The organism is Treponema bryantii (assembly GCF_900113965.1).
Taxonomy (GTDB): domain Bacteria; phylum Spirochaetota; class Spirochaetia; order Treponematales; family Treponemataceae; genus Treponema_D; species Treponema_D bryantii_A.
Genome location: NZ_FORI01000013.1, coordinates 1 through 57,318, shown reverse-complemented (window position 1 = coordinate 57,318; position 57,318 = coordinate 1). Strand labels below are relative to the sequence as shown.

Genomic DNA, 57,318 nt, shown 5'->3' with positions numbered 1-57,318 from the left:
TCTGCAAAAGGAACGCTTAATACAACAGTTTCTCTCTGTGCATCCGGATTGTTGATATGATTAAAAAGGATATCTGCTGCTCTCTGGCCCATCTGAGAAAGCGGCTGAACATTGGTTGCTACGTTCATATTAAAATAGGTCTGATTTATAAAGCCATCAAAGCCAATAATGCTTACATCATCTGGAACAGAAAGTCCAAGTTTTTGTATTCCTTTGCAGGCTCCAGGCACACACGAATCTGTACAGCAGAAAAGTGCTGTTGGTTTTTCCTTAAATTCACTAAAGGCTTTTTCTACATCCTTATCAATATCAGAAGAATCATAATCTGTGCGGATTATATAATCTTCAGGATTATAAGAAACTCCAAGCTGCTTCAGGGTATCAATAAAGCCTTTTTCACGTTCAAGGACATTTGCATTGTAGATATGTTTTTCAAGACCCAGGAAGGCAATGCGGCGATGCCCCCTCTTCCAGAATTCATTTACTGAAGTTTTTGCAGCAAGATAGTTATCTGTATCAACCCACGAAAAAATCTCGCTTTCCGGACGGTCTGCAACTACAACGCAGGGAAGTTTTCTGAGTTTTATTTCATCAATAATCTGCTTGGAAATCTTTTTAAGTCCAATATAAATAATTCCATCAACCTTCTTCTGCTTGTATGGCCTTAAATAATCATAAGAAGGATTTTTTTCTGATTCTGGAACAACGCTCATCAAAATATCTGTATTGTATTTATTACAGATTTCATTGATTCCATCCAGAACGCTCATAAGATAGAAAGAACGGATTGATTTATTAAGAGGAATCGGGGTAAGAACTCCAATGGTATTACAGCGGCCGGAATTCAACACCTGGCCGGCAAAGCTTGGAGCATAACCTAACTTTGCAATTGCCTCTTCAACCCTGCGTTTGGTTTCCGGTTTAACATTTTCTTCTCCGCGAACTACACGCGAAACTGTAATAAAGGAAACGCCTGCAAGGTCGGCTACGTCTTTCTGAGTTACCATCTTTACCTCGAATCAGAATTATTGCTCAAAAATATATGTCTGAATTCCACGCGGAGGACAGACAAAGCAGTTCTTCACATTTTTATCGGTTACCTTAGAAGTATATAACGTTTTTTCCTTTTTGTCTTTCATTCCGAGGTCATCCAGTTTTAATTCAAAAATCATATCTGCTTCGGTTCTGTTCATAACTACTACTACAAGCTGATTTTGCGGTGTTACAAAAACTGTGCATTCCATTGTGTTTCCCATTTTTCCGTCAAAGGCCGCCGGCACCATATAAGGAGTCATCTTAAAATCAACACGCTTTGAAGAAGGAACAATAAAGCGTGAGAACTGGCCGATGTAATAATACGAACTCTGATAAAGAACTTCTTTCTTTTCTGTATCTATAAGGATTTGCGCATCACAGAAATTATTTACGTGGTTCGGACCGCCAACAATATCCAGCGCCATGTTCCAGTCCATCCAGGCAGTACAGCCGGCATTCAAATCATTTATGATGTTGTGACCGTATCTTTCGCCCACATACCATTTACCGGGTCTTGCGCCGCCTTCAATACTTCCTTCTGTAAAAAAGAAATCCATATCCGGATGAGCCTTTGCACAGGCACGAACATTATCATACTGATCTCCCGAATACCAGTGATAAGCCATTCCATCTATTGCCTTTTCCGCGCCGGGAACAGAAAAACTCTGCTTCATTCGTTTTACCATCATGTCACGGTTGTGATCCCACACAAGGATTTTCACATCATCAAGGCCATTTTCGCTAAAGGCAGGCTTAAGGTAATTTACGGCAAACTCCCCTTCTTCTTTTCCTGTCCACAGACACGAATCCCAGGTCTGAGCTGCTTCACATTCATTCTGAATAGAAACATAGCCGACAGAAAGCCCCCGCTCGTTCAGACCTCGAATAAAACGAACAAAGTATTCTGCCCAGAGTTTACGATACTTCTTTTTGAGTTTACCACCATGATTCATATCATTGTTGGTCTTCATCCAGGCTGGAGGTGTCCATGGAGTAACCATGACATTAAGACCCGGATTTTCTTTTGCAGCTAATTTCAAAAGAGGTGTCATATACTTATCTGTACGTTCGAAAGAAAAGGACTTAAGAGATTCATCTTTCTGAGGAACGCAGGCCCAGTTTCCAAGAGAAAAGTCGCACGAGTTCATATGTGTTCGTGCAAAGGTGTATTTATTGCCCTTTTCAGAAAAGCAGTTCTTAACAACAGTTTTCTGATCAGCAGCTTCCAGATGAGAAATCACATAACCGGCACTTTCTGTTAATGCACAGCCAAAACCCTTAAAAGTCTGAAAGGTGCGCTTTGGGTCAATGGTAATTGTACAGGAAAGATTATCATCTACCCTTGCGGCGCATTTCTTTTCTGAAATGCTTTTTATTCTGTTATCTGTGTCTTTAGAAGTTTCATATGTATTAATAAGATTCATTGTATTTCTCCGTTTTGCTTAAAATTTTGCGTTTACAATGTTTTCGCAAACATTGACGATAATATTTTAGTTTTCCCAGAAAGTCAATCAAAATCTTTTATAATCAGCTAAAATGTTTTTATTTGAGAAAAATGCCCGAAAATAACACAAAAAAAATGAAAAAAAGAATTTGACAGATTATTCAGAGTGGGATTATGATATGTTTACGCAAACATAAATAAATCATACAGCAGAAACATATGGATCCGTGTTCTGCTAATAGATTTAATAATGTTTGCGTAAACAATCAAAAAGGAGTTTTTAAATGAAAAAACTAACAAAACTGGTATGTTCTGTTGCTTTTATGGCATTGGCAGCTTCAATGTTCACAAGCTGCGGTAAGAAAAATCAGCGTGTAAAAGTTCGCTGGTTTGTAGGACTTGGTGCTGGTTCAGATGAACCTACCTTTGCACCACAGAAAGCGGTTGTAGATAAGTTCAACAAATCTCAGGATAAGATTGAACTTGTTCTTGAAATTGTAGATAACGGACAGGCATTCCAGACACTTGCAACACAGATTTCTGGTGGTAACGCACCTGATATTTGTGGACCAGTTGGTATCCGTGGTCGTGACAGTTTTAAGGGCGCATGGCTCGACCTTGAACCACTTGTAAAAGAAACTAACTTTGACTTATCACAGTTCGATCCTTCAATGGTTGAATTCTATAGAGATCCAGATGATGGACTTATCGGACTTCCTTTCGGAATCTATCCGTCATATATGTATGTAAATAAAGAAATCTTTGAAGAAGCAGGTATCCCTCTTCCACCAAAGAATTACGGCGAAAAATACGTTGATGAAAACGGAAAAGAATGGACATGGGATTTTGACTGTGTTCGCCGCATTGGTATGAAACTTACAGTTGATGCAAATGGAAATGATGCTACAGATCCACAGTTTGATCCAGAAAACATTGTTCAGTGGGGCTTTGGTATTGTATGGGGTGATGCCCGCGGATACGGAACACTCTTTGAACCAGGTACATTCGTAGGACCAGGAAACAAAGCTCAAATTCCAGACGCATGGCTTGATGCATGGAAGTGGACTTATGATGGTATGTGGAAAGATCATTTCATTCCAAATGCTCCATATGGTGATTCAGATATTCTTTCTGCAGGAAGCTGGGGTGAATCTGGAAAGATTGCTATGTTCCAGTGTCACGTATGGTACTCAGGTTATGCAAAAATGGATTACCAGTGGGATGTTTACCCAATGCCTTCTTACAAAGGAAAGACAACTGCAAAGATGCATGCTGATACTTTCGAAATCACAAAAGGCTCAAAGCATCCAAAAGAGGCTTTCGAAGTTCTTACTTACCTTGTAACAACTGCATCTGATGACCTTCTAAAGATTTACGGTGGTATGCCTGCAATCACTTCAAAGCAGGATGCCTTCCTCGATTCATTCTTTAAGGAACGCTATCCACATGTAACTGTAAATACAAAGGTTATTAAAGACAGTGTTGCTTATGCTGATAATCCTAACCATGAATCATGGATGCCAAGCTTCCAGGAAGCTTCTACATGCTACACAGAATTCTGGACAAACCTTACAAACAATCCGGGACTTAATGTTGATGAAGAAGCTGCACAGCTTAAGAAAAATCTTGATGTAATTTTTGCAGCAGCAACAAAGTAAAAAATTAAATAAGGAGACAAGGCGGTGCTGAAGCTTAAAGTTTTAAGCATCGCCTTTTTAATGCACTATGAATAAAAAAACTAAATCCGCTGGAATACAGCGCTGGGAAACAAAGTGGGGATTGTTTTTTATTGCCCCTTGGCTTATCGGTTTTACGATATTTTATCTTGGTCCAATGATTGCCTCTTTCATCTTTTCATTCTTTGACTACAACCTGATTCAGCCGGATGCAAGTTCTTTCGTTGGTGCAGACAACTGGAAACGTGCAATAGTTGATGATCCTATTGTAATGAAATCAATTGCACATATTCTGGAATACAGTTTAATCTCTCTTCCTATTTCCTTCTGTTTTTCTTTTGTAATTGCTGTTTTACTGAACAACAGACATCTTATAGGAAAAAGCCTTTTCAGAGCATTGTTCTATCTGCCTAGCATGGTACCTTTTGTAGCAACTGTTTTAATCTGGAAAGGAATCATGAATGAACAGACCGGATGGTACAATCTGATTTTAGGAAAAGCAGGCCTTCCGGGAATCCGCTGGCTCACAAGCACAAGATGGGTTTACATTTCATACGCGCTCATCGGACTCTGGGGCTGTGGAAATACAATTTTAATTCTTCTTGCGGGATTACAGGGAGTTCCAAAAGAATTATACGAAGCCGCAACTATAGACGGCGCAAATTCATGGCAGCGAATGAAGGCTGTTACAATCCCTACAATTACTCCGGTTATTTTCTATAACCTTCTTATTGGTGTTATTAACCTGATGCAGTTCTTCCTTATTCCAATGGTAATGAACAATGGAGACGGCTTCCCTAACGGAATGACAAACTTCCCGATGGTTTATTTCTATCGTCAGGCCTTCTCATATTTCAGCATGGGTTATGGAGCTGTTATTGCCTGGGTAATTTTCTTTATTGGAATGATATTTACACTTGTTTTATTCGGAACCTCTAATAAATGGGTTTTCTACGCAGGTGAAAAACGATAGATTACGGAGGATTAAAAAATGACTATAAAAAGAACAAATGATATTGCAAGAATAATCATGTTCGTTGTAACGGTGTTTACTGTGGCACTTTTCTTACTGCCAATGCTCTATGGAATTTCAGGCTCTCTTAAAACAAAGGAACAGCTTTCTTCTTTGAATCAGTCGCCAATTCCACAGTCACCAAAAACTTTTGAATACAACGGCAAAAAATGCGAGCTGTTTATTGTTCCAATTGACGGCGCAGAAAAAACTCTTGCAATCATAAAAAAAGGAAGAGATGAGTCAGTTTTCATAGATCCGGAAAATCCTGGCGCAGGTCAGATTGTCTGGGAAGGTAAATGGAGAACTCTGCAGAATGAATGGGAGTTTGATCCTCAGTTTGGTAACTACAAAAAAGGCTGGAAATCAATTAACTTCCTTCTGCTTTTCAGAAACACACTTTTTTATGCACTTATCACAACCTTTGGTACCCTTCTCTCTTCTACCTTTGTTGCCTACGGATTTTCACGCTTTAATTTCCGTGCAAAGGGAAAGCTGTTCATCATTCTGATTGCGACAATCGTTCTTCCAAGTGCTGTAACGCTGATTCCGGTTTATACCATCTTCTATAAATTAGGATGGGTTGGAACCTGGCTGCCGCTTATTGTTCCTCACTTCTTTTCGAATGCTTATAACGTTTTCCTTTTGAGACAGTTTATGCTTGGTATTCCTCGAGAGATGGATGAGGCTGCCCGCATTGACGGCTGTGGTCCTATTGCAACTCTGTATAAAATTATTCTTCCACAGTGTGTGCCTGCAATTATTTCTGTAGGACTCTTCCACTTCTTCTGGGCATGGAACGACTTCTTTAATCCGCTTCTGTACCTTGCAGGACACCCAGAAAAGTATCCTATCAGTATAGGACTTTCATCTTTCAGTAACATGTATTCAACCGAAACTCATTTAGTTCAAGCAGTTAGTATGATTGCCTGCGTAGTTCCTTTCCTCATTTTTGTGGTGGCACAAAAATTCTTTATGCAGGGAGTTGTAGTTTCTGGCGTTGAAAAATAACGATGAGTAATTTAAAAAAGTTTTTGATTTGAAATTAAACAGAAAGATCCAAATAAAAAGGACCAGATAATCCCAAGCACAGCTCTTAGCGCATACCGCTGCTGGATTCCTCCTCTGACGGGGTTTTGCGAAAGACACTTGAAGGGCATCTGGTCCAACAAGAATGTATCATAAAACCCCTTCCAAAGTCAAGGAAGGGTATTTTTTGCGATTCTCCCAAAAATAACAAACATTTATTTATGTTTCTATTGACAGTAACAATAAACAGTGTTATGTTACTACTTATAGTAACGTTTCTATTTATAGAATCGTTTTCAAAAAAAATAGAGAGGTAAAAATGAAAAACCGGATGGATCTGATTTATAAGTGCATTCCGAACTCACGCTACACACCGTATCTTCTTGCAAAGAAAATCGGAGCTACCGCGATTCTGGAATCTGCCAGCTTTGCTAAAGGACGGGAACGCTATTCAATTTTAATGACAGAAGAAGCGTTCAAAATCAAGCAGGAGGGAGAAGAAATCTCCATCATTGTAAACGGAACAGAAACTCCGCTGGATATGGAAGCTGTTATGGAAGGCGAAAAGAGTCTGGATGCGCTTGGACGCGAAAAGGCTCCTGATATTCTGGATGCCCTTCTCTACGTTGCCCGTCAGAATGTACTTCCGGAAGGTCCATTGTGTGAACTTCCTTTGCCGGCTTCGGGACTCGGTTACCTAAGCTATGAGTTTGCAAAGCACTGTGACAATATCCGTTTTTTTGAACAAAAAGATGAACTTGAGATTCCTGAAAGTCTTTTTATTACCGGCCATCTCTATATAATTTTTGACCACTTTACCGAAGAGATTCATATTTTTGGTCTCAACTATAACGAGCATCAGATTGACCTTGGTGCTGCAATGGAAAAGCTCCTTAAACGCATTAACGACATGGACTTCTCTTATGTAGAAGAAGAAAACCAGAGCTTTAAGTATAAAATGCTCACTGATATGGAAGCGAGCAAGGCGGAATACATTCAGAAGGTAGTGGCCCTCAAAAAGCACATCGTTGCCGGAGATTTGATTCAGGCCGTGCCGAGCCGCCGCGTTCAGATTGAGTGTGAGGCGGAAGCTTTGGCGGTGTACGGAAAGCTCCGCAAGGTAAATCCTTCTCCATATCTTTTTTATATTGATTTTGGTGATTTCCAGTTTACAGGTGCCTCTCCGGAAAGTCTTGTACGCGTTCGTAAAGGCAAGGCTGTAATTCATCCGATTGCAGGAACTACACGACGCGGTAAGACAGAAGCGGAAGATGAAAAGCTTAAGATTGAGCTTCGCAATAATCCTAAGGAGCAGGCTGAACACCTTATGCTGGTAGATTTAGCTCGTAACGACTTAGGCCGTGTTTGCGAACGCGGAAGTGTTGAAGTTTCACAGTATATGGAATGTGAACTTTTCAGCCATGTAATTCATCTGGTAAGTACAACTGAAGGTATCGTACGAGAGGGTGTAAAACCAATTCAGGTGCTTCGTGCATCCTTCCCGGCCGGAACTGTCAGTGGTGCACCAAAAATCAGTGCAATGCAGATTTTGAGCGGACTTGAAAAAACTAAGCGGCGTTTTTATGCCGGAGCAGTTGGATATATTCAGCCAAGCGGAGACCTGGACTTCTGTATTTCAATCCGCTGTGCACTGCGTCAGGGAAATGTCTGGAACCTTCAGGCCGGCGGCGGAATTGTTTACGATTCGGAGCCAGAGCGAGAGTTCACCGAAACCTGCGAGAAGCTTGGTGCGTTGATAGATACTTTGACGAAGTAGCCTAAAAAGGTGGTTTCGACAGGCTCAACCACCGGTGTCATTGTCGGGCTTGACTCGACAATCTGGACTAGACAGTGCTGTAAATATAAAAGGAGAACGAATATGATTTTAGTAATCGACAATTACGACAGTTTTACATTTAATGTTGTGCAGGCACTTGAGTGTGCAACTAACGAAGAAATAAAAGTTGTGAGAAACGACGAAGCTACAGTTGAGCAGCTCGCCGCTTTGAATCCAAGCCATCTTATTGTTTCACCTGGACCGGGAAATCCTACAGGAGCTGGTGTGAGTATTGAAGCAATCAGATACTTTGCGGGCAAGGTTCCTATTCTTGGAATTTGTCTTGGACACCAGGCAATTGGAGAAGCATTTGGTGCAAAGATTGTTCAGGCAAAATTTATTAAGCATGGAATTGTAGAAGACATTGATCTTGATGGACGTGGTGTTTTCCGCACAATCGGAAAGAGTGCTAAGTTCACTCGCTACCATTCGTTAGTTATTGATGAAGCAACTTTACCTGCAGACTTTGAAGTTACAGCCCGTGCAAAGGATGGCGACATTATGGGTGTGCGTCATAAAACAATGCCTATTGAAGGAGTTCAGTTTCATCCGGAATCAATTGCAAGCCAGGCTTGTCAGGATCTGTTTAAGGCGTTCTTAAATTACCGTCGCGACAATCTTCCTGTTTCAGATTACCTTCACCAGCTGCTTGATGAGAAAAAGCCATTGACCCGTGAACAGGCTTCTTTCTTTATGGAAAATCTTACAGACGGAACAATGGATGAAAAAGCAACTGCTGCAATTCTTACTGCAATGGCTGCCCGTGGACTTCCTACCGCAGATGAAATGGCAGGCTGTGCCGGTGCACTTTTAAAAAAGAAAACTGCCTTCCCTAGTTCTGGAACAGGTCTTGCAGAAATTGTAGGAACTGGTGGAGACGGTAAAGGAAGCTTTAACATCTCTTCACTTTCTGCAATTGTGGCAGCAAGCTGCGGACAGGGAATTGCAAAGCACGGAAACAGGGCCGTTTCTTCTAAGAGCGGTGCTGCAGACTTCTTTGAAAATCTTGGAATTAAAATTATGGCAGAACCTGAAAAAACAGCAAACCTTGTTCAGCAGACAGGATTTGGCTTTTTGATGGCTCCTGTTTATCATGCCGCTATGAGATTCGCCGCTCCTGTACGTAAGGCGCTTGGAATTAAAACAATTTTTAATGTACTGGGACCTCTTTTGAATCCGGCTGGAGCTGAGTACGAAGTTCTTGGAGTTTACAGCGCAGAACTTATGGAAGACTATGCACATGCGGCAAAGGCTCTTGGAGCAAAGCGCGTTATGGTAATTCACAGCCGTGATGGTTTTGATGAAATCTCTCCTATTGAACCAACAGATGTTTTCCAGATTAATGAAGATGGAAAAGAATACCGTTATGTAATTGATCCTGCTAAGTTTGGAATCAGTGGTGCAAAGGCAGATGAACTTGAAGGTGGAAACGGAGCAGACAACGCTCAGCTTGCAATGGAAGTTTTGAACGGCGGAGGACGCGCAACAATTAAAGCTGCTGTTGGTCTTAACGCGGGCGCTGTACTTTACCTGAGCGGAAAGGCAAAAAATCTGAAAGACGGTTATGATATGGCCGTTGCCGCAATGTCTAACGGAACAACTCTCAGAAAGCTCAATGAGATTCAGAACGTTAGCGCAGAGTTGAATAAGGAAACTGCTGCATAATAAGGCTTTACATCAATCATAAAAAAGGCTGGAGTATTTTCAGAATCTGATTTTACTCCAGCCTTTTTATTTAGCAATCTTCAACTAACTATCGTTCGTTTATTTGATTGTCTTCATCTTCTTTAAGAATTTGAAGGTTGAATCTGGGCCGAGCCAGTGACCACAACCAGCAAAGATAAAGGTTGTTCCACCTTCATTAAGATAGTTTGTAATATCCTGTGCCCATTCCTTATTTCTGTCACGGAAAACCATGTTGTGATAATCAACATAAAGTTTGTCTGAAGCTTCTTCATCTTCATCAGACATAATCAAAAGTCTTTCCATTTCTTTCATATCATCATTTACATAGCTTTCATAAAGACCAACTGTTGACTCTGTGAGTTTTTCAGCTTCTGCTTCATCTGTGAAAACTTTAATGATATCTTTGAGCATTTTAATCTGAGTATCATAATCACCATAAGTGATGATATCAAGTTGAACCTGAAGTTCATCAAGTCCGTCCCACTCGCGGCCCATCTGAGAAAGAGTTGCAATAAAGCTGTTATCAAGACCGTATTCTGCGCTGAGTCCTGTGTTTGTATAAATCAGAACACTGAGGCCGGTTTTAATCTGCCATGGTTCAAGCGGATCAACAATTGAAAGATTTTCACCAAAAGCCATCTGAACAAAAGCTTTTTCTTCTTCTGTAAGATGATCAGTTACAAGTTTTCCGTCTTTGTTTGGAGCATTGAGAACTGGTCCAAGCTGAGCGAGATCTGCATAGCCCTGAGTAGAAATTTCACCAGCATAGCGGTCTGAGTTTACAAAGGCCTGCTGAACTTCTTCTGAAAGAGGGAAGATTCTTTCATCACCAAGGTGGAAGGTACCCTGAATATAAACTGTACTTGGATTTCCGTTTTTATCAGTTCCATCGATACGCCAGAAAGCACGGCTCTCTGTTTTTGTAAGAGTTGCAGGAGCCTTTTTAGGGGTTGATGCACACGAAGTCAATACAAGGGCAAGAATGAATGCGCCGAGTATAGCTCTAAGATTAGTTTTTTTCATAATATCCTCTCTATGAAACATTTTACTTAATTTTATTATAAGGAAAAAAGAAATTCATTGCAAACAAGGATGAAGATGCGAAATAAATTTATAACATGAAATTATTATTTTTGTTGTTGTGTTACTATTTACAGAAACATTATTTTATGTTACTATTTGTAGTAACATAATTAAAAAGGACAGCTTATGGCAGACATTCTTACAACAATAGTAGAAAAAAGAAAAGCTGATATTGAAAGGCTTGGGCTTGCTTTTGGATTTGAGATTCCAGAAAAGCGATGTCGTCCGGTACATCCCTTCCTTGCAGAAAAGGGAGTGATTCTCGAAGTAAAACGTGCTTCTCCAAGTAAGGGAGATATTGCGCCAAATCTGGATGCGGCGGAGACAGCACGGTCTTATGCTGCGGCGGGAGCTAGAGCAATCAGCTGTCTGACTGAGGGGAATTATTTTAAAGGGACACTTGAAGATTTGATGAATGTTTGCAGGGCCGTAGATGAGTATGCTGCGGGGGCGGCGGTTTCTTCGAAATCTGAAAGCCTTTGCGTGATGCCCGCTGTTCTTCGAAAAGATTTTCTTTTAAGTGCTGATGAAGTTGATATTTCTTACCGCGCCGGTGCTGACGCAATTCTTTTGATTGCGCGCATTCTTGAAGAAGCGGTGATTGTAGAGATGGCGAAGGCGGCGGCGGGATATGGGATGACTTGTCTGGTCGAAGTGCGTAGTGAGGCGGATCTGGAAAAACTTGCCGCTGTGGCCGCCGCCGTGGACAGCAAATTTATTGTCTGCGGAGTAAATTCGAGGGACCTCGCAACGTTTAAAATTGATCTGCTCAAGCCGTGTGCTTTGCTTGGCAAGATTCGCGGAGTGCTTGGAGATGATGCCCGGGTTGTTTTTGAAAGCGGAATCAGAACTCCGCAGGCTGCTCGCTTTGCTGGAAGTTTTGGCTTTACCGGAATGCTTTTGGGAGAGGCTGCTGCGAAGGCGCCAGAATTGCGAGAGGAACTTGTGAAGTCTTTTGTAAATTCTGAAACAACTAAAAACTCAGAATTCTGGAATACACTTTCGTCGTCCCCTGAGCGGAGTCGAAGGGAGCGGCCTCTCATCAAAATCTGCGGACTCACCCGCGCCGAAGATGTGCTCTATGCCGACTCCCTTGGTGCTGATTTTGTTGGATTTATTTTTGCCTCTGGCTTTGGGCGAAATGTCTGCGGAGAAAAGTTTGAAGCTATTAAACCTGTACTGAAAATTGTTCATGCAAAAAAAGTTGCTGTAATTACCGATATCAATTCACCTGCGGCAGAAGCTGCAGCCTCTTATGTAGAACAGGGAATTCTTGACTGCATTCAGCTGCATGGAATTGAATATAGCAAAGTGCCGGAGCATTTTCTTTCTCTGCCCCACTACTTCGCAATCATAGAAAAGAATGGGCCGCTGGAACAGGCAGCAGAAAAACTTTTCCTTATGGGAGAACCTCGCTTTCTGCAGGATTCAAAATCACAGAGCTACGACACAAATCATAAGCTCTGGCTTGCAGGTGGAGTTACCCCGGAAAACGCTTTAGAACTCGTTGAGCATTTCCAACCGGAACTCATTGATGTTTCGAGCGGTGTTGAAGACGACGTTGTTGGAATTAAGAATCATGAAAAAATTAAAAAGATAATGGAGATAAAAAATGACACAATCAAATAAAGGATTTTTTGATAGCTTTGGCGGAAAATATGTTGCAGAAGTTCTGCGCCGCCCGCTTGATGAACTGGAGGTTGCTTTTAAGGAAGCAATGGTTGATCCAGACTTCATCTATGAATTAGAAACAATTCAGCGCGATTATATTGGTCGTGAAACTCCGCTGCTTTTTGCAGAGACTGCAACACGACTTCTAGGTGGCGCTCAGATTTATATAAAACTCGAAGGTCTTGCAAATACAGGTGCACATAAAATCAATAATGCTATTGGTCAGTGTCTGCTTGCAAAGCGCATGGGTAAGAAAAGAATTATTGCAGAGACAGGAGCCGGACAGCACGGTGTTGCAACTGCAGCTGCCTGCGCAAAACTTGGCCTTGATTGTACTGTATATATGGGCGAGGTTGATGTTCGCCGTCAGCAGCCAAACGTTGCCGCAATGGAATTATACGGTGCCAAGGTTCACGCAGTAACAAGCGGAAGCCGCACTCTTAAGGATGCAGTAAACGAAGCAATGCGCGACTGGGCCGCAAATCCTGATACAACACATTACGTTCTTGGAAGTGCTCTTGGCCCTGCTCCGTTCCCGGATATGGTACGCGAGTTCCAGAGTGTAATTGGCCGTGAAGTTAAGCGTGAAGCCGCAAAACGTAAACTCGATGTAGCTGCAATGATTGCCTGTGTTGGCGGCGGCTCAAACTCAATAGGATTCTTTGCTCCATTTATTGAAGATGAGTCTCCTCGTCTGATTGGAGTGGAAGCTGGCGGTATTGGACCTGGAATCGGAGAGAACGCAGTTCGTATGTCTGGAGAGGCGGCCCGCGACGGAATCATGCATGGTTATAAATCCCGCTTTTTGCTTGATGAAGACGGACAGGCTTTGCCGACCCGCTCAATTTCTGCGGGCCTGGACTACTGCGGAATTGGACCTCAGCTTGCAGCTCTTGGACGAAAAGGCCGCGTGGAGTTCACTTACGCGCGCGACGAGGAAGCATTGAACGCAGTAAAGTTTTTTGCGCGAAACGAAGGCGTTCTTTTTGCAATGGAGAGTGCACACGCAGGAGCCGAAGCGATTAAGCTTGCTCCAACTCTGCCAAAAGATAAAGCCATCATCGTAAACATGAGTGGCCGTGGAGATAAGGATGTATTTATTACCTGCCCGGTTTTCCGTCGCGAAGAATGGCTTTCTTTCCTTCATGCGGAAATTGAGAGACTGGAATCTGATAAAGATATTCATGACGCAAAGATTATGGGAGAATCAAAATGAGCAAAATAAAATTGATGAGCCACCTTGTTGCCGGCTACCCTACCGAAGAACTTTCATTTACCGCGGCACGAGCCCTCGTGGACGGCGGTGCTGATATACTCGAGATTCAGCTGCCATTTTCTGACCCAAGTGCAGATGGCCCGGCAATTCAGGGCGCGTGTACCGAAGTCTTAAAGCGAGGCTTCCGCACAGCAGACGGACTGGCCTTTATTGCGCGATTACACAAAGAGTTTCCTCAGGTAAAAATCTACCTGATGAGTTATGGCTCTCTTGTGTATACGCCGGGTGTAGAGAACTTCTGCGAGCGTGCTGCTGCCGCTGGAGTCAAAGGCATGATAATTCCAGACCTTCCTTTTGACTATGATGAAGGTCTTACCGCAGCTTGCCGAGCTAATGGAATGGAAAATATTCCGGTGGCTGCGCCAAGTATGGCAGCTGAAAGATTAAGCAAACTTGCACATGCAGGCTTCCCGTACATCTATGCAGCACTTAGAACTGGAATCACTGGAACTGATACTAAGATAGATGATAATACAAAACACTTTTTATCAGCTGTTGCCGCCGGCGGCAGTAAGATTTACGGAGGATTTGGTATTTCGAAGGGAGAACAATCGAAAGCACTTGCTTCTGAAGTTGAAGCAGTAGTTGCAGGATCTGTTTTTGTAAGGATTATTACTGAAAATCAAAATAATCCCGATGCCCTTTACAAAGCAGTCCGTGCAAAGGCAGAGGAACTGACATCTATATAAAAAAAGAGCCGCCGGAACGTTTTGTTCGGGCGGCTCTTCTTATAGGAGCATTATTTCTTTTTTAATTATTTATCTGATATTAGAGCTTTCCACCCTCTACTACGAGAGAGTCAGCATCTGATTTTGGACCATAAACAGTGCGGAGAGTTGCTTCATAATCTGCGTGGAAGAACTGCTCTGCAGCGAGAGATTTAATCTCATCATTAATCCAGTTCAAAAGTGATTCATTACCCTTTGTTACAGCAGGAGCGATTGTATCAAGAGAACCAAGAGATTCAATACCAACTGAGAATCCAGGGTTTTCAATAGCCCATGCAAGAACTTCTGTATTATCTGTTGAAAGACCAACTCCACGACCATCAAGCAAAGCATTGTAAGCTTCTGAATACTGATCAAACTTCAAAAGATTTACCTTAGGATAATTTTCTGTAAAATATGTTTCAGCAGTTGTTCCCTTTGAAACAATCAAAGTTTTGCCATTCAAATCTTCTGGCTTTGTAATCAAATCTTTTTCGTTAGAAACTACACCGAGAGCACACTTCATATATGGAAGAGCAAAATCAACTTTTTCTGCGCGGGCAGGAGTAACAGTGAAGTTAGCAAGAACAAGGTCAACTTTACCAGTTTCAAGAACTTCAACGCGGGCAGCTGCTTCAACAGGAACATACTTAACCTTTACACCAAGATCCTTAGCAATGCGGTTTCCAAAGTAAACATCGTAGCCCTGATACTTACCGTACTCATCAACATAGCCGAATGGCTTTTTGTCACTGAAAACAGCAATCTTAATAGTTCCGCTTTTTTTAATCTGTTCTACAGTGCGGTACTTAGCCTTGCTCTTAGCAAAAGCCGAAACGGAAGTCAGAGCGATAAGACTCAGCGCTATAATTGTTTTGAATGATTTTTTCATAAGTCACCTCTTTAAAGTTTCAAGATGCCTTATATATACCACAGTATTACCTACTAAGTCAATAGGTATAATATGTTTTGTTATGTTTTGGGCGTTACCCCGCATCCGAGATCTCCAAAAAGCCCTTTCCGCAGCTTTCTTCCGCTTTTTTTTAAATTTTCTGAAGATTTTTTTAGAATTTTTGTCAAAAATCGAATATTAAAGCAATTATATATAATAGAAAGTTGTGGAAAGGAGCAGCGGGGCCTGCTGGAACTCAGAGTTCTCCAAACAGCGGGCCCTCCAGCGCCCTGGGATCATGCTGCGGGCCTGCTATTTTGTAGTTTCAGGCATTTAGCAGGCCCCACTGCCCTCTTCCAGCCTTCGTCCAGGCCCGCGAAACCACAGATTTCGCAAAATAGCAGGCTCACCTCCAGTCGCCGCAGCTCGCACATAGCCTGCTAAAAACACACTTTGCTCATTCAGCAGGCCGTCCCGCTTTACTTAAGCAAAAGCACAGCCCGCTAATTAGCCGGAATCCCATTTCCGCGGGCCCGCCCGCCCGGCGCACAAGTGCGCCGAGCCCGCCAACTTAAAGTTTCGCCGATTTCGCAGGCTCCAGCGCCTCACACCCCACGTGCTACAGCCTGCAAAATCTCCGAATTCACCGAAAAACGGGCCGCCACAATACCGTGCCAGCCCAAAATGGCCGCCAGGCGGCCTCAGAGGAGAAAGAAAATGAATTATGAACTCTTATCGCCAGACACTCTCACGCCACAGCTCAAGGCCCGCCGCCTTGAACTACACAATCTGCTCACACTAAAACTTAAAGCCAAGAAAGGCACCCCATCCGGCCACCTTCGAATAGAACAGAAAAACGGCGGCCGCCGCATCCAGTTCTACCATTGTACCAGCAGTTCAAAACCAAGAGGCGTTTACCTTCCCGTCTCACAGGCGGCCCTTGCAGGTCAGCTGGCGCAAAAAGACTACGACGAAAAAGTAATTAAACTTCTGAAGCGCCAGCTGACCCTTCTGGAAAAACTTCTCCATCTCTCAGAGAAAAATATTTCCGAACTCTATTCAAGGCTCTGCCCTGCGCGGCAAAAGCTTATAACTCCAGTAACACTCACAGACACCCAGTACATAGAAGTCTGGCAAAATGTCCAGTGGGAAAGCCGCCCCTTTGCCGCCGATGCCCCGGTCATCACCACAGCACGCGGAGAACGAGTACGCTCCAAGTCAGAAATAATAATCTCCGACATCCTTACACACTGCGGCGTTCCGTATCGCTACGAATATCCTCTGAACTTGAAAAAAAACGGCAACTTCTATCCCGATTTCTTATGCTTAAATGTCCGCACACGTCAGGAATTTATTTGGGAACACTTTGGCAAGATGGACGACCCCGAGTACTCCACAAACGCCGCCGGCAAACTGCTTATTTACGGCGAAAATCATATATACCCCGGTAAAAATCTAATAATTACAATGGAAACCCAGGACTGCCCCCTGAACCCCAGGTATGTAGAAAACTTGATTAAAAAATTTTTGCTTTAGCAGGCCACTCACCACACAAGAAAAGTAACGAAGCCTGCTATTTTGAATATTAAGACATTTCGCGGGCCTGCCGGGCTAGTGTGAATTTCTACAGGGCCTGCTAAATGTCGATTTTTGTGTTTAAGCAGGCCCGCCGCAAGCTCGCTGACTTCACGCCAGCCTGCTAAAACACGGATTCCGCAAAAATAGCAGGCTCACTCCCTGTAGCACCATCCCGCACAAAGCCCGCTAAAAACACATTTTTCTAATTCAGCAGGCCGCCCCGCTTTATTTAAGCAGAAGCCCAGCCCGCGAATTGGCCCGAATTCCATTTTCGCGGGCCCACCGGTGCCCTGGAACTATGCCGTGGGCCTGCAATTTTGTAGTTTCAGGCATTCGGCGGGCCCAGCTGCACCTCGCTCCAGGTTGCAAAATTAATTCTTCTTGCGGCTTTCAAATTCAAAGTTGCTCAGGAACTTTTTGGCACGCTCAGTTTTTGGATTAGTCCAGAATTCTTCTGGGGTGCTGATTTCTACAATCTCGCCGGCGTCCATGAAGACAATTTTGTCTGCAACTGCGCGGGCGAACTGCATCTGGTGGGTTACGATGAGCATGGTCTTTTTATCATTGGCGAGGTCCATCATTACGTCAAGAACTTCGCGAACCATTTCCGGATCGAGGGCGGCAGTGACTTCGTCAAAGAGCATAACTTCCGGGTGCATACAGAGCATGCGGACAATTGCCACGCGCTGCTTCTGGCCGCCCGAGAGCTGGCGTGGGTAGGCGTTTTTCTTATCGGCGAGGCCAACGCGGTCAAGCCAGGCTACGGCTTCTTTCTGAACCTCGTCCATGTTGAAGTTCATTTCGTGAGCATGCTTTGGACCAAGAAGGAGATTCTTCATTACGGTAAGGTGCGGGAACAGGTCGTAGCTCTGGAACACCATTCCGATTTTCTGGCGGATGAGGTGCATGTCTTTTTTGCGGTTGGAAATTACTTCGCCATCGAGGAGAATCTCGCCGCCCTGAATTGTCTCAAGGCCGTTGATACAGCGAAGCAAGGTTGATTTACCACAGCCGGACGGGCCGAGAATTACGATGACTTCGCCCTTCTCTACGGTGAGGGAAAGGTCTTTGAGAATTACGTTCTGGTCGAAAGATTTCTTTATATTCTTTAATTCAAGTAATGGCATTTGAATCTCCTTTTAATGGATAATCCTAAAACGACCCTTTCGGCTCGTTTTTTAACGGATTCTCAATAGTATTAGGTTTCGATACGGCCTTCGGCCTACTCAACCACCGTTACTTCTTCTGTCGCTTCTCCACCGCTCTTGCCGCTAAGCTCAAAATCCAGCAGACGAAGAAGTACATCATAAAAATTACGAAGTAGACTGCGATGCTGGCAGTGGGCACGGTAAGGCGGTTTGCTTCTATGATTTGCTGACCAATTTTTACGACTTCGATTACGCCGACGAAAACTACGAGCGAGGTGGTTTTTATCATGCGAGTGATGAGGTTCATGGACAGCGGGAGGAGCGGGCGCAGGGTCTGCGGAATTATGATGTAGAAGAAAATCTGACGCTCTGTGAGCCCGATTGCGCGCCCGCTTTCGTACTGATGTTTCGGTACGCTTTCGAGGGCGCCACGGACGAGGTCTCCCATTTCGGCGGTTCCCCAGAGTGTGAACACGAGGATGCTGGCTGCTTCTCCGCTGAGCGAAATGTTGAACATGCGGGTCAGGCCGTAATAAGCGAGAAAGAGCAGAACCATCTGCGGCATGATTCTCATGAACTCAAGGTAGATTCGGCAGATGGTTTTGATGACGCGGTTCTTCACGGTCATCAGCATGCCGAATAAAAATCCGAGCACAATTGAAAATGCAACTGACACGAGGGCGATCCACACGGTTACCCAAAGGCCGCCGAGAAGGCGCAAGGTGTTGGTTCCCATTGTAAGTACGCCGAAAGCCTGTCTGATTGCGTCTAACATACTAACGTCCGAACTGGGCATAGCGCAGCCTCCTTTCGGCAAATGCCGCAATCAGTGAAATTGGCAAAAGAAGAATAAAGTAAGCGAGGCACAGCAACAGCAGCGACTCTTCTGTCTTGTAGTAAAGTCCGATTAAATCTTTTGCAACGTACATCAGGTCGGCAAGCGCAACGGCAGAGAACACAGAGGTCTCCTTAATCATGAACATCACGTTTGCGCAGAAGCCCGGAATTGAAACTGAAACGGCCTGTGGCAAAATTACGTACTGTGTAACCTGTCGCGGTGTGAGGCCGATGCACTGGGCACTTTCTATCTGGATTTTGGAAACTGATTCAAGGGCGGAACGGAAGGTTTCTTCCATGTAAGAGCCTCCGAGGAAGGTAAGGCCGATGATGGCGCACTGAACTGAGCTGAGTTTGATTCCCATTCGCGGAAAGGCAAAGTAAAGGAAGAAGAGCTGAATCAAAAGCGGTGTGTTGCGCGAGAGCTCGATGTATGCTCCGACGATGCGTCGCAACACGGGTACCTTAAAATATTTTACGAGCGCGCAGGCCAGCCCCAGAACAAGGGATAAAAGAATTCCGATGAGAGCAAGTTTGAGCGTAAGGGCTGCCGCTTCCCGATACATCGGTAATACTTTTTGAATAAAAGCAATATCCATTGTTACAATATAATGGAATATTGGCCTAGGGTAAAGATAGGTAATACATGATAGGTAATACATGGCAGAACTTCAGCATGACGGGTAAAGTTTTAGGATGTCAGGTAAAGATCTGGGATATCGTTCGGATGGATAGGTTATTTCCTTATTTTCCTATTACGAAAATTGCCGGGATTTTTCCGAGTTCCGGCAGTTTCTCTTTTTTCCACTCGGCTACTGTGCGGGTCTTGATATATTCCTCGACGCAAGTGATGCCGGCTGCAATGCACAGTTTTGTTTTAGGATTGAGCGCATTCAAAATTGTTTCAATCATCTTGGCATTGCGGTATGGAGTTTCAATAAAAAGCTGAGTCTGATTTTCGTTCTGAACTTTCTGTTCCAGTTTTTTAAGAGCCTTGATTCGCTGAGGAACTTCAACCGGCAGGTAGCCGTTAAACGCAAAGCTCTGTCCGTTGAAGCCGCTTCCCATAACAGACATTATAATAGAAGAAGGGCCAACAAGCGGCACAACCTTATAGCCGCGCTGCTGGGCAATTGCAACCACGTCGGCGCCAGGATCCGCAATTGCAGGGCAGCCCGCCTCGGAGATGATTCCAACCGGCTGGCCTTTTTTGAGAGGCTCCAGAAACTCGCCGATAAACTTACGGTCGGTATGGCGGTTCAATTCATAAAAAGTCAGTTCATCAATATCAATCGCCTTTTCAGTTTTCTTCAAAAAGCGTCGTGCCGAACGGATATTTTCTACGATAAAATGTTTGATCCCTACGATAATATCATGATTATAAGGCGGCAAAACCTGAGAGATTTCAGTTTCACCGAGAGTTACGGGAATAAGATAAAGTGCTGCTTCCATAATTATCTCCTATCCAAGCCTCTCCGCGGCGGCTTCCCACTGGGCGGTGACTTCGTCGATTTCTTTGGTGACGGACTCGATGTCGCGCTGGACGGATTTGGCTTTTTCGCCGTTGGAGTAGACAGCGGGGTCGGCCATGCGGTTTTCGAGCTCGGATTTTTTGGATTCGAGTTCGGTGATTTTGGCTTCGAGGCGGGCCACTTCTTTTTCGATTTTGCGGCGTTCGGCGTCTAGGCGTTTTTGTTCTTCCCAGGAAAGTTGAGATTTCTCGGTGCTTACGGTGGTTGAGCCTGTCGAAACCACCGCGGAACTCTGAGATTTGCTGCCGGCTGCGGTGGTTTCGACAGGCTCAACCACCGTATTTTTTTCCATCTGCTCCATGTAGAACTCGTAGCCGCCTACGAAATATTTGTAGGTGCCGTGTTCGAGGTGCAGGACTTTTGTGGCAAGCTGCTCAATAAATCCGCGGTCATGGCTTACGAAGATTACTGTGCCGCCAAAGCCGCGCAAGGCCTGAAGCAGAACGTCCTTTGAATGGATATCGAGGTGGTTTGTAGGTTCATCGAGAACAAGAAGATTAACCGGGCTCAAAAGAAGCTGCAGCAATGCAATGCGGCTCTTCTCTCCACCACTCAATACATCCAGAGATTTATATACATCATCACCGCGGAACAGGAATGCGCCAAGCATATCACGTAATTTCGGAATAAGCTCAAGCGGCGCTCTTGCCTCGAGGTAATCTAAAATTGTTTCCTTACCTTTAATAGTTTCCGCGTTATCCTGAGAGAAGTAACCAACTTTTACGCCAGCCCCCGGAACAACCTCACCAGTGAAACTAGAATCCTCGCCGGCAATAATACGCAGTAAAGTAGATTTACCCGCGCCGTTACGTCCTGCAACAACAAGGCGCTCGCCGTTTTCAAGAGTGAGCTCAAGCTTGTCCAAGACATTGTGCGCGCCATCATAAGACTTCGTAATATCATGAAGTCTCATAACCAGGCGGCCGCTGTGTGGAGCCGGCGGAAAGCTAAAGTGGATTTTCTTAAGAGATTCAGGAATTTCGATTCGTTCCATCTTCTCAAGTTTTTTCATGTATTCCTGAGCCTGAGCTGCCTTAGTTGCCTTGTAGCCGAAGCGGCGGATAAAATCTTCAAGCTTGTTGATTTCTTCCTGCTGCTGCTCATAAGCGGCAATCAGAGTTTTAAGCTCAACCTCGCGCACTTTTTCGTAGTGCGAAAAGTTTCCTGGGTAACGCTTCAAGTCCCCATTAAAAAGCTCGTAAACTTCGTTAATCGTAACATCAAGAAAATAGCGGTCATGGCTGACAAGCAAAAAGCCGCCCTTAAAATTCTGCAGGAACTGTTCAAGCCAGCTTCGCGCTTCAATATCAAGATAGTTTGTAGGTTCGTCGAGAAGAAGGATATCAGGCCCCTGCATCAATGCCTTAGCCAAAGCAATACGCATCTGCCATCCGCCGGAGAACTCGGCTGTATCACGGTCAAAATCAGAACGTGCAAAACCAAGACCAAGCAAAACTGATTCAGCCATAGCCTCACGTCTGTGCCAGCCAGAATCATCAAGCTTCTGGATCAGCTCTGCCTGCTGCAAAACGAGGGCGTCGGTATTCCCCTGCCCCGCTTCAAGCTGCGAACCAATCTCGTCGATACGTCGCTGCATCTCGTAGCCGAACTCAAATGCCTTGTCGGCTTCTTCGCGAAGAGTACAGCCATGGTGAGTGAGGCCGCTCTGAGGCAAATAAGCAATGCGGCAGTCTTTCTGCACCGCGCGGCTTCCACCATCAGGAGGAACAAGACCAGCCAGAACTTTTATGAGAGTAGATTTACCCGCTCCATTTGCACCAGTGAGGGCAACCTTGGAGCCGGTCTGGAGATTTATAGTTACGTTTTTAAGGATGTCCCGGTCGCCGAAAGCAAGGGAGACCTGGGAGAATTGAACAAATGCCATTTGTAATCCTGATAAACGATGGTTTCGACAGGCTCAACCACCGCGCGCAATGTTTATTTCTTCATGTAAACAATAACCGGGCTCACGCCACGGCTCTTGAGCTGACTGCCGCTGAAACTTGCACCCGTTGTATCTTCAAGACGCAAAGCGCCATCTTCCAGCTTGTAGAGGAAGTTTACTTCGCGGCTCATTCCATCAAACTTCATAGTAAGAACACCATCATAAGAAGCGGCCAGATCTTTAGAAAGCGAATACTTAACCGAGGCCGATCCCGTACTCTTAGTTCCCGCATCAATAACAGAAGGAACCAGCAGCTTAAAGCCAGTCCAGCGGAAAGTGCCATCTTCATTGAAAGAAATCTTACCATAGCTGGAACTAGAGAAAATCGGGCCATGAGACCAGATCTGCATATAAGCCTGAGTACGGCGAGTCTTTTCTGCGTTTACAATATCAGCAACACTTTCAGAAAGAGTAACAAAGTTCAAGTCCTGAGGCTTACCGCTTGAATCTGTATAGCGAAGAACAATGTAGTTAGAACGGCGGTAGATGATTTTCATAGAGATGCCGTTAAGCGAGTACTCATTTTCATCAGTCTTTGTAAAGCCGTCGTAGTCCCAGCTCTCGTGAATCTCACTTGTATTCAGAGAAACCTTCTTGCCCTCTTCATCAATAGTAAATTTATAAAGAGGATGAATCAGAGAAAGGTCAATATTACCGCCATCAATCATAGTGCGGAAATAATCCGGATACCAGGTGTTTGAAGTAATAACCTTCCAGCGGTCATCAGCCTCTTCTTCTACAACAATCTCTGCACCACCAATACGCTGGCCGGCAGCATCAGTTTCATAAAGATTCAGATTGTAAGAGAAGCACCAGCCCATAGTTCCATCATCAGTAAGAATGCGGTACCAGTCGCCCTCGAGCGCAGTTTTTCCCGCCATAGGAGCCTGACCATTTCCCTTGTACAAAATCTTAATAACTTCACCCTTGCGAAGGCGGTACACCTGCTTTGCAGTATTCACCGGCTCGGCACGGCAAGGAAGTCCGTCGAGTTTTACGCTTGCGTAGGTTGCCGCATTATCAGCATATTTTGCAGCAACATTTTTAACCTTCCCTTTTTTTACAGGATCAGTAAGCTGCCAGAGCGCAACCTCAATCTTTTCACCGCTCTCAGTTCCAATTACATAAACATGGGAAATATTTGATTTGATGTAAACCGGCACAATATCGCCGCTCTTAATCTGCTGCTCAGGAATAGTCCAGAGAACCACAGAGTAGCCCATAACCTTGTCGCTGCAGGAAGTGAGGAGAAGGGAGAATAAAAAAACAAAAGGTAAAAAAAGTTTTTTCATGATTAATTAGAGCTGAACTCCAGTCTTGATTTTTTCGTTGAAGCGGTCGAGCTTTTTGCCTTCGAGAGGGTTTGGCTCGCCGGCGAGAACTTTGCGCAATGCATCCATTTCTTCGCCGCTGAAGTTTACGCCTTCATTCATATGATTGATAAAGCTTTCAGTAGCCATTGGAGCAACCTTGCGGCACATCTCAAGAATTACTTCGGCATACACGCGGATTTCGTACTGAGCGTGGCTGTCGAGGCGGAGTTTAAGGAAGTGGAACAGATTGTGAAGATCCATCTCCCAGTAGAATTCAGTATAGAGAGAAAGAGGAAGATTGATGCGGGCAATTTCTCGGGCAAGACCACTGTCCAAAAGCTCGCTGTAATTTTCGTAAGCTTCCTTCTGGCCGGCTTCAAGCTGATTGATGATTTTGTCAGCAGTTTCTTTATCAAAAGCCTCGTTGCAACGCCCCTGCTTGTTGTCCTTACTCTGAGGTGCAACCTTGTCTTCGGCAGGAACGTAGAACTCTTCCTTCATGATAGAATAACGTCCAGAAACCTCGTTCATGCGGCCTGTGCGGTGGCGAACCCACTGGCGGGCAACAAAGATAGGCATCTTAACGTGAAAGGTCATTACAACCTGCTCAAAAGGAGAGGTATGCTGATGGCGCAACAGATAGTCAATGAGGGCGCCGTCCTGGCTCACAGTTTTAGTTCCCTCGCCGTATGAAACACGTGCAGACTGAACAATACGCTGGTCTCCACCAAAATAATCAACAAGACGAACAAAACCTTTATCAAGAACAGGGTATTCTTTGTCCAAAATTTCTTCAGCGGCTGGTACGATACAATGAGCCATATAAATCCTCTTTAAAATAAAATACGGAGCAGTTCAATGCTCCGTTTAATAATACCTTAAAATGCCGTCTCTTTCAATAATACGTCATCCCGAACTTGTTTCGGGATCTACTAGCAGATGCTGAAACAAGTTCAGCATGACGTTATTATTCAACCGGCTTCTCTTCGGTGGCAGGTTCAGCTTCCTCATCCTTCACTTCAACAACTTCGCCTTCTACGGTGTTGCGGTTGGTGAAAACGTCGAGGAGGATAAGGCCTATGCCGCCTACCATTACGATAATTCCGATTAGTCTGATGATGGCGTTGCCTAAAGAACGTGGGGAAATCAGGATAAGAAGGATTGCTACTACAAGAAGCAAGAGGTTTTCTATGATGTAACGTTTGCGTTCAATACCGGAATCTTTTAAGAGGGCCGCAGCGTAAAAGCCTGCAGCGGCAGAAAGCATAAGATAGAAAATCAGAATCCAGATCATTGCAGTCCAGGCAGCGCCGCCAATTGCGAGAGGGAAAAGAACTGCCATTACACCGGCAATAATGCTCACAATACTTTTTATGAGGATTGTTCGGCGGTATCCCAAATCTTCGGAAAGCGACTTTGTAAACTTCAAGCTATAAATTCCATAACCAATAGCTGCAAGTCCAATCATAATAACAACAAGCTTAATCCAGAATGAAGGGAAAATAATCACCAGCAGCCCAAGCACCGCAGCCATAATTCCCGAAAAAAGATACCATCGTTTCATAAATACACCTCTCTATATAAACAAATTTAAGATCAGATGGTTATAAAGTCAAGTTAAAATAAAAAAGGTCTGTCGTTTGACAGACCTCTGTTTGAGACTGACACGATTCGCCGCGACGGTCGCCCCCTTCCATGGTGGCTCCCTCTGCGGCGCCTGCGTTCGCTAAATTGCCATCCATGGCAATTTACATAAAAATTGCTGCGCCACTGCTCGCAATTTTTATGCCGCTCACTCCGTTTCGAATCGTGTAAAGAATTCTTATAAATATATAAGTTAAAAAAGAAAAACCCGTAATTCTATACGGGTTTTCAGGTTGAGACTGACACGATTCGAACGTGCGACCCTCACCTCCGCAGGGTGATGCTCTAATCCAGCTGAGCTACAATCTCATTCATAATGTGTGCGGTAGAACCGCTTTCTCGGAAGCGACAGGAGTTGAACCTGCCCACCCCTTACGGAAGTGACGGATTAGCAATCCGTTGTATTACCGCTCTACCACGCTTCCATTTTAGCGGAGCGAGAGGGATTCGAACCCCCGGACCCGTGAAGATCAACGGTTTTCAAGACCGCCCCAGTACGACCGCTTTGGTATCGCTCCATTAAGTGTTATTAATTTATAGGTTTTACGCGTTTATGTCAAGCAGAAAACCCATTAAATTCTAATTTTTTTGATTTTTTTTACTTCTTTTTGCCAAAAACGCTGGCAAGAAGAGTGATTATACTAACCTTCAAAAAGAGACTCTTTCTTTTTACAGCTGGTCTGTTTTTGCAGATAATCAGATTCTGGCCTATAACTTTTACATAACTTGCCTTGCGAAGCTTGTCTTTAACAAAATCTTCGCGCTTAAAAAAGACAATACAGGCAATAATAAGAACAGAGAAAAAAACAGTAAAAAAGATTTCGGGGTTACCTGGAAGCTTTGTAAAAAGCACCAGCATTGAACTAAAGATACTGAAAGCAAAAACTGCTGCGAGCAGCTTCATTATGTTTTTGTGATTCATAATACTCTCTCTTCATTTTTTATATTTTCCCCAACCATTCAAAGTATATTAAATAATCAGTTTTAAGTCAAACGATTTTCAGCACTAGCCAATCCACTTGCCATTAATATCAAAATAGTTTTTTGAAGCATCAAAAGCAGGATGTTTTGTATCTTTGTCACTCAAAAGAGGATTCACATCCGGAGCAACAGATTTCCAGTCTATTGCAATGGCAGAATCATTCCACATAAGCCCGCCCTCACCTTTGGGGTCGTAGAAGTCCGTACACTTATAGGTAAAAATTGCCTCGTCACTCAAAACATAAAAGCCGTGAGCAAAGCCTTCTGGAATATAAAACATATTCTGCTTTTCGGCATCGAGGATAACACCGTAGTATTTTCCAAAGGTTGCAGAACCATGGCGTAAGTCTACGGCAACGTCGTAAACGCGGCCGGCAAGAGCGCGAACAAGTTTTCCCTGAGGATGCTGAGTCTGAAAATGCAGACCGCGGAGCACTCCTTTTGTAGATTTAGACTGATTATCCTGAACAAACTTCATTGTAAGACCAGCAGCGAAAAAATCACGCTCGCTGTAAGTTTCTAGAAAATAACCACGGGCATCACCAAAGATTTTCGGCTGGATTTCATAAAGGCCTTTTATTTCTGAGCCATCGCTCAATTTACAGGTATTAAATTCAAATGACATATTTTTTCCTTTCCGTCACCCTGAACTTGTTTCAGGGTCTCAAGTAATAGATCCCGAAACAAGTTCGGGATGACGATTCTTTTCTAGTTCTCCGCAATGTATTCCAAATAACGACCGTAATCTGTCTTATATCCCTTAGCCAGCTCGAGCATCTGCTCTTTAGAAAGCCAGCCATTGCGGTAAGCAATTTCTTCAATACAGCTTACATACATTCCCTGACGTTTTTGAATAGTTGCAATAAAGTTAGAAGCCTCGAGAAGGCCATCATAAGTACCGGTATCAAGCCAGGCCATACCACGACCAAGCAGTTCAACAGAAAGCTCACCTCGGTTCAGATATTCATTATTAATAGAAGTGATTTCAATTTCACCGCGGGCGCTAGGCTTAACATTAGCCGCAATATCAACTACAGCATTACTGTAAAAGTAAAGGCCCGGCACCGCATAGTTAGACTTAGGAGCAACAGGCTTTTCTTCGATACCAAGCACCTTGCCATCTTTATCAAACTCAACAACACCGTAAGCAGTAGGATCTTTTACAAAGTAACCAAAAATCACGCTGCCATTACCAGCTTCAACTTTTTCACGGGCACGGCGCAAAGTAGAAGTAAAACTCTGACCGTAAAAAATATTATCACCAAGAACAAGAGCAACAGAATCGCTACCAATAAAATCGCGGCCAATAATAAAAGCATCTGCAAGCCCGCGAGGCTTGTCCTGCACAGCATATTCAAAGTGCATACCAAGCCAGGCTCCGTCGCCAAAAAGCTCCTTAAAACAGCTGATGTCGCGAGGGGTAGAAATAATCAAAACCTCACGAATGCCGGCCAGCATCAGGCAGGAAAGCGGATAGTAAACCATAGGCTTGTCATAAAGCGGCAGAATCTGCTTAGAAACCGCCTTAGTTATAGGATAAAGGCGGGTACCAGAACCGCCAGCTAAGATAATTCCTTTCATAATATTATTCCTCTAAAGAATAATTATAGTATGAAAATTTAAAAATTAAAAGGAGGGAGAAGTCTCTCCCTCACTCCAACCGCCTGCGGCGTTTTCCGCTACCCTCTCTGCGGGGCGCATCTGTTACTCACTGCCCCGCAACGCCCCTCTAGAGAGTTAGCTAAAAAAGAATTGTCAGTCTACTGGCAGTCCTTTTTTAACTATTTTTTCTCTTTTTATCAAATATGTTTACTAGAATTGCACCTAAAGAAAAAAAAGTAATAAACCCTACAAATCCGATTCCTAAAACATATGAAATCATTTTCTATAGCCTCTACATTCTTCCATCAAGGAACTTACCGGTTTCTTTATGGTTGAAATTTGGAATCATCCAATTGAATAAGTCTATTAACTCTCCACGAGACCATTCACCTTTTTTCTTCATTGCATCAATTGTTTCAGTAAAGTGAGTAAGCTTTGATTCATCAAAGTCAACAGGATTTTTAATAATTCCCAAAGACTCAAACTTATCCATTACCAGAGTTTCTTTATCTGTGTAGAACTCTTCAAAGTCTTTTTCACCAGTTGTATCACTTTTAAAGAAGTACACAGGATACTGATGTTTAGCCTTTAATTCATTCACACGAGTACGAGCTTCATTCTCTGTAGCACACTGTACAGGTTCGTAGCCAAGATTACGCAGATATTTTTCAGCAATGCTGCTAAAGGTTACAAGATTCAAATCGTGATCCAATTTAGGGAAGAAAACATCGCGGTTTTCACCAAGAAGACAGCTCATAACACAAAGCTGACCAGCCTCTTTAGGAGTAACAAAATAACGGCGAACATCATTAGGAGCAGACAAAGGCTGATTCTTATCCAGACGGCGGTTAAAACCATAAAGAAGCGAACCATCGCTGAATGCTACATTAGCAAAACGAGCTGTAGATACTGGCATTTCAACAGAGCGGCGGTTAAGGAAGAACTCCATAATGCGCTTGCTGGCCCCCATCATGTTTACAGGGTTTGCAGCCTTATCTGTTGATACACAGAAATATTTTTTTGCACCACATTCTTTTGCCATAAGCATAGTAGAATCAGTATTAAAAATATTTGTATCAATCATACGCATGAGAGTGTAAGGATCCTTCTCGCTACGAACATGTTTCAATGCAGAGGTATTGAAAACGTAGTCATAACCACCAATACGCTTTTTCTGCTCGTTAATAAAGGCACGGAAAATCTCGCTGCCACAGTCCAGAGCAAAGGTTGCAAACTCACCATCGCCATAACCAACAGACGAGCGAATATCGCGAACAAGCTCAACCATGTTGTTTTCACTGATGTCTACAACATGGAGCACTTTAGGATTACGAGCGAAGAGTTCACGGCAGATTGCAGAACCAATAGTTCCGGCACCGCCGATTACGAGGAAGCGGGAATTGCGAACTGTTTCACTTAAATATGCTTCGTTTACAGAAATGTCTTTTTCAAATAAAGGTGCAGTACGGCCAATTAATGGTAAAATGTTATCTTGCATAATAATTCCTTAAAACTTAGATATATTGTTCCAATTCAGCAGGAACAGGTGGTAAATTCTTAAAAGCAGTTCTCCATTTATTTGAAGAAGGATGAAGTACCGCCTCTGCAGTCATAAAAATTAATTTAAAATATAAGAAAATATTTTTATGTTCAATATACCAACACTCAAGCTGCCCCTTATATGGCTGAATAATTTCTTGGTGAAAACTATCGGGGTCTTCCATTGAAGAAAGAATATTTTCTTCATCCCTAAACGCAATTGAAGCTAAGCCTGTTAATCCAGGTCTTGCATTTTTAAACTTATCTCTACACCATTCAGGATATGCCATATAATGAGCTTTTACTGTTGGTCTATACCCAACTACACTCATCTGTCCTATAAAAATATTAATAAGCTGTGGCAATTCATTAATTTTAGTTTTTCTCAAAAATTTTCCCATAGGAAGAATACGAGGATCATCCTTTGTTGTATACAATCCACCCTGCATATTTGGAGAATTACGAAGCATTGTTGCGAATTTTAAGACCTTAAATTCTTTTCCGCCTTTTCCAATTCTTGTTTGCCCATAAAAAATATCATGTTCACCAGTTAACTTCAAAGCTATCATTATTGGAATCATAAATGGTAAAAGAACAACAATTGCTATTCCTGAAAAAAATATATCAAAAAATCGTATCATAATTTGTTCCTTCAAGACAATGCTATAATTCAAGCCATTCGCCATTAATATCAAAATAATTCCCATTGGGGTCAAAAGCTGGATGTTTTCCATCTTTTTCACTTAGAAGAGGATTCCCATCTGACAAAACAGACTTCCAGTTAATTCCAATAATCGGGTCATTCCACATGAGTCCACCTTCACCGTTCGGGTCATAGAAATCGGTACATTTATAAGTGAATATTGCCTCGTCACTAACGACGTAAAAACCGTGAGCAAAACCTTCAGGAATATAAAACATATTCTGTTTTTCTGCATCAAGAATTACACCATAGTATTTTCCAAATGTTGTAGAACCTTTACGAAGATCAACTGCAACATCATAAACCTTTCCCTCCAGAGCACGTACAAGTTTCCCCTGTGGATGTTGAGTCTGAAAGTGCAGACCACGTAACACACCTTTGCTCGATTTAGACTGATTATCTTGTACAAACTTCATAGTAAGACCAACCGCAAAAAAATCTCTCTCACTGTAAGTTTCCAAAAAATATCCACGGGCATCGCCAAATATTTTCGGCTGAATTTCATAAAGCCCTTTTATTTCAGTACCATCACTAAGTTTACATCTATTAAATTCAAAAGCCATTTTCTTTTCCTAGTTCTCCGCAATATATTCAAGATAACGACCATAGTCTGTTTTATACCCTTTTGTAAGTTCAAGAAGCTGTTCTTTTGAAAGCCACCCATTGCGATATGCAATTTCTTCTATACAACTTACATACATTCCCTGACGCTTCTGAATTGTTGCAATAAAATTAGAAGCTTCAAGAAGACCATCATAAGTTCCTGTATCAAGCCATGCCATACCACGTCCAAGGAGCTCTACAGAAAGCTCACCACGATTTAGATATTCATTATTGATAGAGGTAATTTCGATTTCACCGCGGGCGCTTGGCTTCACGTTTGCGGCAATATCAACAACCGTATTGCTATAGAAGTAAAGCCCAGGAACTGCGTAATTTGATTTTGGATTTGCAGGTTTTTCTTCGATACCGAGAACTTTGCCGGCCTTATCAAACTCTACGACTCCGTAAGCTGTAGGATCTTTTACAAAGTATCCGAAAATTACGCTACCTTCGCCTTTTTCTACTTTTTCTCGTGCACGCTTCAAAGTCTGTGTAAAGCTCTGACCGTAGAAGATATTATCTCCAAGTACCAGGGCTACAGAATCGTTTCCGATAAATTCTTTACCGATAATAAAAGCATCTGCAAGTCCGCGTGGCTTATCCTGTACTGCATATTCAAAATTCATTCCAAGCCATGCACCGTCTCCAAAGAGCTCTTTGAAGCTGGTGATGTCGCGTGGAGTTGAGATAATAAGTACATCGCGAATTCCTGCCAGCATAAGACATGAAAGCGGATAATAAATCATCGGTTTGTCATACAAAGGCAGAATCTGTTTTGAAACTGCTTTTGTGATTGGATAAAGTCGAGTTCCACTTCCACCGGCTAAGATAATTCCTTTCATAAACTACCTTCCTTGCTCAGTGTAATTCTTATTAATCCAGTTTTTGTAGTCACCATTCAAGATATGGTTAATCCAGTCTGAATTCTTGAGGTACCACTTAACAGTTTCCTGCAAGCCTTCTTCGAAGGTCATCTTTCTTTCCCAGCCAAGCTGAGTCTTGATTTTTGTACAGTCAATAGCATAACGCTTATCGTGGCCAGGTCGGTCTTTTACGTAAGTGATTGTCTTTTCAACTTCGTCTACAGACTTTCCTGTCTGAGCAGCAGTAAGCTCAATTACCTTGTGAAGCAGCTTGATATTCTGCCATTCATTTTCGCCGCCGATGTTATATTTTTCACCGGTTACGCCCTTGTTTACAATGAGCCAAACAGCGCGGTTGTGGTCTTCTACATAAATCCAGTCGCGGATATTGTCGCCCTTTCCGTAAACCGGCAGGTTCTTTCCATCGCGGATATTTGAAATCATGAGTGGAAGAAGCTTTTCCGGGAACTGATATGGACCATAGTTGTTTGTACAGTTAGACAAGGTGATTGGCAGGCCGTAAGTATGGAAATAGGCCATTACTACATGGTCTGAGCTTGCCTTTGATGATGAGTATGGGCTTCGCGGGTCGTAAGGTGTATCCTCGCGGAAGTAACCTGTTTCGCCGAGTGAACCGTATACCTCATCTGTAGAAATATGATGGAAGAGAACGTCATCGCGGATAGAACCATCTTCCTTCTTCCAGTAGTTGCGGGCAACATCCAAAAGTGTGAAGGTTCCCATTACATTTGTTTTCATGAAAGCCTCAGGACCGAGGATTGAGCGGTCTACATGGCTTTCTGCAGCAAAATGAATTACTGTATCAATATCATACTGCTTGAAAATGCGTTCAATATTTTCGCGGTCGCAGATATCTACTTTTTCAAAAAAATAGCGTTTGCCGCCGAATTTTTCTTCGATGTCTTTCAAAGATTCAAGATTTCCTGCGTATGTAAGACAGTCTACGTTTACAACGGTACCGTCAAAGTTTGCGTCATTAAAAAGATTTCCCTCTGCAGAGGACATTCCAAATAAGTAATGAATGAAGTTTGAGCCGATGAATCCAGCTCCACCGGTAATAAGAATACTATGAATTTTCCGTGCCATATTTTATTTTTTCTTTCTCCACTCTTCATCAGTTATGGCAAATCTTACAATATCCTCATACACACCATCAGCATTTACAGCTTCTTTGTTCAAAATAGTTTCTTTAGAAAAACCAGCATTTTCTAGTAAACCTGCTTCATCAAGAAATTTATAGAAAACAAATGAATAAACTTTATGCATATTTAATTCATTAAAAGCTTTATCCAAAAGCATTCTAACAGCAATTGACTGACTTTCAGAATTCCATTCTTCATCATCACTTGTAAAAATACAAAGTTCACAGGTTTTATTTGTATGATCGATATCTTTAAGATATACTGTTGATATAGGATAATAAGCCACTCCTAAATCATCAGCGTCATGTTCAACGATAAACTGTTGATATATTCCTGTTTCTACATTTTTGTGAAAGAACTCTTCGTTAGATTCAAGTGTAATAGGGTTTTGATTAATACAATGAGCTCTAACGCTTGGAGTGTTTCTCCATTTTACAATATTAGCCCCGTCTTCGAGTTTTATAGGTCTCAAAACAATACGCATACACTTTTCTCCTAAATGCTTTTTTATTTATTTTTAAATCTATAATGAGTATTTATAAATACTCATTATTTGAAAATTTTACTTTATGAAATATATTTTATCAAGTATAACAATTTCTTTATACCTGCATCTCCCCATCTATTCCTATTATTTCTCCAGTAACATATGATGATAGATCAGATGCAAGGAACAAAATAACATTTGCAACATCTAAAGGCTCCCCAAGTCTACCTATCTTAACATTCTTAAGATTTTCTTGAATTTTTGCATCACCAATAGCTTGTAGCAATCCAGTATTTATTAATCCGGGAGCAACAGCATTTACTCTAATCCCATTCGGAGCTAATTCTTTTGCAGCAGCTTTAGTTAATGCAGCAACGGCACCTTTTGATGCTGAATAAACTAGTTGCCCAGCTGCCCCTTCGACACCGACAATACTTGATATATTAATAATCGAACCAGACTTCTGTCTGCTCATAAGTTTATTTGCAAGTTGAATCATGTTAATAACAGAGAATACATTGATTTTAAAAACATCTTGAATAAGCTGTTGTCCAATCATTCCTATAATGTTATCACGCATAATTCCTGCATTATTTACCAGAACGTCAATCCGTCCTGATTCATTTTTTATTTGCATTATAGCTTTCTTTGCCTCTGCTTCATCTGTAACATCAAAGTACATAGGAATTATTTTAGTATTATAGTGCTCGCTCGTTTCTTTAGCGAAAACGTCTAAGCTGCCTTCAACGATATCTGTTGCATAGACGACAGCACCCTCTTCGGCAAATCGTTCAACAGTTTTATTTCCAATTCCTTTTCCTGCACCAGTAATAAGAGCAACTTTTCCATCCAGTAATCCATTATGTGTCATAATCAGCACCTTCTTTTATATTATATTTATACGTCTTGACATCTGTCTTATCAAGTCATATCCATCCCAAATTAAGGTGAAATCCATTGATTTACCCATTGGAACAATTCTATCTATACCAACAGGTCTTGCTTCTTCAAGAAATTTTCTAAAATCCTCTTCTTTCACGCCAAAATAGGTAAGAGTCTGACAACGAACATCACAAACATTAACTATTTCATTTAGAGAATCAATTTCTTTCTCAAAATAAAAACCGCTGTTGTATTTGTAGTTCATTAAATCTTTATCTATAGAATCTACATTAATTCTTGTGATAAACATATCGTCGCTTTTTTCAACTTTAACATCTTTATTAGCTGCTACAGAATACATTGCTGTTAATTTTCCAACAGACTGTACAGGTGCTAATGTGTATTTGCTATTAACCAATTTATGAACGCGATTCCAGAATTCATTTTTTGCTTCTTTCTTCTTATCACCAATCCAGAATATAATCCTAGGAGATGTACAAGCATTCTGATCAGAAAAATAAGTATCATTATAGAAATTCTGAATAATATCATCTTTATTATCAGCTGCTAAGAATTCATCCGCATTTACAACAGCAATTGAATGTCTGTCTGCAAAAGTAATTTCGGTTGTTCTTGCAGGAATCTTTGACTGTCTTAGTTCTGCAACAGTCATATCACCACCCCAAATTACTCTTACATTACAAAGTGCAGAGAATGTATCTGTAATTTCTTTTACTGGAGGAAATTTCACGAAAACAATGTACGGAACCATATTTTTGTGTTTATCGGCAAGAAGCTCATTAATAGCGTTGCAAATAATTGTAACCTGATCGAACGGCTTCCCTGGTAAACGAACAATATTTGCGTTTCCTGCAAGTAAGCCGGCTGCAAAACTAAAGGCAAAATTAACAGGCACATTTGATGGTGTACTATGAAAAACTATTCCTTTTCCAAATCTTTCCAATACATCATCATATTTTTCTTTTTCTTTCAAAAGAGCAGCTTTTCTACACCAGAATCCAAAAGTTGCAACATCAGAATAATCTCTATTCACCCTAAGAATAGCTGATAAGTCGTTCAAAAAAGCAATAACTTCATCATCAAATGGACGAAGAACTTTTGCATTATTCATCTGTTCAACCACTTCTGGAGAACCAACTACATACTGTAATTCATTAAAATTTAGTTGCATAGGTATCACTACATCCCCTTATTTCTGCATTTTTTAATCTTCCATGAATCTTAAAGTATTTTCCTTTGCGACCACATGGACAATCATCAATTCCTTCAATTACCCCTTCATCCTCTGTAAGTAAGCTGTGTCCTGGATACGATTCTGGGATTGTTGAAACAACTTGAATCACTCCTGTTTCTCCAATATCTGCTTCAGAATAATCAATAGGCCTTCTAATAATAACATCAGAAAAATTAGATGCATGTAAATGGCCACATTCACACTCCATATAAATACAGCCGGTTTGTTCAACCATACCATAATAATCATGAATATCATGAAGCCCACATACATCATTGAGCCTTTTATGAAATTCATCATGACTTACAGCCTCGGAAATTAATTTTTTCCAGCCACCACCATGAATTAAAACCCCATTAGAAAGATCAAATGTTATACCTTCGTCTTTTAGTCGTAATAATTCTTTGTAGAAATGCTGCCATATCATAAAGGTAAAACCAAACAAAAGAATTTTTTGTCCTTTATATGTTTCCAGAAATTCCTTTAATGCTTCTACATCAAGCTTCATTTCATCATTAAGAGCATAAATCTTCTTTGCTCCAAAAATTGAAAAACCTAAGATTCCAGCTCCTCTTGCAGAAAACATTGCTCTGTCTTTAATAACACTAGGGCAATCAATAATAATCATTGGCATACGCACAGACCCAGTGAACTCAGAAACAATTTTAACCATAGTTTTTTGTTGATTTGCTGATGTTGTACGGTCAAGATAAATCTTACTTACAGCCTGTCCGGTAGTTCCAGATGAAGTCATTGTTTTTACAATTTCATCTTGGTTTACAGATTTTAATTCCATATCTTTAAATAATCGTACAGGGAGAAATGGTAAATCTTTATATGATTTCACATTTTTTTCATCATAATTAATTGCTGATAACATCTTCTTGTATTCAGGACATTTTTCCTGATGCAATCTGGTCAATTCGGTGAGTCTTTCTGTCAGCAATTTAGCTTTTTCCTCTTCTTTTAATGAATAAGGAGGAATATTTAGAATTTCATCAAATGTCATTTATTGCCCCTATTTTTTCCTTTATTATGTTTGCTATTTCTATATAATGTTCCTTCATAAAAAAATGAGTACCTTCAAATTCATAATACTCACATTTTTCTATGAAATATTTATACCAATATTTCATTTTATTAAAAGGTGTATCATTTTCTGAATAAAATATAACAGCCGGTATAGTGGTTTTAAGTTCTAATTTTTCAAAACTATATTTATGAATTATAGAATAATCTGTACGATACAATGGTAAGTACATTCGCCAAAAACTCTTATTATTTATTAATTCTTCCGGCACACCACCAAAACCTATTGTTCTTTCTTTTACAAAATTATCTAATTCTGATTCAGAAAAATTCTTTATTACATTTTTAGTAAATGGTTCATGTGCAGCAAGAAAAATATAATTAGGGAGCTTTATAGTTTTCTTTTCAATTATTCTCCTTAGAACTTCTACAACACTTATAGTGCCCATGCTGTATCCAAATAATGCGTACATACCCCCTTTATAATTCTTTTCAATTTCTTCATACATATCATCAGCAAGTTCATTAAAGTTTTTATAAAAAGGCTCCTTAAACCTTTTGCCGTGTCCCGAATATTCAAGTGAAATAACTTCCACATTTTCTAAATATTTTTTTATATTATCAAAGAAAGATGCTGTCCCACCTGCATAAGTAAAACAAAATAATTGTGTTTTATTCTGCATAGTATTTTTTTAATTCATTATAAAGAATCTTACCAGAATCATTTTTTGGAATATTATCAATTACAAAAACCTTAAAAGCAACAGGATTAAGTTTTGTCTTATTTACAATAAAATCTTTCACAGGTTCTGCTAAATTGTTATCTGTAACAAAAATATACATATGGTCATCAACTCCAGTGCTTGCTACCTCAGCATTGAAATATTCCTTAATGAGTCTATCAACTTCATCAAGATTTACACGATTTCCATATATTTTTAAGAATCTTTTTTTACGCCCAACAATATAGTAAAAGCCATCTTCATCAAATTGAGCCATATCACCGGTTTCAAGAATGCCGTTTCGTTCATCACCTTTAGAAAGATCCTCTAAACATTCCGCATAGCCAAGTGTTACATTCTTTCCTTCATAAACAAGCTCTCCAGTTGTATGAGGTTCTGTAATTTCACTACCATCAGCGGCAATTAACTTAAATTTTCCACCCGGTATTACAATTCCCATCGCACCTTTTTTTTCTACTGCTTTTTCCGGTGGTAAATATCCCATTCGTGCAGTTGCCTCACACTGTCCATACATTACTACAAATTTCTTCCCATTATCCTTTGCATAATTTGCAAATTTCTCGTGAAGCTCAGGAAGAATTTTTCCTCCAGCTTGTGTAATGCTACGCAAACTCGGAAGATTCATTCTATAAAAACGAAGTCTGTCCAACATTTCATAAGTATAAGGCACACCACCAAATGAGGTTGCTTCAGAACTCTTAAAGAATTCCCAGAATTCTTTTTGCATAATACCTTTATCAGTTACAAGAATTGTTGCTCCTACCAATAAATGACTATTAATAATAGATAAACCATAAGTGTAATTCATTGGCAGAGTTGTAATGGGACGCTCAGTATCATTAAGTTCAAGATATTTTACAATGGATTGTGCATTATCAAGGATATTAGAATAAGATTGACGAACTAACTTTGGAGAACCAGTTGAACCTGAAGTTGTAAGCAATAATGCTAGTTCGTCATAAAGCTTATAGTTTTTTTCATATCCAGTGTCAATTAGAATATAATCATAAGCTTCATAAATGACTGTCATTGTAGAAAATTGCGCTTTCTGGTCTTTTGGAACCCACAAATATGAAGGTTTGTAAGTTTCAAGAAGACTATTAAGCAAGCCCTCCTCTAAATGACTGTTCAATAAAATTGGTACAATTCCATTTTGAATAAAAGAAACGTAACCAAGTATGGAACCTATCTCATTTCTGCAAAGAGAAAATACCAGGCATCGAGAACTAACATTTTCTGCCAGTTTCTTGGATTGAAAGTCTAACTCATTATAGGTTATAGTCTTTCCAAATTCATCTTTGATGGCTATTTTATCTTTATACTGTTCTAGGTTCCAAACTTTATTCATTAGAATTCTACTCCGTAATCAGGTTTAGACAAAATTTCTTTTCCTTTTGCATAAGAACTTAAATCAATAATATCAGTTGTATCTAACATAATATCAAATGCATCTTCAAGAGCTGCTACAAGTCCCATATGTCCTACAGAATCCCAAGCTGGAATATCTTGATACTTAAGATTAGCAAGTTCGCTTTCATTAATCTTAAAAGTTTCAACAAATACATTATTGTATTTTTCCAAATTACTCATAACTGTTTTCTCCTTATTTTCTTTGACGATAAAGAATTGAACTTAGTCTTTTATCAACCACTTCAAAATCTTCTCGCCAGTTTTCAATTTTAATTATTTCACGCCCCTGTTCATCAACAGTAGGAGGATAATGTTTTCCACCAAACTGTTGATTAAATCTGATTGCCCTGTCATTATCTGCAAAAATAAAACCATCTATGCATTCAAGTCCAAGAACACTAAAGGCAAAACGGAATGAAAGAATCTGAGCTTCAATAGCCTGAAATGGATTCTTGCTTTTAATAGCAAGTCTTCCACTTTCTGCATGTTTTCCATTCACATTATAGATACTTATTGTACCAAGACGATTTCCTTCTTTATCCCAAACAACAAAAAAGTAATCGCCTTCTTTTTCCCTTTGATGCCTTATCCAGTTTTTCTGTTGCTCCAAGGTATTGTCAATTGCGGGCAGAAATTTTACAAATTCAGGATCTTTTCTGATTTCTCTTGTAAACTCTGCATCATCTTCTGTACAAGAGCGCAAATCAACATATTTTCCTTCTAAAACACCATCATAAAACATAAATGATCCTACCAATTAAACATACTGATTTACTTTCTCGATGATAGTCTTAACATCATCATCTGTAAGCCACATATGTAATGGCATTGTAATTAAATGCTGGCTCACTTCACGAGCTTTAGGAGCCTGACCATCACCAAATGCAAATACACTGTATTCAGTATTATCACGGTAGTGTACACCACAGTTAATTCCATCATCAGAAAGCTTATTCAAAAGCTCTTCACGATTTGGAACAATCAATTCATAAAGGTGATAGCTGCATTCATCTGCATGAGGAGCAGGAATAATCTTGATTTTAGGATTATTTTTAAATCCCTCATTATACATATTAACAATCTGGCGGCGACGTGCATTTTCTTCATCAAGATACTTAAGCTGTGTCAAAGCAATTGCAGCCATAATTGCATTACCATTATATTTGTAGCCAATGTAATCTACATCGTATTTCCATGCATAAGTTCCCTTATTTGAACGTGCATAAGTATCTTTGTTAATACCACACCATGCAAGCATTCTAGTCATTTCTGCAGATTTCTCATCTGCCCAGCAAATCATACCACTATCACCAGTAGCAAGATTCTTAACAGCCTGGAAAGAATAAACAGTTACATCAACTCCATCCCAAGTTCCAGGACAAACACCATTTACTTTTGTTCCAGACATATGAGCTGCATCCAGAATCAATTTAAGATTATGCTTTTTACAAATTTCAATAATTTTATCTAACTGTCCAACTCTTCCGCCGTATCCAACAAAAATAACAGCTTTTGTTTTTGGAGTTATCTTTTTTTCTACATCAACTGGATCCATACAAAGATAATCATCAACATCTGCAAAAACAGGTTTCATATTTTCATATGCAATCGCAAGGTTTGTAGATACAAAAGTAATAGGAGTAGAAATAATTTCATCTCCATCAGCCCATCCATTATTCATTTTAAGGATTTTTACCGCAAGATGAAGTCCTACTGTATTAGAATTCAGGTAATAAGCATATTTATGACCTGTATACTTTTTCCATTCTTCTTCCATTTCAACGGTCTTAAAGCCCATGCCTGTCCAACCTTTTTCCAGACACTCTCTAACACCCTCAAGACATTCTTCAACATGAAATTTTGGTTTTAATACTTGAATTGCCATTTATTATTTCTCCAATTGTATACATAACGTATTTAAGCAATATAGCATTGCAAATTAAAAAAATCAATCATTCAACATATGAACATTAGATTTTTACTAATATCAATTGTTCTTTATAATCTTAAATCTTCTTGTCGTCGAAATAATAAATTGAAAACAGTTTCCAAAAACTTTTGCTACAACAAAAGTAATCAAAAACGCAGCAAAAGTACACAATGTTGCAGTTACGGCAAATCCAAAATGTGGCAAAAGGATTTCAAATAATAACATTACAAATGTCTTAAGAATAAGAAAATGTAAAATATAAACATAGAAAGAATGATTTGGATCTTTTACCACATTATACTTGCCAATATATTTTTCAGTAATGCTCTGATTATTTGTAATGAAATACATAATTATACTCCAATAAAACACATACCATTTTCTATCTACAAGAAAATGACTTGTAATCCCAAATACTTTGCACAGAAGATTTTGTCCGCCTCCTAGCATAAACACACATATTAAACATACAAACAGACTAAAGTACAAGTTGTGAACTTTTTTACTACCTATACATCCGTACCCCCCCCCCCAATCAAAACACATGAACAAACCAAAATATCAAAACTATAAAAAAGACCTATGCAAAATAAAACAAACGCCAACGGGAAAATAATTAGAGTATGTCTTTTGATTGAAACTTTATCCATCAAATAATTTAATATATATATTAAAATTCCCCCGGCAAAAATTCCGCGCATTGTCCATAAAGGATTATCCATATACGAATCAAATAAAAAGACCATTTTCAAAAGGTTACCTAAATTAACTGTCATCGGAAGTCCAATCCATTCATTGGCAACTAATGAATTCCTTTGCTCAAATCCAACAGTAAATCTCAACAATACAATAAAAAGCGCAAGAAGTGCCAAAGGTTCTACAAACCTTAAATAACGTTTAAATATAGCAATTAGTAATTCTTTAATATTTATAAATTTCTTTGATACAAGCAGATAACCTGACAGCATGCAAAAAACAATTACCCACATATCTCCGTTATAAATAAAGCTTGTTGTTTTTAGAAAAGCATTTGCAAAAGTGGACAACCTTTCTTGCCCATTTGCAACTTGTCCTATAAAAAGAGAATAGCAATGTCCCAGCAGCACACCATAACAGGCAAAGAGTTTTAAATTATCAATCCAATTATATCTTGTTTTAACGTTTTCTTGCATAAGCCTTAACCTCAACAAAATGCATCTTTATTCTTTTTATAACAGCTTTTACCCCTGTATTCTTAAGGTAAAATAAAAACAAATAAGTCCAGTCAAATGGACGTGAGAAATAATAGAAAAATTTATTAAATGAAAAGGATTTACAAGAAATATATTTATTTCTTGAATCTAAAATTTCAGGTATTCCTTGTATTATCTTCTCAATACAAGCTTTTTCGGAATGATTTTCCTTTATATACTGTATAGCATTGTTTATACAACTATGTCTTAACTGTGTATCCTTTATTGCTTTACTTAAAGCGTCATACCAGCTTTCAGGATTATCATCTGCTAATAACCCGTTTATTCCATCTTCTATTACATAAGTATATGGTTCGGTTTTAGAATAAATTCCCAAAACACCCTGCGTGGTATATTCTAGAAATTTATTAAAGTACTTGCATTTTGTAAATTCAGTATTAAAAAGAGGCGCAACACCAATATCAAAATGCTGCTCTTTCATATATTTTCTGTATTCCAGCAGCGGCATTCCAGGTAAGTATTCACATTTTACCCCTTCAACCTCAGGATGTACACTTATAAAAGTAAAAGAAATTTTCTCACCAAATTCCTGAACCAGTTTTGGAATAATTGGACTTATAAGTTTATTGAATAAATCTTTGTGGCTTGATGCTGCCGCATAAACAATTTTTACAACATCAGATTCATTAAATGCAATATTGCCCAATTCATTTTCCTGTACAATTGTATCTGTTATAGCAGTACGTTTACTAAAGGTATAAGGACAATATTTTTCCAGAATATATTTACTTGATGACCAGATAACATTTGAATTCGCGAGCGCATTTAAGAGTCCTTTTTTTCTCCATGGTATTGTTGGTAAACTTTTTGGAAGATTAAGAAGGTCATCATCGCAAAAAGTTACAACTGTATGACCTGCATCCCTTGCGTTTTTCGCGATTTTCCAACTGTAAATATTGTCCGGCCTTATAAAAATAATAACATCATGAGAATCTATTTCATCTTTTGAGACATCAGAAAGATATATAAAATCTGATTCAATAGAAGGATAGAGTTTCAGCCGTGAGAATACCTCTCTTGTAATACTAACAGTTGGCATATCTCGTTCATAGATAAACAATAATTTACTCATTAACTTTTCCTGTTCCTTTAAACTTATAACTGTTCTTTTTTTGCAATTTTTTTGTCTTTATGATAATCCAATACTTTTTCTACAGTACCCTTTATTCCTGCTGTGCGCAAATATTCAAATATCAAATAGAAAAACTCCAGAGTTCTAAAGAAGAAAAACTTGATTTTAAGAAAAGTAATAGAAAACGCTTTTTTATCTGTGTTATGTTTTGTTAATTCCGGAATATCATTATAAAGCTTTTTAAAAATCGCTTTTGGGTTCATATTTTGCAAAATATGTTTATATGCATTCTTGTATGCATTGATTCTTAGCTCATCATTTTCTATTACAGTTTTTAAAACCTTAAACCAGCTTTCAGTTGTATTCTCTGCGAAAAAACCATTTTTCCCCTCTTCTATTACCAGGGTATATGGCGGTACTTTGCTATAAATAGCAGAAGCTCCTGCAATCGTATATTCAATGAACTTATTAAAATATTTGTATTGAGTAAAATCATTATGTTCTAGAGGGGCCAAGCCTATATCATATTTTCCTTCCTGAATTTTTTTTCTGTATTCCAACAGTGGCATTGCACCAATATATTCTACTTCAACATTACCTTCTGTCATTGGCACATCTGGATGTACTCCAAAAAACGTAAAAGAAAATTGCTTTTTACATTCTTTTGCCAATCGAGGAATAACGGGAGAAATATAATCATTAAAAACTTTTTCATGATTAGCACCTGCCGCAAAAACAATTTTAACTTTTTGATTGCTTTTATTTTCTTCCAAAGGCATTAAGGCTTGTTTTGGTACTACTGTATCTATATTTGCAAATCTCCCAGAAGGAATCATTTTTGCATATTTTTGTGCAAGCATAAAATTTGATGATAGAATAACATCTGTATTTTCAAATCCACTTTTTACAGCTTTCTTTCTCCATTTAAGAAACTGAACCCTATTTACAGCAGAGCGCGGAAGCCCTAATAAATCATCATCAAAAAACTGAATTATAAAATATCCTTTTTTATGCGCTTTTTTAAGAACCCATTGAGAAATAAGATCAAGATTTCGAACAAAGACGAGAACATCCGCCCATTCTAATATACTTTTGTTTATAGTCCATACAGTCTCAAATCTAGCATTAAAACTAAGTTTTTTTGCCTCTTCAGAAGTAAAAATATTGTGCATATCTTCAATGGTTACCATTTTTCTCGGATATATAAAAAGTATATTAGCCATAATTCCTCTATTTTAATTCTCTAATTCTTCCTAAATAAAATATTAATTATTTTTTTTGTTTTCTTCGGATTGAAATTTTCTCAAAAATAAATGTTTTTATGTCATAAAAATTACGATTCTTGGTTAAGACTGACATTAAAATATACGAAATAATTCCTATCAATATTTGTATGAACATAGTAATATACGGATGCAATGGTATCATTCCAAATAAAAATACAATAATTGTCATACCTGTACACAAGAAGATTGCTGGCAACATATCTTTAATCCATTCTTTATAATTGTATTCTACATAGCGTCTTGTAAAGAATTGTGTAATCAAAACATTAATAATTGCAACAAGTGCAGAGTAAGCTGCAATTACATAAATATTTGTTTTAAATACAAAGGCACAAAATGTCACTCCAACTATCAAGAACACAGAACGGATTACTTCAATCAATAATGCTTTTTGAGATTTTCCGATTGCATATAAAAGCTGTAAATTAATTGATCTTAATGGATTCACTCCATAATAAATACAGTAACAAATAAAAATTGGCACACAGGCAGACCATTTTTCTGTAAATAGAAAAGGAACTAATTTTGTTGCAACCCCCCCTAATCCAACCATCATTGGAAAAATTATAAAACTTGTCATCTCAACAAGTCTTTTACAAATAGACTTTAACTTTTCTGTATCATTTTGATATTGGGCAAGAGTTGGAAGCAAGACACTACTTATTGCCCCAAAAGTATACAGACAAATCATTTCAGGCAATTGTATTCCTTTACCATATAACCCCAATTCAGCAAGTGAATATTTTTTACCCATAAGAGTACTGGTGTAATTATTCCCAACAAAATCAACCAATGTTGCAATTAAAACCCAGATGCTGAATTTTAACAATGAATGCATTCGAGAAAAATCAAATTTAATAGATGGGAACCATCTTATTCTTATAAAAATAATAAAATTAGATATTCCATCTCTGAGCAAAGTATAAGTAATGAGAGCCCAGACACCAAAACCTAAATATGCAAAAACAATTCCTGTTATTCCACTTACAGCATTAGCAATTATATTTGCAATACATAACTCTCGAAAACGAAATTCTCTTGTTATAATTACAGTCTGAATATTTCCAAATGCTACAAGAAAAAGAGAAAGCATTTGAATCCTTATAACAGGAATTAAAAGCGGTTCATTATAAAACTTTGAAATTATGCTGGCTCCAAAAAAAAACAGCAAATAACATAAAGTTGCAATTCCAAATCCTATAATAAATCCATTATTATAATCTGTTTCATCAACCGTTTCTTTTCTAATTAATGCAGTACTTAATCCACTTTGAACAAGTATCGTTGATAAACTTATAAAAACTGCTGTTAAAGTAACAATTCCATAATCTTCAGGTAATAATAGCCTTGCTAATATTATAGAAACTACAAGCGCAACCCCTTTTGTTGAGAAAGCTTCTATTATTTTCCACATTGCACTTGAGGCAAAAGTTTTCTTATCCATAAACAAAAAGCCTGTATAATTATTTGATTAAAAAATCTTCATTTTATTAAGAAATTCTAGGACAGACATAGAAGTTCCCTTAAATGGCAGATTCTGGTATATAGCAATAAAATAAGACCACAAAGGAATAATAAGTACAAATCTGTTAAATCTGACTTTTGGTTTTGTAAGCCATGATTGCTTTTTGCTTAGCAACTGTATTTTTTTCTCCTGTAGAACATATGCCGCCATAGTGTAAGAAACAATATTAACCCCGTGCATTACGATAAGCAATCTGGCATAGGTATCATTAAGTCTTAAGAAGGGGATAAAAAGAATTGTTATAATATTTAAATTATAAATAAAACTTACAACTCTTGTTTTTTCATAATCTGCACTATTTCTGCTTATTATATTTTTAGATTTAAATGTTAGAAAGATATTGCCAAATAATATTAATAACTCAGCTGCAAATCCTTTCCAATTTGGAAAACCATCCTTATCTTTTCCTCCAGTTAGCCAACCAATAATTTTCTCACGTTTCGTAAACTTACTAACTACATTAATAAGAACGTCAGAATACAAGACAATTATTGTCCCAATAATTGCAATAATCAAAAACTCAAAAATTCGTTTACTTGATTTTCCTTGATTTACAAATAATAAAACAAGGAATAATATGGATGAATAATGAACCAATGTTGCTAATAGTATAACAAACAAGAATTTGTACTTGTTTTTATTTGGATTTTTAATCAATAATGAAATAGCATACATTATAATAGAACAAGCTAATGCCGCACGAATACCAGAGACTTGCCAGGGGAATGGTGCTAATAGATACATTGCTAATGCAAATGTCTTATATTTTTCAACACTTCTATATGTGAGATGTATGAACATTATATATAATGCAGCCAATAACATTCGGAAACCGACATAAGAAAAGTTTAATCGTCTTGATAATGTCATTAAAAATGTAAATAAAGGCTCAAAAGCTCCTTCTATATCTTCATTGTAAATCCATTGATATGTATTTCTATCAGGAGCACCTGTATTAAATGAAAATACAATCCATATGTATAATACAATCAATGTATATAACAATCTGGACTTTGGGAAGAAACATGCCATTAAAAAAAGTAATACAAGAAGACCTATTGCCATTATCTTATTCCTACAAGCTGTTCTAAACCTTTATAAAAATCATAATTAGTCAATATCTCATAATCATAAATCTTGACATCTGTGCTTAAAAATTCAGGTATTGTATTTATATCATCTTCACCAAGCAAAAAGAAAATACTTTCATCATAAAGAGGAAAAGTCTTTATTCCTTTATTATTTGTTATGCATTTTATACCATCAAAAGCAGCTTCCATTTCTCTTTGTGTAACAGAAGTTTGTCCTTCTGGTACAATATTTAGGATAGCTTTTGAATCTATCAATAAATCAAGATATTCATCATAGGTTAAAAGCTTTTTGTAATATCTTTTCTTAAATCGTAAAAACTGCCGGTCTGCACAAATATGAAAATAGGTTCTCAAACCCATTTCATTTAATTGTTTTTCAAAGTTTAAGATATATTCTGCTCTTCCTTTATCTCTTCCTAAATAGAGAACATCATATTTTGGTTTATGTTTTGGCGTACGTTTATATTCCAAAAAGAAATATTGCTTAAACTTATTCATTGAATACTGCTTACAATCATCATCATCATAAGACCATTTTTCAACATATTTAGGAACAGAGTCTGGTCTGATAGTTTTATCAGCTCTGTTTTCATAAAGTAATAAGAACTTACAATCGCTTCTTTTGCTATGTAACCATTCAATATACTCTGGTGTGATTAATGGATCAAATAATATAATCCATTTTATAGAGTTGTCTTTATATAGTTTTCTGTACCATATCTTCTTAAATGGTAAATTACATCTGAACCAGATTTCTCTAAAAATGCGAAAAAAAAGACTGTTCCCAGTATAAGGTGTTTGTATGTAATAACCATAATGCGAAATAGCATCATAAACATAATCTTTTTTAAGTTTTGCCCTTATAATACATATCTCTTTATTATTCAAATCTTAAACCTCACAATTTTTATAAATTGAAATCATGTGTTTATTTACATTATCCAAACTGAACTGCTGTATCTTTTTCATATTATAATTTTTCTGTACATTTCTGTCTGCATTTAATTCATTTTTAATACTTTCCACAACAGAATTAATATTGTGTGGGTCAAAGAAGAAGCCCCCCTCGCAATCAATTAAATCTGTATTCCCTCTTATTTTTCCGCAAACTACAGGTAACCCGCTTGCCATTGCTTCCATAAGAGCAACAGAAAGACCTTCTCTAAAAGAAGGGAATATAAAAACATCTGCCGCATCATAAAAATCAGCGACATCCTGCCGGAATCCAGCGAATATAACCTTATCTTGTAAACCAAGATCATTTACCAGACTCTGTAAATATTCCTTTTTATCACCTTTACCAACAATTATATAATATGGCTTTTCTTCTATTTTTGAGAGCCCCCTGATAACGACTTCATGATTCTTATTGTCGTTAAGTTCTCCAACAGATAAATACAGTATATCCGTTTCATTTAAGCCAAATTCTTTTCGGATTTTATTTCCATTGCGAGATTTATTAAATTTTTCTGTATCAACACCGATTCCTGGTACATATACAGTCTGTTTTGCCTTAAACTTTTTTGTTGCTCTTTCGTAATCTTCTTTATTGATAGTAATAAGAACATCAGTAAATTTACTAAGGATTTTTTCTATCGGATAAAAAACAATCCAGTTCTTTAATGGAGCTCCTTTATAAAAATGGAATCCATGAGCTGTATAAATAACTTTACAACCATTTTTTCGTTCAGATTTTGCAGCAATTCTTGTAATTGCACCACCAATCGGACTATGACAATGAATAAGATTGTAATGTTCTGTACTAATTAGCTTCTTTACCAGTATATAAGCCTTTAAAACAACTTTAGGATTTATAGACCGAGGAACAGGAATATCTATAGGATTAGCTCCTAGTTCTTTCAAACGTTTAATAAGATCTTCAGAACGTTCTTTAGAAATATTTCCTGGATTCGTATAATCTGCAACAACATCAACAGAATATCCAAGAGAAAGTAGTATTTTTATATTTGGAATATTAAACTGGTCTATCATTGAAGCAACAGAGGCCAGCATCAATGCTTTTTTCATTTACCTTCCGTCCTTCTTATAGATTCTTCCAATCCAACTAACTGGTAGTCAAAATCATATTTACTCATTTCTAAATCATAAGTAAGATTACCAAAAGCTTTATTAGTTAATCCGCTTATTTTTCCCGGTATAAAAGAGGCTAGTTTTACAGCCCAATTTAGGGCCTTTGTAACTAAAATCTTGTGCCCACATGTTTTACTAATACAACGAACTATCTCACTTGTAGTACCATATTCAGCATTTTGAGGCCAGAAAATACCACCTTTTCCAAGAATCATAACCTGTGCTAAAAACTCGCAAAGATTTTCAATATAAAGCATTGATCTTTCATTATGCACATCTGGGAATACTGGCAGTTTTTTTGCCAATTTTGCCATAATTGGATAATTTCCCTTACTATTCTTGCCATAAATCATAGGTGGACGAAGAACTGCTACTGTAAAACTGCCATCTGCAATTTCTCTAATACCTTTATCAGCCTGCCATTTGCTATCACCATAGAAATTTGCTGGCTGCGGCTCTGTTTCTGTAGTAATCAGTTTTGCTTTTCCATAAGGAGCAGATTCTCCATAGACAATTGCCGATGACATAAACACAAACTGCTTCACTCCATCAGATTTTGCTTTTTGGGCAGTTTCAATAGCAAGATTTGTATTTATAGCATAATATTTTGCTTTTATTTCTTCAGTCACATTTCCAACATCAGCATGTGCAAGACCTGCAACATGGAAAACAATATCATAAACAGAGAAATCCTTTTGTCGCCAATTACCATCAATCATATCTATTGTATCGATTGAAAAAAACGTATTATAATTTTTGTTTACGTATTGTTCAAAACTAGTTCCAATGTATGAATTAGCACCGGTAATAAGAATCTTTTTCATAAAAAATCTTCCGCACAAATATTTTTTTATATTCTATATTATAAACTAGAAACTCTCAAGTTATACAAAATAATGAAAATATAAAACGACAACCTTAAAATTGCAATTTTATATAATTGAAAGTTGAACTTGTAAAAAAATAATTAATATTTCAAAAAAAGTAGAGAAAAACACGACTTATTCTAAACTTTTTACTAAAGTTCAAAAAATGTTAATTATATTTTTAAATCAAAAATTACAAATCATTGATTGCAAGATCAAGCCATATATATCGTTCTGATAACCAATTTTTTATATAATCAACTTCACTCAAGTATGTGATACGATTCTCACACCCTGTAGGATTTGGTCATACATAAGTTCCAAGAATTGGCCATTTTATAAAGTTATAATCAGCAGAAACCTTAATATCATCTGCTAGGATCTGAATTACACCCTCATTAGCAAATGTCTGTTGTAAAATATTTCTCTTTTCATTCCATCGATTTTTAACTTTTGTTACAAAATGAGGATCTTCAAACATTCGAGAAATCCAATTACAAGAAGATTCAATCTGAGCGATTATTAAATACCACCCTGTAGCATACTCACAACTTGTCGTTCGTGGATCATTCGTGAAATTTATATTTCCGAAACCTACATCAAAATCCTAATTTGGTCCAAAATGCATTTTTCCATAAAAACAAATCGTAGATTTTTTGTATGTTTTTTACGGGAATTATTTAGCAATTCTATCTGCAGTAGGCGCTGGAGCGGCGAGCGAGGTTGTTTCAACAACCTTGCGAGGCAACCGGAGGCGGCGGATTTCGCCGCCGAGGATGCTGCAGCGGCAGCGGAATTGCGGAAGTGCCGACGCCGCCGGCCGCGGATGCGGCCGCCGGGGGACTGCCCGAAAAAAAATATTGACATACATACAATTCATACATATAATAACCGTATGAGTTATCCATATAATTTAAAACCTGTGACCCTTTATGTAGGTGTGCAGTTGTATGAAGACTATCAGTTTCAGGCTCAGAAGCAGGGGCGTAAAGCTTCTGAACTTATTCGTAATGCCATGCAGGATTACGCTGACCTGCATTTTAAAACGAAGAAAAGCCTGAAAGATATTGATTTTTCAAGAACTGTTTCGCTAAGACCTGGTGCCTCAGATTTTCTTTCTGATGATTCATGGAAAGAAGATTTTATTAGCGGGAGGATTAAACTATGATTGGTCTTGATACCTGTTTTCTCGTAGATTTATACTGGCAGGATTCTCCCAGGAACAAAAATGCACATGCTTTATTCTCAAGGCTTATCGATGATGAATCTATTCAAATTGCAATATACTTTAACTGTTTTAATGAATTTCTTCATGTAATTACTGATTCTAAAAGGTTTTCTAATGCTTTTACAATCCAGGAAGCTATTGATGTTATTGATTTCTGGTGCGATCTTGACAGGGTAAAAGTTCTCTACCCCAACGACACTTCCTTTAAACGAACTCTCGCCTGGATGAATATGTACATACTTGGTCGTAATCGCATAAACGACACTCAAATGGCCTCGTGTTATCTTTCGAACAACATTACATCCATAATCACAGCGAATCCACGGGATTTTGAAGTTTTCCAAAGCTTTGAGTTGCGGGATTACAGATGAGGTGAGCGAAATTGCAGTACTTTATTATTCAGGTAGCGTCAGGCAAGGAACAGTCTTTTATAGATAACGTTCGAAAATTTGCTCCGCAGCTTGCAGATAAGCATAATTTTATATACCTCACACGAGAGCTTACTATACGTCGACAGGGAAAGCTTCTTACACAAGTGCAGCCAATGTTTCCTTCGTACATTATTTTACAGACAGTGAACGGTGTAGATTCATTTACACTTGCAGCACTCAAAAAGGTTCCGGATTTTTACCACTTTCTGAATAGCAATACGGACATTGTGCCCCTTGGAGAGCATGACCTGCAGATTATTCAGCATTTTCTGGGACTTGGACCAAGAATTGGTCCTTCACTTGTTCGTTTTGATGACAACGACCGCATAGTGGTTATTGAAGGTCCGCTCAAGGGCTTTGAAGGCAGCATCATAAAAGTAGACAAACGCAAGCAGCGCGCCAAAATCTGCGTAGACTTTGGCGGCACGGCTCACACCATGGACTTAAGCTTTGAAGATATCAGCAAGCAGTAAAGCTATTGCTTTAATCCGCTCTTCTGATACACCGGACTTTTCTGCAAAATCTTTCCAGTGGGAAACTGACGCACAAACATCAGCAACAGCATCTTTTACTTCTGCATTTTTAAGACCTGCAATTTTTGCGCAATTTTCAAAATCTGAAAATTCAATCTTTTTTCGCTTCCCATTTATTGTCATTTGATGAGAGCTGGTCCACGCTCCATCGGGATTATAAGCAAATGATACATCATAAGCTGGTGCTAAAGACCATTTACCGCTTCTATCCATCAAAAAAGAAATATTTTTTACATGATCATCACAATTGCAGGCTGCAACATTAAAGACCATGCGGCGGAACATGTCCAGTTTTTCATAATGACCAAGCCCTAGGGTATTTAATATTGTAAAGCACTGTTCGTAACTTGTACTGCCAGCTGCATTAAAATCAAAATGTCCCATAGCTGCCAGTGACTGCATATGAAGTTTTTTGCCTTCGCTTGTACGGTCAAAACGTTTTGTCATAAAATGACGGTTTTTACCATCATCAAGAAGCCGGCAAGGCATCATATTTATTCCGCAGTCTTTTGCCATAAGATAATAGGCATATTCTATCATTCCAAAATCAGAAAGATCTTCATCTTCCTTATCTTTATTACCACTTACTCCACTAAATTTTATAAGCCAATATTCAAAATCTGAATTTGTTTTTATCTGCCCGGAACGAACTTCATTTGTTTTTGGATTCCAGGCTATAACAGCTTTTGCTCTTGCCCCGCCGGCAGAAGTTCCTATGCTTATTATATGTTTAAGGGATTCTGCAAGCTGTTTTTTATCACATTCTTCTAAAACAACTTTTAGATTCTTTCTGTTTGATAATACTGTAGAAGCCAATTCTACCAGCTCGGATACTTGAATCTGACTTGACTCTTCTACAAGAGAAGATACGGCTGGTTCATATTCTAAGGCACCCATTCCGCGAGTACCTGTATAACAAAGACGCTCTACTGCATTAAAGGATTCGGGAAGCCGCCCCTGCTTTGCAAGCCATACATTAATAAGTTCATTTCCAAATTTGTCTGGCAAGGAGTCTGAAAGCAGGCCCGGTAAACCATGAAAACTTTCGTAAGGAAGAGAGGGAAAAGTGTAAACACCTCTTTTTAATGGCATTACGATTGGAGACACTTCTATTCCGCTGGAAACAAAGGACAGGTCATATTCAAAATCTGCCGTTCTTTGTGAATCATCTAAAGAAACCGCACCTATGGTTGTTCCCCATAGCTTTACAAGAGCTGTATTTATCATTCTTCATCTCCCCACTTAAAACCGTAATCTGCCTGTTTTTCTGCTACATGGCGATATCGCTGACGTTTTTCTATTTTGGGTGATTTTATGTATTCAAAAGGAGTTTTTTCTAATGATGGCAACAAAACCTCAAGAGAATCTAGATGTCCAAGGGCGCGAAGAAGCTTTATAACATTTAAGAACTGTATACTTTCGCCCATTTCTGCGCGCTCAATTGTTCTTTTGGCAACCCCACTCTGTTTTGCAAGCTCTTCCTGCGTAAAACCAGAGCGGATTCGGTTCACTTTGATTCTTTCGCCAAATTCTTTTATGAGTTGTTCATCTGTATAAACTGCCTTCATATTCATGACTTGAATATAGCACAGGAATTAGTGAAAGTCAAATTTATAATTCGCCAAATATGGCGAATTATAAGTATTTTCGGTGGTTAATTCGCCATTTTTGGCGAATTACAGCAGGGTGATTTTTAATTAGTATGTATACGCTCTTTCGCGTTTTTCTTTGAGCTGGTATTCGAGGTTGTCCTGGGAAATTACTTCGATAAACTCGCGGATGTGAGTTGGAGACATATAGAACGAAACTGATGGAGTAAACTGATCGAGCTCGTCGCAGCGGGTTGGAGAGAACTTGAATAGAAGGTATGGCTTTTTGTCAATGAACTCGCAGTTGAGATAGTAGTCGTTGCGGGAACAGCCGTTGTCGGCATTCAGAACTCCGTACCAGAGGCTGCATTTTGAGTTGAAGTATGCAGTGCGTGGATTTACCTTGTGGTGTGGCACTGTTTTTTCTTCGTACTGGGTAAGGAAGGTATTGCAGGCTTCTATGATTTTGTCTCTTTCGGCCTTTGACCAGATAATTGAAACTTCGTTTGCGGTGTCGCGGAAGGTGATTTCAATGCTGTTGCTTCTTGGAACAAGGTAGAATTTTGTGTATTCTTTTGCCTTTAATTTTTTTCCTGATTTTTTGAGTACGATTAATGACTGGAGCTGGATTGGATCAAAGTCGCCCAAGAAGGTGTCTGTAACTTCCGGTTCGGCGATTTTTTCTCTTCTGACTTCTGTATTTTCGTCATAAACTCCGTATGAGTCGCCTTCATCATCATAACTGTATTCTACGTCTGATTTTTTAGTTGATGCACAAGACATCATTAATGTGGCAGTAAGGCTGCAAATTAATAAAGATGTAAGTAAGTTTTTTTTCATTTTCTGCTTCCTAATATTTTTAATCTCCGCCATGCGTTGCGGGTTTCATATAATATAACAGTTTTATATTTTTTTAGTAACAGGAATATGAAAAAAAAAGATCCCGATGTTCGGGATTCTAATACAAGCAGAAATCAGGACTCGAACTGCCCCCCTACAGTCGCAAACATCGTGTTTGCTCCTTCCGGGGCGTCTTCGTTCGCTGTCGGTGCCATCCATGGCACCTTTTCCTGAAAATTGTTCCACGTTTTCGCAATTTTCAGGCGCTCACTCCGCTAGTCAGTCCGTATTTTCCGACTTCCAATAAAAAACCGTACATAATTTTATGCACGGCGTGTATTATAGCCGACTGTCAGACTCGGACTGACTACCTGCACGTTACGAGGGTGCTGCTCTACCAGGTGAGCTAAGTCGGCAAAATGTACGAGATTAATTAGTTGAGGCCTGTGCCGCGAGCACCGCCACGGGTGTCTACAGTGCGCTTCATGTCGTTGATGTTGTTTACAACAATGTAGTTTTCGTAAACTTCAATCTTGCGGCGTTCTACGAACTTGTTGATTTCATCGCGGGTAACTTCGGCATTGAGGCCGGCCCAGTGGGCAACATCTGAAATTGTAACGTTGAAACGGCGCTGTTTTTCAGCTTCGTTCATAACCGGATTCATTTCATCAAGCAGCATAAATACATCTGCAATGCGGGCCTGAAGATCTTTAATAACAAGAATCTTAAAGCGGCGCTTCTGGTCGTAAATACGCTTACAGAAAAGCTTAAGAAGAAGCAGGGCCATCTGAGGGTTGCCTGTAATCAAAAGCTCAAAGTTTTCTTTATTGAATTCAAGACACTTTACTTTTCCGGCAGCCATACAGGTTGCAGAACGGGCAGAATTGTCCAGAATTGCCATTTCACCAAAGAATTCACCAGGTTTAAGAACATCCAGATTCTTTTTGCTGCCGTTTACGCATTTCACAAGCTGAACTCGACCACTCTGAATCAGATAGAAACTGTCTCCCGGCTCATACTCAGCAATAATGACTTCGCCCGGCTCATAAGTCTTGGCAAAACGCTCAAATGCAGGCAAAGAGAAGAGCTTGAGGGAAGAATTTCCGCCTTCATCATCATAATCAACAACAGGATTACGATTCAGAGCCGCAAGCTTGTCTGCGCGAAGCTTTGCATCATTATATTTTTTCTGAATTTCTGGAATCTGAGGGCTGTTCGGGTAACGCTTCATAAACTTCATATAAACATCACAGGCAGAACGGAACTCTTCATCATCATAAAAGCTGTTTGCAACAGCAATCATACCGGTCTGCTGATCTTCCTGAACATTGTTCAAGATAGATTCAGTTTTCTTATGAATCTGGCGCAGCTGATTAGAGAAAACGCGGAGCATCTTCATAATCAGAGCTTTATTATTACTGAAGAGGATTTCGAATTCCTGAATTGTAAGAGCAACAGCTACAGTAGGAACAAGAGCAGTTGCAGTTTCTTCGCGACGGAAATGACCAAGTGCAGATTTTACACCAAAGAACTCACCGCTCTTAACCTGTTCAGCTACCGGCTGTCCAGATTCAATATCGGTGCTGGTTAAAAGAACCGCTCCCTGCTGCATAATAAAAATGCGCTCGTCGTGGTCTCCCTCAAAATAGATGATAGACCCTTTTGTATATTGCATCGCTTTAGGCATACTCTTATACAACCCCTTTAAATATAGTGTTCCTACTATCTCTAAATTGTATCACACATTCGAAAAAAATGCTATTATTATCTTATGATAGATTTACATGTTCACACCACTGCTTCAGACGGACAGTACACACCGGCCCAGATTATTCAGAAAGCGGCCGATAAAAATATAAAAGTCATTGCAATTACAGATCACGACACAACTGCCGGCCTTGAAGAAGCAAAGCGCGCCGGTGCAGAGCTTGGTGTAACAGTTGTTCCCGGAATTGAAATTAATATCACTTTCCCTACCGGAGAGTTTCACCTTCTGGGGCTTGGCCTAAAAGAACCTTCAAAATCTCTTAATATAATAGTAGAAAACGTTATAAAAAACCGCTTTGAGCGCAACAGTATGATTATTCAGAAGATGAATGAGGACGGAGTTGATATAACACTTGAAGAACTGGAAGCCGATTTTCCTGGCACCGTTCTTGGGCGCCCTCACTTTGCGGCTGAGCTTGTAAAGCACGGCGTTGTAAAGACCCGTCAGCAGGCCTTTGACCAGTACCTTGCGAGGGGCCGTAAATGGTATGTTCCCCGAGTCTGTACAAATCTTGATGAGGCCATTGTTGCCATTCGCGAAAGCGGCGGTGTGCCTGTTATTGCGCACCCTATGTCTCTTTATCTGTCGTGGGGCCGCCTTCCTGAGTTTTTAACTGATTGCTATGAGAAGGGCGTTGTGGGCATTGAAGCTTTTCACCCGGGCGCCAGGGTTACAGAATGCCTCCGCCTTGAAGAACTTGGCCGAAAAATTGGCTTTGTAATTACCGCCGGCAGCGACTTCCACGGAGAAAAAATCCGCAGCGACCGTCGTCTTGGCCATACTTGCGGCGGCAAGAAGATTGAAGATAAGTATTATTTTGAAGAATTGTTGAAAGTTCTTAATTAATTCCGGCGCAAATTCACATTCCAACACGCGTTCCGGGGCTCGCTGTCGCTCGGCCTCCTCGTAAACGGTAGTTTCGACAAGCTCAACCACCGTTTACTGCGGTGGCTGCCTGCGGCACCCCTCCATGCTTGGCGCGCTGCACATGATCAGTTTTTATAGCCTGCAGATTTGCAATTTGAATGATTTTGCAGGCTTAATATATAGGATTTTGTTTTATAACTAATAGATTTTCTGTAGTTCAGCCTGTAATTTTTTTATATTTTTAATTTTACAGGCTCAGAAAATAAAATTATGACTTATAATTTATATTCTTCTTGTAAATCAGCCTGCAGTTTTTATTTATTTTCAATTTTGCAGGCTGAAA

56 protein-coding genes, 4 tRNA genes and 1 other RNA gene (1 of these 61 only partly in view) are annotated in these 57,318 nt (G+C 39.4%); 13 read left to right on the top strand and 48 right to left on the bottom strand.

Annotation, left to right across the window (positions count from 1 at the left end; genetic code table 11):
- A protein-coding gene (locus BM161_RS13625; protein WP_074933680.1) for a LacI family DNA-binding transcriptional regulator crosses the window boundary here: on the bottom strand, positions 1–1,007 show its 5' portion. 31 nt of this gene lie to the left of the window's left edge; 1,007 of the gene's 1,038 nt are visible here — the first part of the coding sequence; its start codon is at positions 1,005–1,007; the stop codon falls past the left edge of the window.
- Between the two features lie 18 nt (positions 1,008–1,025).
- Positions 1,026–2,459 (bottom strand): glycoside hydrolase family 30 protein, encoded by a 1,434-nt coding sequence (locus BM161_RS13620; protein WP_074933677.1) that lies wholly within the window; start codon positions 2,457–2,459, stop codon positions 1,026–1,028.
- 304 nt (positions 2,460–2,763) lie between these two features.
- Here BM161_RS13620 and BM161_RS13615 point away from each other — a divergent pair, with 304 nt between their 5' ends.
- The 3 genes from BM161_RS13615 (at position 2,764) to BM161_RS13605 (ending at position 6,178) form a co-directional block, all read left to right on the top strand.
- Entirely contained in the window at positions 2,764–4,137 is a 1,374-nt protein-coding gene (locus tag BM161_RS13615; RefSeq protein ID WP_074933675.1) for an ABC transporter substrate-binding protein, read from the top strand.
- Positions 4,138–4,204: 67 nt separating this feature from the next.
- Positions 4,205–5,128 carry a carbohydrate ABC transporter permease gene (locus BM161_RS13610; RefSeq protein ID WP_074933672.1) on the top strand — a complete coding sequence of 308 codons (924 nt, stop codon included), beginning with the start codon at positions 4,205–4,207 and terminating at the stop codon, positions 5,126–5,128.
- Positions 5,129–5,146: 18 nt separating this feature from the next.
- Positions 5,147–6,178, top strand: a complete 1,032-nt coding sequence (locus BM161_RS13605) for a carbohydrate ABC transporter permease (RefSeq protein ID WP_074933669.1) — start codon at positions 5,147–5,149, stop codon at positions 6,176–6,178.
- Positions 6,179–6,235: 57 nt separating this feature from the next.
- On the opposite strand, the gene ffs is transcribed toward BM161_RS13605, so the two are convergent.
- Positions 6,236–6,333, bottom strand: an RNA gene (gene ffs, locus BM161_RS13600) — signal recognition particle sRNA small type.
- A 182-nt stretch (positions 6,334–6,515) separates the two neighbouring features.
- Between ffs and BM161_RS13595 the strand changes: the two genes are divergently transcribed.
- Together BM161_RS13595 and BM161_RS13590 are read left to right on the top strand one after the other, a co-directional pair.
- Positions 6,516–7,973: a chorismate-binding protein gene (locus BM161_RS13595; RefSeq protein ID WP_074933666.1), complete on the top strand. Its 1,458-nt coding sequence runs from the start codon at positions 6,516–6,518 to the stop codon at positions 7,971–7,973.
- A 102-nt stretch (positions 7,974–8,075) separates the two neighbouring features.
- Positions 8,076–9,698 (top strand): bifunctional anthranilate synthase component II/anthranilate phosphoribosyltransferase, encoded by a 1,623-nt coding sequence (locus BM161_RS13590; protein WP_074933663.1) that lies wholly within the window; start codon positions 8,076–8,078, stop codon positions 9,696–9,698.
- A gap of 99 nt (positions 9,699–9,797) precedes the next feature.
- Here BM161_RS13590 and BM161_RS13585 read toward each other — a convergent pair whose 3' ends face one another.
- Positions 9,798–10,742, bottom strand: coding sequence for a TraB/GumN family protein (locus BM161_RS13585; RefSeq protein ID WP_074933660.1), 945 nt, complete (start codon positions 10,740–10,742; stop codon positions 9,798–9,800).
- 186 nt (positions 10,743–10,928) lie between these two features.
- Between BM161_RS13585 and trpF the strand changes: the two genes are divergently transcribed.
- Genes trpF through trpA form a run of 3 tightly spaced genes read left to right on the top strand, consistent with a single transcriptional unit; the run spans position 10,929 to position 14,438 of the window.
- A complete protein-coding gene (trpF, locus tag BM161_RS13580) occupies positions 10,929–12,431 on the top strand; it encodes a bifunctional indole-3-glycerol phosphate synthase/phosphoribosylanthranilate isomerase (protein WP_074933657.1) in 1,503 nt (500 codons plus the stop codon).
- Positions 12,415–13,689 carry a tryptophan synthase subunit beta gene (gene trpB / locus BM161_RS13575; RefSeq protein WP_074933655.1) on the top strand — a complete coding sequence of 425 codons (1,275 nt, stop codon included), beginning with the start codon at positions 12,415–12,417 and terminating at the stop codon, positions 13,687–13,689. Before trpF ends, trpB begins: the two co-directional genes overlap by 17 nt.
- Positions 13,686–14,438, top strand: a complete 753-nt coding sequence (gene trpA, locus BM161_RS13570; RefSeq protein WP_177206252.1) for a tryptophan synthase subunit alpha — start codon at positions 13,686–13,688, stop codon at positions 14,436–14,438. The genes trpB and trpA overlap by 4 nt, the downstream gene beginning before the upstream one ends.
- Before the next feature lie 79 nt (positions 14,439–14,517).
- Here trpA and BM161_RS13565 read toward each other — a convergent pair whose 3' ends face one another.
- Positions 14,518–15,348: a cysteine ABC transporter substrate-binding protein gene (locus BM161_RS13565; RefSeq protein WP_074933652.1), complete on the bottom strand. Its 831-nt coding sequence runs from the start codon at positions 15,346–15,348 to the stop codon at positions 14,518–14,520.
- Between the two features lie 717 nt (positions 15,349–16,065).
- Between BM161_RS13565 and BM161_RS13560 the strand changes: the two genes are divergently transcribed.
- Positions 16,066–16,884 (top strand): hypothetical protein, encoded by an 819-nt coding sequence (locus tag BM161_RS13560; RefSeq protein WP_074933648.1) that lies wholly within the window; start codon positions 16,066–16,068, stop codon positions 16,882–16,884.
- A gap of 413 nt (positions 16,885–17,297) precedes the next feature.
- Here BM161_RS13560 and BM161_RS13555 read toward each other — a convergent pair whose 3' ends face one another.
- The 38 genes from BM161_RS13555 to BM161_RS14440 all read right to left on the bottom strand — a co-directional run bounded on the left by BM161_RS13555 (position 17,298) and on the right by BM161_RS14440 (position 50,200).
- Complete coding sequence (locus BM161_RS13555; RefSeq protein WP_074933646.1) at positions 17,298–18,053, bottom strand: amino acid ABC transporter ATP-binding protein; 756 nt, start codon at positions 18,051–18,053, stop codon at positions 17,298–17,300.
- Between the two features lie 109 nt (positions 18,054–18,162).
- Complete coding sequence (locus tag BM161_RS13550; protein WP_074933643.1) at positions 18,163–18,849, bottom strand: amino acid ABC transporter permease; 687 nt, start codon at positions 18,847–18,849, stop codon at positions 18,163–18,165.
- 1 nt (position 18,850) lies between these two features.
- A complete protein-coding gene (locus tag BM161_RS13545; protein ID WP_074933640.1) occupies positions 18,851–19,510 on the bottom strand; it encodes an amino acid ABC transporter permease in 660 nt (219 codons plus the stop codon).
- A gap of 145 nt (positions 19,511–19,655) precedes the next feature.
- Entirely contained in the window at positions 19,656–20,363 is a 708-nt protein-coding gene (locus tag BM161_RS13540; RefSeq protein ID WP_074933638.1) for an SAM-dependent methyltransferase, read from the bottom strand.
- A gap of 9 nt (positions 20,364–20,372) precedes the next feature.
- Positions 20,373–22,328, bottom strand: coding sequence for an ABC-F family ATP-binding cassette domain-containing protein (locus BM161_RS13535; protein ID WP_074933635.1), 1,956 nt, complete (start codon positions 22,326–22,328; stop codon positions 20,373–20,375).
- 53 nt (positions 22,329–22,381) lie between these two features.
- The gene (locus tag BM161_RS13530) at positions 22,382–23,680 is read right to left on the bottom strand and encodes an SH3 domain-containing protein (protein WP_074933630.1); all 1,299 of its coding nucleotides are present in this window, start codon (positions 23,678–23,680) and stop codon (positions 22,382–22,384) included.
- Positions 23,681–23,686: 6 nt separating this feature from the next.
- Positions 23,687–24,523, bottom strand: coding sequence for an FAD-dependent thymidylate synthase (gene thyX / locus BM161_RS13525; RefSeq protein ID WP_074933627.1), 837 nt, complete (start codon positions 24,521–24,523; stop codon positions 23,687–23,689).
- A 145-nt stretch (positions 24,524–24,668) separates the two neighbouring features.
- On the bottom strand, positions 24,669–25,265 hold the full coding sequence (locus BM161_RS13520) for a DUF308 domain-containing protein (protein ID WP_074933625.1): 597 nt from the start codon (positions 25,263–25,265) through the stop codon (positions 24,669–24,671).
- A 314-nt stretch (positions 25,266–25,579) separates the two neighbouring features.
- A tRNA-Arg gene (locus BM161_RS13515) sits at positions 25,580–25,654 on the bottom strand.
- Positions 25,655–25,685: 31 nt separating this feature from the next.
- Positions 25,686–25,770 (bottom strand) — tRNA-Ser (locus BM161_RS13510).
- 7 nt (positions 25,771–25,777) lie between these two features.
- Positions 25,778–25,863: transfer RNA gene (locus BM161_RS13505), tRNA-Ser, on the bottom strand.
- A gap of 80 nt (positions 25,864–25,943) precedes the next feature.
- On the bottom strand, positions 25,944–26,267 hold the full coding sequence (locus BM161_RS13500; RefSeq protein ID WP_074933622.1) for a hypothetical protein: 324 nt from the start codon (positions 26,265–26,267) through the stop codon (positions 25,944–25,946).
- 84 nt (positions 26,268–26,351) lie between these two features.
- On the bottom strand, positions 26,352–26,951 hold the full coding sequence (gene rfbC, locus BM161_RS13495) for a dTDP-4-dehydrorhamnose 3,5-epimerase (RefSeq protein WP_074933619.1): 600 nt from the start codon (positions 26,949–26,951) through the stop codon (positions 26,352–26,354).
- A gap of 83 nt (positions 26,952–27,034) precedes the next feature.
- A complete protein-coding gene (gene rfbA, locus BM161_RS13490; protein ID WP_074933616.1) occupies positions 27,035–27,907 on the bottom strand; it encodes a glucose-1-phosphate thymidylyltransferase RfbA in 873 nt (290 codons plus the stop codon).
- Positions 27,908–28,220: 313 nt separating this feature from the next.
- On the bottom strand, positions 28,221–29,426 hold the full coding sequence (locus BM161_RS13485; protein ID WP_074933613.1) for a UDP-N-acetylglucosamine 4,6-dehydratase: 1,206 nt from the start codon (positions 29,424–29,426) through the stop codon (positions 28,221–28,223).
- A 16-nt stretch (positions 29,427–29,442) separates the two neighbouring features.
- On the bottom strand, positions 29,443–30,201 hold the full coding sequence (locus BM161_RS13480) for a sugar transferase (protein WP_244882876.1): 759 nt from the start codon (positions 30,199–30,201) through the stop codon (positions 29,443–29,445).
- Positions 30,131–30,733, bottom strand: a complete 603-nt coding sequence (rfbC, locus tag BM161_RS13475; protein WP_074933610.1) for a dTDP-4-dehydrorhamnose 3,5-epimerase — start codon at positions 30,731–30,733, stop codon at positions 30,131–30,133. Before rfbC (BM161_RS13475) ends, BM161_RS13480 begins: the two co-directional genes overlap by 71 nt.
- Before the next feature lie 9 nt (positions 30,734–30,742).
- Positions 30,743–31,615: a glucose-1-phosphate thymidylyltransferase RfbA gene (gene rfbA, locus BM161_RS13470; protein ID WP_074933606.1), complete on the bottom strand. Its 873-nt coding sequence runs from the start codon at positions 31,613–31,615 to the stop codon at positions 30,743–30,745.
- 3 nt (positions 31,616–31,618) lie between these two features.
- Positions 31,619–32,743 (bottom strand): dTDP-glucose 4,6-dehydratase, encoded by a 1,125-nt coding sequence (rfbB, locus tag BM161_RS13465; protein WP_074933604.1) that lies wholly within the window; start codon positions 32,741–32,743, stop codon positions 31,619–31,621.
- 3 nt (positions 32,744–32,746) lie between these two features.
- The gene (locus BM161_RS13460) at positions 32,747–33,283 is read right to left on the bottom strand and encodes a GNAT family N-acetyltransferase (protein WP_074933601.1); all 537 of its coding nucleotides are present in this window, start codon (positions 33,281–33,283) and stop codon (positions 32,747–32,749) included.
- Positions 33,284–33,401: 118 nt separating this feature from the next.
- Positions 33,402–34,157, bottom strand: a complete 756-nt coding sequence (locus tag BM161_RS13455) for an SDR family NAD(P)-dependent oxidoreductase (RefSeq protein WP_074933599.1) — start codon at positions 34,155–34,157, stop codon at positions 33,402–33,404.
- Positions 34,158–34,172: 15 nt separating this feature from the next.
- Positions 34,173–35,360 carry an acyl-CoA reductase gene (locus BM161_RS13450; RefSeq protein ID WP_074933596.1) on the bottom strand — a complete coding sequence of 396 codons (1,188 nt, stop codon included), beginning with the start codon at positions 35,358–35,360 and terminating at the stop codon, positions 34,173–34,175.
- Positions 35,344–36,432 (bottom strand): LuxE/PaaK family acyltransferase, encoded by a 1,089-nt coding sequence (locus BM161_RS13445; protein ID WP_074933594.1) that lies wholly within the window; start codon positions 36,430–36,432, stop codon positions 35,344–35,346. Before BM161_RS13445 ends, BM161_RS13450 begins: the two co-directional genes overlap by 17 nt.
- Positions 36,422–37,135 carry a thioesterase II family protein gene (locus BM161_RS13440; RefSeq protein WP_074933591.1) on the bottom strand — a complete coding sequence of 238 codons (714 nt, stop codon included), beginning with the start codon at positions 37,133–37,135 and terminating at the stop codon, positions 36,422–36,424. Before BM161_RS13440 ends, BM161_RS13445 begins: the two co-directional genes overlap by 11 nt.
- A complete protein-coding gene (locus BM161_RS13435; RefSeq protein WP_074933589.1) occupies positions 37,125–38,543 on the bottom strand; it encodes an AMP-binding protein in 1,419 nt (472 codons plus the stop codon). The genes BM161_RS13440 and BM161_RS13435 overlap by 11 nt, the downstream gene beginning before the upstream one ends.
- Positions 38,543–38,785 (bottom strand): acyl carrier protein, encoded by a 243-nt coding sequence (locus BM161_RS13430; RefSeq protein ID WP_074933586.1) that lies wholly within the window; start codon positions 38,783–38,785, stop codon positions 38,543–38,545. Before BM161_RS13430 ends, BM161_RS13435 begins: the two co-directional genes overlap by 1 nt.
- Before the next feature lie 13 nt (positions 38,786–38,798).
- Positions 38,799–39,347, bottom strand: a complete 549-nt coding sequence (locus tag BM161_RS13425; RefSeq protein ID WP_074933582.1) for a GNAT family N-acetyltransferase — start codon at positions 39,345–39,347, stop codon at positions 38,799–38,801.
- Between the two features lie 15 nt (positions 39,348–39,362).
- Complete coding sequence (locus BM161_RS13420) at positions 39,363–40,490, bottom strand: DegT/DnrJ/EryC1/StrS family aminotransferase (RefSeq protein ID WP_074933579.1); 1,128 nt, start codon at positions 40,488–40,490, stop codon at positions 39,363–39,365.
- A gap of 102 nt (positions 40,491–40,592) precedes the next feature.
- Positions 40,593–40,886 carry a hypothetical protein gene (locus tag BM161_RS13415; protein ID WP_074933576.1) on the bottom strand — a complete coding sequence of 98 codons (294 nt, stop codon included), beginning with the start codon at positions 40,884–40,886 and terminating at the stop codon, positions 40,593–40,595.
- A 158-nt stretch (positions 40,887–41,044) separates the two neighbouring features.
- Positions 41,045–41,707: an acyltransferase family protein gene (locus BM161_RS13410; protein ID WP_074933573.1), complete on the bottom strand. Its 663-nt coding sequence runs from the start codon at positions 41,705–41,707 to the stop codon at positions 41,045–41,047.
- Positions 41,691–42,860 carry a glycosyltransferase gene (locus BM161_RS13405; RefSeq protein ID WP_074933569.1) on the bottom strand — a complete coding sequence of 390 codons (1,170 nt, stop codon included), beginning with the start codon at positions 42,858–42,860 and terminating at the stop codon, positions 41,691–41,693. Before BM161_RS13405 ends, BM161_RS13410 begins: the two co-directional genes overlap by 17 nt.
- 23 nt (positions 42,861–42,883) lie before the next feature.
- Positions 42,884–44,083 (bottom strand): glycosyltransferase family protein, encoded by a 1,200-nt coding sequence (locus tag BM161_RS13400; protein WP_074933566.1) that lies wholly within the window; start codon positions 44,081–44,083, stop codon positions 42,884–42,886.
- A 46-nt stretch (positions 44,084–44,129) separates the two neighbouring features.
- Positions 44,130–45,590, bottom strand: coding sequence for a lipopolysaccharide biosynthesis protein (locus tag BM161_RS13395; RefSeq protein WP_074933563.1), 1,461 nt, complete (start codon positions 45,588–45,590; stop codon positions 44,130–44,132).
- A gap of 27 nt (positions 45,591–45,617) precedes the next feature.
- Positions 45,618–46,736 carry an EpsG family protein gene (locus BM161_RS13390; protein WP_074933560.1) on the bottom strand — a complete coding sequence of 373 codons (1,119 nt, stop codon included), beginning with the start codon at positions 46,734–46,736 and terminating at the stop codon, positions 45,618–45,620.
- Positions 46,736–47,650, bottom strand: a complete 915-nt coding sequence (locus BM161_RS13385) for a WaaS/CpsH family glycosyltransferase (protein ID WP_074933557.1) — start codon at positions 47,648–47,650, stop codon at positions 46,736–46,738. Before BM161_RS13385 ends, BM161_RS13390 begins: the two co-directional genes overlap by 1 nt.
- Before the next feature lie 3 nt (positions 47,651–47,653).
- Positions 47,654–48,790, bottom strand: coding sequence for a glycosyltransferase family 4 protein (locus tag BM161_RS13380; RefSeq protein ID WP_074933554.1), 1,137 nt, complete (start codon positions 48,788–48,790; stop codon positions 47,654–47,656).
- Positions 48,787–49,677, bottom strand: a complete 891-nt coding sequence (locus BM161_RS13375) for an NAD-dependent epimerase/dehydratase family protein (protein WP_074933551.1) — start codon at positions 49,675–49,677, stop codon at positions 48,787–48,789. The genes BM161_RS13380 and BM161_RS13375 overlap by 4 nt, the downstream gene beginning before the upstream one ends.
- Positions 49,678–50,026: 349 nt before the next feature.
- Positions 50,027–50,200 carry a hypothetical protein gene (locus BM161_RS14440; protein WP_177206250.1) on the bottom strand — a complete coding sequence of 58 codons (174 nt, stop codon included), beginning with the start codon at positions 50,198–50,200 and terminating at the stop codon, positions 50,027–50,029.
- 414 nt (positions 50,201–50,614) lie between these two features.
- Here BM161_RS14440 and BM161_RS13370 point away from each other — a divergent pair, with 414 nt between their 5' ends.
- The 3 genes from BM161_RS13370 to loaP are packed head-to-tail and all read left to right on the top strand — an operon-like array spanning position 50,615 to position 51,851.
- Positions 50,615–50,887, top strand: a complete 273-nt coding sequence (locus BM161_RS13370) for a hypothetical protein (protein WP_143090581.1) — start codon at positions 50,615–50,617, stop codon at positions 50,885–50,887.
- The gene (locus tag BM161_RS13365; RefSeq protein WP_074933545.1) at positions 50,884–51,318 is read left to right on the top strand and encodes a type II toxin-antitoxin system VapC family toxin; all 435 of its coding nucleotides are present in this window, start codon (positions 50,884–50,886) and stop codon (positions 51,316–51,318) included. The genes BM161_RS13370 and BM161_RS13365 overlap by 4 nt, the downstream gene beginning before the upstream one ends.
- An 11-nt stretch (positions 51,319–51,329) precedes the next feature.
- Entirely contained in the window at positions 51,330–51,851 is a 522-nt protein-coding gene (loaP, locus tag BM161_RS13360; protein WP_074933542.1) for an antiterminator LoaP, read from the top strand.
- On the opposite strand, the gene BM161_RS13355 is transcribed toward loaP, so the two are convergent.
- The 5 genes from BM161_RS13355 to BM161_RS13335 form a co-directional block, all read right to left on the bottom strand.
- Complete coding sequence (locus tag BM161_RS13355) at positions 51,822–53,138, bottom strand: type II toxin-antitoxin system HipA family toxin (protein ID WP_074933539.1); 1,317 nt, start codon at positions 53,136–53,138, stop codon at positions 51,822–51,824. The two genes, loaP and BM161_RS13355, sit on opposite strands and share 30 nt — an antisense overlap.
- Positions 53,135–53,485 (bottom strand): helix-turn-helix domain-containing protein, encoded by a 351-nt coding sequence (locus BM161_RS13350; RefSeq protein ID WP_074933536.1) that lies wholly within the window; start codon positions 53,483–53,485, stop codon positions 53,135–53,137. Before BM161_RS13350 ends, BM161_RS13355 begins: the two co-directional genes overlap by 4 nt.
- Before the next feature lie 123 nt (positions 53,486–53,608).
- Positions 53,609–54,340: a hypothetical protein gene (locus tag BM161_RS13345; RefSeq protein ID WP_074933533.1), complete on the bottom strand. Its 732-nt coding sequence runs from the start codon at positions 54,338–54,340 to the stop codon at positions 53,609–53,611.
- Positions 54,341–54,683: 343 nt separating this feature from the next.
- Positions 54,684–54,756, bottom strand: a tRNA-Thr gene (locus tag BM161_RS13340).
- 17 nt (positions 54,757–54,773) lie between these two features.
- Positions 54,774–56,027, bottom strand: coding sequence for a Crp/Fnr family transcriptional regulator (locus tag BM161_RS13335; RefSeq protein WP_074933531.1), 1,254 nt, complete (start codon positions 56,025–56,027; stop codon positions 54,774–54,776).
- An 84-nt stretch (positions 56,028–56,111) separates the two neighbouring features.
- Here BM161_RS13335 and BM161_RS13330 point away from each other — a divergent pair, with 84 nt between their 5' ends.
- Positions 56,112–56,954 (top strand): PHP domain-containing protein, encoded by an 843-nt coding sequence (locus BM161_RS13330; protein WP_074933528.1) that lies wholly within the window; start codon positions 56,112–56,114, stop codon positions 56,952–56,954.
- The last annotated feature ends 364 nt before the right edge of the window (positions 56,955–57,318 follow it).

What these genes read in the sequence shown, in the direction of transcription:
- BM161_RS13620 (WP_074933677.1), bottom strand. Translation starts at nt 2,459, where the DNA reads ATGAATCTTATTAATACATATGAAACTTCTAAAGACACAGATAACAGA.
- BM161_RS13615 (WP_074933675.1), top strand. Translation starts at nt 2,764, where the DNA reads ATGAAAAAACTAACAAAACTGGTATGTTCTGTTGCTTTTATGGCATTG.
- BM161_RS13610 (WP_074933672.1), top strand. Translation starts at nt 4,205, where the DNA reads ATGAATAAAAAAACTAAATCCGCTGGAATACAGCGCTGGGAAACAAAG.
- BM161_RS13605 (WP_074933669.1), top strand. Translation starts at nt 5,147, where the DNA reads ATGACTATAAAAAGAACAAATGATATTGCAAGAATAATCATGTTCGTT.
- BM161_RS13595 (WP_074933666.1), top strand. Translation starts at nt 6,516, where the DNA reads ATGAAAAACCGGATGGATCTGATTTATAAGTGCATTCCGAACTCACGC.
- BM161_RS13590 (WP_074933663.1), top strand. Translation starts at nt 8,076, where the DNA reads ATGATTTTAGTAATCGACAATTACGACAGTTTTACATTTAATGTTGTG.
- BM161_RS13585 (WP_074933660.1), bottom strand. Translation starts at nt 10,742, where the DNA reads ATGAAAAAAACTAATCTTAGAGCTATACTCGGCGCATTCATTCTTGCC.
- trpF (WP_074933657.1), top strand. Translation starts at nt 10,929, where the DNA reads ATGGCAGACATTCTTACAACAATAGTAGAAAAAAGAAAAGCTGATATT.
- trpB (WP_074933655.1), top strand. Translation starts at nt 12,415, where the DNA reads ATGACACAATCAAATAAAGGATTTTTTGATAGCTTTGGCGGAAAATAT.
- trpA (WP_177206252.1), top strand. Translation starts at nt 13,686, where the DNA reads ATGAGCAAAATAAAATTGATGAGCCACCTTGTTGCCGGCTACCCTACC.
- BM161_RS13565 (WP_074933652.1), bottom strand. Translation starts at nt 15,348, where the DNA reads ATGAAAAAATCATTCAAAACAATTATAGCGCTGAGTCTTATCGCTCTG.
- BM161_RS13560 (WP_074933648.1), top strand. Translation starts at nt 16,066, where the DNA reads ATGAATTATGAACTCTTATCGCCAGACACTCTCACGCCACAGCTCAAG.
- BM161_RS13555 (WP_074933646.1), bottom strand. Translation starts at nt 18,053, where the DNA reads ATGCCATTACTTGAATTAAAGAATATAAAGAAATCTTTCGACCAGAAC.
- BM161_RS13550 (WP_074933643.1), bottom strand. Translation starts at nt 18,849, where the DNA reads ATGTTAGACGCAATCAGACAGGCTTTCGGCGTACTTACAATGGGAACC.
- BM161_RS13545 (WP_074933640.1), bottom strand. Translation starts at nt 19,510, where the DNA reads ATGGATATTGCTTTTATTCAAAAAGTATTACCGATGTATCGGGAAGCG.
- BM161_RS13540 (WP_074933638.1), bottom strand. Translation starts at nt 20,363, where the DNA reads ATGGAAGCAGCACTTTATCTTATTCCCGTAACTCTCGGTGAAACTGAA.
- BM161_RS13535 (WP_074933635.1), bottom strand. Translation starts at nt 22,328, where the DNA reads ATGGCATTTGTTCAATTCTCCCAGGTCTCCCTTGCTTTCGGCGACCGG.
- BM161_RS13530 (WP_074933630.1), bottom strand. Translation starts at nt 23,680, where the DNA reads ATGAAAAAACTTTTTTTACCTTTTGTTTTTTTATTCTCCCTTCTCCTC.
- thyX (WP_074933627.1), bottom strand. Translation starts at nt 24,523, where the DNA reads ATGGCTCATTGTATCGTACCAGCCGCTGAAGAAATTTTGGACAAAGAA.
- BM161_RS13520 (WP_074933625.1), bottom strand. Translation starts at nt 25,265, where the DNA reads ATGAAACGATGGTATCTTTTTTCGGGAATTATGGCTGCGGTGCTTGGG.
- BM161_RS13500 (WP_074933622.1), bottom strand. Translation starts at nt 26,267, where the DNA reads ATGAATCACAAAAACATAATGAAGCTGCTCGCAGCAGTTTTTGCTTTC.
- rfbC (WP_074933619.1), bottom strand. Translation starts at nt 26,951, where the DNA reads ATGTCATTTGAATTTAATACCTGTAAATTGAGCGATGGCTCAGAAATA.
- rfbA (WP_074933616.1), bottom strand. Translation starts at nt 27,907, where the DNA reads ATGAAAGGAATTATCTTAGCTGGCGGTTCTGGTACCCGCCTTTATCCT.
- BM161_RS13485 (WP_074933613.1), bottom strand. Translation starts at nt 29,426, where the DNA reads ATGCAAGATAACATTTTACCATTAATTGGCCGTACTGCACCTTTATTT.
- BM161_RS13480 (WP_244882876.1), bottom strand. Translation starts at nt 30,201, where the DNA reads ATGGAAAACATCCAGCTTTTGACCCCAATGGGAATTATTTTGATATTA.
- rfbC (WP_074933610.1), bottom strand. Translation starts at nt 30,733, where the DNA reads ATGGCTTTTGAATTTAATAGATGTAAACTTAGTGATGGTACTGAAATA.
- rfbA (WP_074933606.1), bottom strand. Translation starts at nt 31,615, where the DNA reads ATGAAAGGAATTATCTTAGCCGGTGGAAGTGGAACTCGACTTTATCCA.
- rfbB (WP_074933604.1), bottom strand. Translation starts at nt 32,743, where the DNA reads ATGGCACGGAAAATTCATAGTATTCTTATTACCGGTGGAGCTGGATTC.
- BM161_RS13460 (WP_074933601.1), bottom strand. Translation starts at nt 33,283, where the DNA reads ATGCGTATTGTTTTGAGACCTATAAAACTCGAAGACGGGGCTAATATT.
- BM161_RS13455 (WP_074933599.1), bottom strand. Translation starts at nt 34,157, where the DNA reads ATGACACATAATGGATTACTGGATGGAAAAGTTGCTCTTATTACTGGT.
- BM161_RS13450 (WP_074933596.1), bottom strand. Translation starts at nt 35,360, where the DNA reads ATGCAACTAAATTTTAATGAATTACAGTATGTAGTTGGTTCTCCAGAA.
- BM161_RS13445 (WP_074933594.1), bottom strand. Translation starts at nt 36,432, where the DNA reads ATGACATTTGATGAAATTCTAAATATTCCTCCTTATTCATTAAAAGAA.
- BM161_RS13440 (WP_074933591.1), bottom strand. Translation starts at nt 37,135, where the DNA reads ATGCAGAATAAAACACAATTATTTTGTTTTACTTATGCAGGTGGGACA.
- BM161_RS13435 (WP_074933589.1), bottom strand. Translation starts at nt 38,543, where the DNA reads ATGAATAAAGTTTGGAACCTAGAACAGTATAAAGATAAAATAGCCATC.
- BM161_RS13430 (WP_074933586.1), bottom strand. Translation starts at nt 38,785, where the DNA reads ATGAGTAATTTGGAAAAATACAATAATGTATTTGTTGAAACTTTTAAG.
- BM161_RS13425 (WP_074933582.1), bottom strand. Translation starts at nt 39,347, where the DNA reads ATGTTTTATGATGGTGTTTTAGAAGGAAAATATGTTGATTTGCGCTCT.
- BM161_RS13420 (WP_074933579.1), bottom strand. Translation starts at nt 40,490, where the DNA reads ATGGCAATTCAAGTATTAAAACCAAAATTTCATGTTGAAGAATGTCTT.
- BM161_RS13415 (WP_074933576.1), bottom strand. Translation starts at nt 40,886, where the DNA reads ATGTATTTCATTACAAATAATCAGAGCATTACTGAAAAATATATTGGC.
- BM161_RS13410 (WP_074933573.1), bottom strand. Translation starts at nt 41,707, where the DNA reads ATGCAAGAAAACGTTAAAACAAGATATAATTGGATTGATAATTTAAAA.
- BM161_RS13405 (WP_074933569.1), bottom strand. Translation starts at nt 42,860, where the DNA reads ATGAGTAAATTATTGTTTATCTATGAACGAGATATGCCAACTGTTAGT.
- BM161_RS13400 (WP_074933566.1), bottom strand. Translation starts at nt 44,083, where the DNA reads ATGGCTAATATACTTTTTATATATCCGAGAAAAATGGTAACCATTGAA.
- BM161_RS13395 (WP_074933563.1), bottom strand. Translation starts at nt 45,590, where the DNA reads ATGGATAAGAAAACTTTTGCCTCAAGTGCAATGTGGAAAATAATAGAA.
- BM161_RS13390 (WP_074933560.1), bottom strand. Translation starts at nt 46,736, where the DNA reads ATGGCAATAGGTCTTCTTGTATTACTTTTTTTAATGGCATGTTTCTTC.
- BM161_RS13380 (WP_074933554.1), bottom strand. Translation starts at nt 48,790, where the DNA reads ATGAAAAAAGCATTGATGCTGGCCTCTGTTGCTTCAATGATAGACCAG.
- BM161_RS13375 (WP_074933551.1), bottom strand. Translation starts at nt 49,677, where the DNA reads ATGAAAAAGATTCTTATTACCGGTGCTAATTCATACATTGGAACTAGT.
- BM161_RS14440 (WP_177206250.1), bottom strand. Translation starts at nt 50,200, where the DNA reads ATGTTTGAAGATCCTCATTTTGTAACAAAAGTTAAAAATCGATGGAAT.
- BM161_RS13370 (WP_143090581.1), top strand. Translation starts at nt 50,615, where the DNA reads ATGAGTTATCCATATAATTTAAAACCTGTGACCCTTTATGTAGGTGTG.
- BM161_RS13365 (WP_074933545.1), top strand. Translation starts at nt 50,884, where the DNA reads ATGATTGGTCTTGATACCTGTTTTCTCGTAGATTTATACTGGCAGGAT.
- BM161_RS13355 (WP_074933539.1), bottom strand. Translation starts at nt 53,138, where the DNA reads ATGATAAATACAGCTCTTGTAAAGCTATGGGGAACAACCATAGGTGCG.
- BM161_RS13350 (WP_074933536.1), bottom strand. Translation starts at nt 53,485, where the DNA reads ATGAATATGAAGGCAGTTTATACAGATGAACAACTCATAAAAGAATTT.
- BM161_RS13345 (WP_074933533.1), bottom strand. Translation starts at nt 54,340, where the DNA reads ATGAAAAAAAACTTACTTACATCTTTATTAATTTGCAGCCTTACTGCC.
- BM161_RS13335 (WP_074933531.1), bottom strand. Translation starts at nt 56,027, where the DNA reads ATGCCTAAAGCGATGCAATATACAAAAGGGTCTATCATCTATTTTGAG.
- BM161_RS13330 (WP_074933528.1), top strand. Translation starts at nt 56,112, where the DNA reads ATGATAGATTTACATGTTCACACCACTGCTTCAGACGGACAGTACACA.